The sequence below is a fragment of the Luteimonas huabeiensis HB2 genome (assembly GCF_000559025.1).
Taxonomy (GTDB): domain Bacteria; phylum Pseudomonadota; class Gammaproteobacteria; order Xanthomonadales; family Xanthomonadaceae; genus Luteimonas; species Luteimonas huabeiensis.
Genome location: NZ_JAAN01000031.1, coordinates 1 through 53,914 on the forward strand (window position 1 = coordinate 1; position 53,914 = coordinate 53,914).

Sequence of the window (53,914 nt, forward strand, 5' to 3'; positions counted from 1 at the left end):
GCGGGAGAAGGAACGACATGCCCCCGCTCGCGGGAGAAGGGACGAGATGCGCCCGCGAGCGGGGGAAGAGAAAAACAGCATGGGCCCGCTCGCGGAAAAAGCGATGGTTTCGACGCTGAAGGTCGAATGTCGATTCGCCCTAAGGCCCGTCGACAGGCCCCAGCCGCTTGCGCACGATCCGCTCGAACACCGCCGCGGCCACCGGCAGCAGCGCGTCGTCGAAGCGGAAGGTCGGGTGGTGACACATCGCGCTGTCCATGCCCAGGAACAGGTACGCCCCCGGCCAGTGCTCGAGCATGTACGAGAAATCGTCGGAGAACGGATACGCGCGCATGTCCGTGCGCACCCGATCCGGCCCCAGCACCTCGCCCAGCGCCTCCGCCGCCAGCGCCGCCTGCGCCGGCGCGTTCACGCACGGCGGGCACGAGTGCGGGATGGTGCACGTCACCTTGCAGCCCGACATCGCCGCATGGCCCTCGCACAGCGCGTGCAGCCGCGCCAGCAGCGCCTCGTGCACCTCGCGCGACAGCGCGCGCACCGTCCCGCTCAGCGTCGCCGTGGACGGAATGATGTTGTGGGTGGTGCCGGCCTGCAGCGAGCCCACGTTGATCAGCGCCGGCTCCATCGGATCGATGTGGCGGCCCACGATCCCCGAAATCTCCACCGCCAGCCGCGCCGCCACCTGCAGCGGGTCGGTCGCCTTGTGCGGCGCCGCCGCGTGCCCGCCCACGCCCTCGATCGCGATCTCGAACACCGCCAGCGACTGCAGCGTCGCCCCCGCCCGCACGCTCGCCTCGCCGAAGCCCAGCAGCGGCATGTTGTGGAACGCGTACACCTCGTCGCAGGCGAAACGCTCGAATAGTCCGTCGGCGATCATCCGCGCCGCGCCGCGCCCGCCCTCCTCCGCCGGCTGGAAGATCAGCACCACCCGGCCCCGCGCCGGCGGGTGCGCCACCAGGTGCTTGGCCGCCCCCAGCAGCGCCGCGGTGTGGCCGTCGTGCCCGCAGGTGTGCGCCACGCCGGGCCGCTGCGAGCGGAACGGCAGGTCGCTGTCCTCCTCCATCGGCAGCGCGTCCATGTCCGCGCGCAGCCCGATCGACGGGCCCGGCGCGCCGCTGTCGATCGTCGCCACCACGCCGGTACCGCCCAGCCCGCGATGCACCGCCAGCCCCAGCGATTCCAGCACCTCCGCCACCAGCGCCGAGGTGCGCGCCTCCTCGAAGCCCAGCTCCGGCCAGGCATGGATGCGCTGGCGCCAGCCGGCCATCTCCGGCGCGAGGGTCTGCAGTTCGGCGGGGACGGCGGGCTTGGCGGACATGACGGATCCGGGGGACGCGAACGGGGCCCGGATGGGAGCAGACGGGCCCCGGGCTGTCAAACCGCCTTCATTCCAGCGCCCCCTGCCAGTGGGTGCCGTACAGCCCGGCCGCCAGCCGCGCCTGCGGCCGCACCCGGAACACCACGCTGATGCGCTCGCCGACCGGCTTCGCGGTCTTGGGAATGCCGTGCTCGTGGCTGAGCTGCGAGGCGTGGCTCATCGCCAGCACGCTGCCCGGCGCCAGCTCGATCGCGAGCGTCGCCCGCGCGCCGGTCTTGGCGCGGATGCGCATCCGCCGCGATGCGCCCAGCGAAAGCAGCGCGATCGGCTGCCCGGGCTCAAGCGTGTGCAGCTTGTCGTGGTGCATGGCCACGCTGTCGCCGCCGTCGCGGTACAGGTTGAGGCCGACGGCGTTGTACGGCGCCGGCGCCAGCCGCGCGACCGCGGCCAGCATCTCCCGCAACGGAAGATCCGGCGGCGGCGCGTCGAGCCGGTAGGACGCCAGCAGCCGCGGCACCGCCACCACCCGGTCGTACATCGGCCGCGCCTGCGCCTGCCAGGCCGCGTCCGCGCGCAGCGCCCGGAACCAGGCGTCCGCGACGGCGGCATCCACCGCCTGCGGCCAGTAGCGGATGCCGCCCTCGGCGTCGTCGACCAGCAGTTGCGGCCCGGCGGCCTGCGCGAAGAGATCCATCCCCGCCACATGGGGACGCGGCATGGGCGCTGCCAGCGCCGCCCGGCCCGCCAGGCCGTCCGGTTCAGGCCGGAACGCGCCGGCTCACCCCCGCAGCGCCTGGCGCAGGAACGGCGCTGTGCGGCTGCCGCGATGGCGCGCGACCGCTTCCGGCGTCCCCGCCGCCACCACTTGCCCGCCGGCGTCGCCCGCGCCCGGGCCCATGTCCACAACCCAGTCGCTGGCCGCGGCCACGCGCATGTCGTGCTCCACCGCGATCACGGTGTTGCCGGCATCGACCAGCCCGTGCAACTGCGCCATCAGCGTATCGACGTCGCTCGGGTGCAGCCCGGTGGTCGGCTCGTCGAGCACGTAGACCGTGCCGCGCCGATGCGCGCGCTGCAGTTCGCTCGCCAGCTTGATCCGCTGCGCCTCGCCGCCGGAGAACTCGGTCGCCGGCTGGCCCAGGCGCAGGTAGCCCAGGCCGACTTCCAGCAGCGCCTGCAGCGGCCGCGTCACCGCCGCGTCGCCGGCGAAGAAGTCCGCGGCCTCGGCCACGGTCATGCCGAGTACCTGCGCGATGTTGCGGCCGCGCAATTCGATTTCCAGCGTCTTGGCGTCGTAGCGGCTGCCGTGGCAGGTCGGGCACGGCGCGTACACGCTGGGCATGAACAGCAGTTCCACGCTGACGAAGCCCTCGCCCTCGCAGGTCGCGCAGCGGCCCTTGGCGACGTTGAAGGAGAAATGCCCGGCGTCGTAGCGCCGGCGCCGGGCCGCCGGGGTCGCCGCGAACAGCTTGCGCACGTGGTCGAACAGGCCGGTGTAGGTCGCCAGGTTCGAGCGCGGGGTGCGCCCGATCGGCTTCTGGTCCACCCGCACCAGCCGTCGCACCGCCTCCAGCCCGCCCTCGATCCGGCCCTCGACCGGCGCCTCCACGCCGCGCTCCAGCGGGTCCAGCGGCGTTTCGTCGGCATCGCCGCCCTGTCCCAGCCGCGCGCCCAGCAGCTCGACCAGCGCCTGGCTCGCCAGCGACGACTTGCCCGAGCCGCTGATGCCGGTGACCGTCGCGAACACGCCCAGCGGCAGGTCCACGTCCAGCCCGCGCACGTTGTTGCGCACGATCCCCCGCAGCTGCAGCCAGCCCGTGGGTTCGCGCGCGCGCCGCTGCAGCGGCGCGTGCCCGGCGAACAGGTAGCGCCGCGTCGCCGAAGCCTCCACCTGCGCGAGGCCTTCCGGCGGGCCGCTGTAGAGCACCCGGCCGCCCTGCTCGCCCGCCGCCGGGCCGACATCGACGATCCAGTCCGCGTGGCGGATCACGTCGATCTCGTGCTCGACCACGAACAGCGAATTGCCCGCCGCCTTGAGCCGGTCCAGCGCGCGCAGCAGCGCCTGCGCATCGGCCGGGTGCAGCCCGGCGGAGGGCTCGTCCATCACGTAGACCACGCCGAACAGCTGCGAACGGATCTGCGTGCCCAGGCGCAGCCGCTGCAGTTCGCCCGGCGACAACGTCGGCGTGGCGCGCGCCAGCGTCAGGTATCCCAGCCCCAGGTCCTGCAGCACCGCGATGCGCGCCAGCAGGTCCTCGGCGATGCGTTGCGCGGCCAGCGCCTGTTCGGGATGCGCGCGGGCGTGGGTGCGGCCGGCCGCGGCCGGCGCCAGCAGCGCGGCGATCTCGTCCAGCGGCCGCTGCGAGAACTCGGCGATGTCGAGCCCGGCGAAGGTCACCGACAGCGCCTCGCGGCGCAGCCGCTTGCCCCCGCACTGCGGGCAATCGGCGCCGACCAGGTACTGCGCCACGCGCTTCTTCTGCTGCGGGCTCTGGGTGTTGGCGAAGGTGTGCAGCACGTGGCGGCGCGCGCTGGTGAAGGTGCCCATGTAGGCCGGCTCGGCCTTCTTCCTCAGCGCGCGCCGCACCTCGTCCAGGCCGAAGCCCGGATAGACCGGCACCACCGGCTGCTCGTCGGTGAACAGGATCCAGTCGCGGGTCTTCTTCGGAAGCCGCCGCCACGGCACGTCCACGTCGATGCCGAGCGTGGTCAGGATGTCGCGCTGGTTCTGCCCGTGCCAGGCGCCCGGCCAGGCCGCGACCGCGCGCTCGCGGATCGTCAGGTTGCGGTCGGGCACCATCGAGGCTTCGGTCGCATCGTAGATGCGGCCCAGCCCGTGGCAGGTCGGGCAGGCGCCGGCCGGCGTGTTGGGCGAAAAGCCGTCGGCGTAGATGATCGCCTGCCCCGGCGGATAGTCGCCGGCGCGCGAATACAGCATGCGCAGGGAGTTGGAGATCGTGGTCAGGCTGCCGACCGACGAGCGCGCCGTCGGCGTGCCGCGCGCCTGCTGCAGCGCCACCGCCGGCGGCAGCCCCTCGATGGCGTCGACCTGCGGCACCCCGGCCTGGTCGATCAGCCGCCGCGCATAGGGCGAGATCGAATCCAGGTAGCGCCGCTGCGCCTCGGCGAACAGCGTGCCGAAGGCCAGCGAGGACTTGCCCGAGCCCGACACGCCGGTGAACACCACCAGCGCGTCGCGCGGGATCTCGACATCGACGTCCTTGAGATTGTGCTCGCGCGCGCCGCGTACCCGCACGCGGTCGATGGGCCCGGAAGGCGGTTCCGGCTGTGGCATGGCAGCACCTGGCTGGGAAACGGCCGGCATTATCCGCGCCGCGGCGTATCGGCCGCATCGACGCTAGACTCGGCCTCGACACCACAGGACGCCGAGGGCCGGACATGCGCGACGCCGCCGAAGACCCCGTCCGCCGCATCGCCCCGGCGAGCGGCGCCCGCAGGTGCGCGCGACGCGTCGCGCTCGTCGTCGCGCTCGCCATCGCGCTGCCGGCCCATGCCGACACGCCGCCCGCGCTGCTCGACGCGGTGCCGGCCGACCGCCCCGTGGACCTGGCGGCGCTCGACTGGATCGCCCCGCGCTTCTCCGAAGACCCGGCCGAACGCGCGCGGTGGGATGCCCTGCTGGACTGGGCGAACGCCACCCGCGAAGCGCGGACCGCGGCGATGCGCGCGGCGTTCCGGGAACGCGGCGTGGAGGCCACCGCCCTGCCTGTCGCCTGCTACGCCGATACCCGCTGCGGCCTGGTCCGCTCGGCCGAGGCCGCGGCCGCGCAGTTCGGAAGCTGGCCCGCGTTCGCGGCCGCGGCCGCCGCCGCCGCGCCCTACGTGCTCGGCATCCGCCGCGCGACCGAGATCGTCGACAGCATCCATGCCGTGCGTCCGCCCACCGATCCCGATGCCGCCACCGCCCGCGACCTGCAGCGTCGCTTCATCAACGACCAGCTCCTGCGCAACGCCCTCGACGGCCTGCCCGGCCGGCCGGACGTACCGCCGGACGATCCGGTCTACGTGCTCTACGAATTCGCGCTGGGCACCGACTTCTCGCGCGAGGATCTGCGCAACGTCGTCCACGCCTCGGCACTGATCGCCGAGCGCGGATGGCCCGCGCCGCAGGAGACCGGCGCCGACACCCAGCAGCACCTGTGGGCGCTGGTCCAGCACGGCGACCTGCGCCCGGACCTGCAGTACGACGCGCTGCAGGCCATGCAGCGCCGCTTCGCCGCGCCGCCCTACCCGCAGGAATACGGCTATCTGCACGATCGCGTCATGCTGAAGGTCGCCGGTACCCAGCGCTACGGCACCCAGGTCACCTGCGACGGCGATGCGCGCGTGGCGCAGCCGCTCGACGGCAGCGGCGCCATCGATACCCTGCGCGCGGAGGTCGGCCTGGGCCCGCTGGCCGACTACCTGGCCAAGTTCCCGCCCTGCGCGCTGCGGCCCTGAATCCGCCGCGGGCGCGCGCTCGCGGCCACGGGCGCCGCCGTGGGGCTACGCCTCCTGCGGCGCGCCGACCGCCGGCGCCCGCGCCCGCCGCGGCCGGCTCGGGAACGCATGGCGCAGGATCCGCCACGTCACCTCGCCGAACTGCCTGAGCAGCGAGCCGGTGTCGTAGCGCTGTCCGTAGCGCGCGCAGATCTCGCGCACCTCCACCGCCATCGCGGCATAGCGGTGCGCGGGCACGTCGGGGAAGAAATGGTGCTCGATCTGGTGGCTGAGGTTGCCGGTCAACAGGTGCATCAGCCGGCCGCCGGCGATGTTGGAGGATCCGCGCAGCTGGCGCAGGTACCAGTGGCCGCGGGTCTCGCGGCGCAGGCAGTCCTTCGGGAATACCTCGGCATCGGCGGTGAAGTGGCCGCAGAAGATCACCACGTAGGTCCACACGTTGCGGATGCCGTTGGCCGCCAGGTTGCCCAGCAGCACCGGCAGAAAGAACGGCCCCGCCAGCGCCGGGAACAGCACGTAGTCCTTCAGCAGCTGCCGGCCCATCTTGCGGCCGACCGGCGCGAAATCGCGCGCGAGCTTGCCCTTGGGCGTCTTGCCGGCGAGCCAGCGGCCCAGCTTCAGTTCCTGGATCGCCACGCCCCACTGGAAGTACAGCGCGAACACCGGCGCGATCAGCGGCTGCAGCAGGTAGAACGGCCGCCAGCGCTGCTCGGGGAACAGCCGCAGCAGGCCGTAGCCGATGTCGTCGTCCATGCCGCGCACGTTGGTGTAGGTGTGGTGGCGGAAGTTGTGCGAGTGCCGCCAGTTGTCGCCGGTGGCGACGATGTCCCATTCGTAGCTGCGGCCTTCGAGCTGCGGGTCGCCCATGAAGTCGTACTGGCCGTGCATCACGTTGTGCCCGACCTCCATGTTCTCCAGGATCTTGGCCAGCGCCAGCAGCAGCACGCCCGCAGGCCACGCCGCCAACAGCACCCACGGCACGAACGCGCCCGCGATCGCGCCGAGCATCAGCAGCGCGCGCCCGCTCAGGCTGGTCCAGCGCACGCCGGCCACCACCTTGCGGATGTAGTCGGCATCGGCCTGGCCGACCTGCGCCATCGTGCGGGTGTGCAGCGCATCGAGTTCGGCGCCGAAGGCTTCGAGTTCCTGCGCGCTCAGGCGGCGCGCGGCGGTAGCGTTGGACATGGCGGTTCCGGGATCAGAGGTCGAGAACGAGATCGGTCGCCGCGCTGCTCACGCACAGCTTCAGCGCCGTGGCCGGCTCGCCGCTGGCGGCGCCGGTGCGCAGATCGCGCGCGGTGCCCGAGGACTTGCCGCAGGCGCAGGTGTTGCAGATGCCCATGCGGCAGGCCGAACGCGGCTTCAGGCCCTCGGCCTCCAGCGCGTCCAGCAGCGCGACGCCGCGCGGCAGCCGCAGCTCGCGGCCGCTGCGCGCCAGCCGCACCGCCACCGTGCCGGTGTCGTCCACCGGCGGCCGCGGCGGCGGCGTGAACGCCTCGCTGCGCAGCAACGGCACGCGGCCGTCGAGCAGCGCCTGCGCCGCGGCGACGAAACCGCCCGGCCCGCAGGCATGGACCTGCCGCCGGGCGAGGTCGGGCACCAGCGCCTCGAGCAGCGACGCATCGATGCGCCCGGTCGCCTCGTCGGCGGCCTCCGGCGTTTCGCCGGTCAGCACGAAGCGCACGTCGAACCCGGCGTGCCGCGCCGCCAGCGCGCGCAGTTCGCGGGCGAAGCACAGTTCCGCGCGCGTGCGCGCCCAGTACAGCAGCGTCGCCGGCACCGGCATGTCCTGCGCGGCCAGTTGCCGGACCAGCGCCATCAGCGGGGTGATGCCGCTGCCCGCGGCCAGGAACAGCCAGGCGCCCTCCGCACGCGCCGGCAGCACCAGATCGCCGAAGCCGGGCCCGATGTCGAGCACGTCGCCCAGCCGCGCCGGGTCCAGCAGGTGCGCGCTCATCCGCCCGCCCGCGACACGCTTGACCGTCACCGTGATCCGCCCGTCCGCGCCCACCGGCGCATCCAGGCTGTAGCTGCGGTTGGTACGCACGCCGTCGATCTCGGCGCCCAGGTTCACGTGCTGGCCCGGGAGCGCGCCCGTCCAGTGGCGGTTGGGCCGCAGGGTCAGCGTGACCGCATCGGCGGCGGCCGGCGCGTGGCCGATCACGCGCGCCAGCGGCCGCTCCCAGGTCCAGGTCGGATGCAGGCGCCGCGCCCAGAAATCGAACACCGGCGGGGAAACGAACGGGGCGGCCAGCCGGCGCAGGCGGCTGCGCGGGCGGCTCGAAAGCGGGGGCACGGCGGACATGGGAAGCGACTGTACAGGCATCCGCACACGCGTGTATACAGTCGTATATCAATTCGTTCAGTCGTCCGGGCGGGGGAAGGCGCGGCTGCTATGCTGGGGGTTCGCCCGCGTCGATGCCCGCCCTTGTCCGTCCCCGCCCCCGCGCCCGCCGGCGATCCCGCCTCCATTCCGGACGGCCATCCCGGCCGCAAGCCGACCATCGTCCGCGAGGACCTGATCGCCGCCGCGCTGCGCCTGATCGGCCCGCACCGCAGCGTCTCCACCCTGAGCCTGCGCGAGGTCGCGCGCGAGGCCGGCATCGCGCCCAACAGCTTCTACCGCCAGTTCCACGACATGGACGAGCTGGCCGTCGCCCTGATCGACCTGGCGGGCGAATCGCTGCGCCGGATCGTCGGCGACGCCCGCAAGCGCGCGGTCTCCGGCCGCAGCATCGTGCGCGGCTCGCTCGAAACCTTCATGGAGCGCCTGCGCGCCGACGACAAGCTGCTGCACGTGCTGCTGCGCGAAGGCACGGTCGGCTCCGACGCGTTCAAGCGCGCGGTCGATCGCCAACTGCGCTTCTTCGAGGACGAACTGCGCGCCGACCTCGTGCGCATCGCCGCCGCGCAGGGCCTGGCCTTCCACGAACCCGCGCTGGTCGCGCGCGCGATCACCCGGCTGGTGTTCGCCATCGGCGGCACCGCGCTCGACTCCCCGCCCGAGCGCGACGAGGCGCTGGTCGACGAGCTGGCGCAGATGATCCGCATGCTGCTGCGCGGCGCGTACGCGCTGAGCGCCGACCACAAGCCCGCGCGCGCACCTTGACTCCCACCGACCGGATCGGACCCGTCACGCTGTCGGCCGGGACCGCCCCTGGCCCGGGCGCGACCCGCCGGTCGACCGCGATGCAGCGCGCGCCGGAAGTCCTGATCCTGGGCACCGGCCCCGAGACGCCGATGCCGGTGGCGATGCTGCGCGCGCCGGGCATCCCGAGCTGCGGCCGCGGCGCGGAGGCCACCGCCCTCGGCATCGCCCCCCAGGTGCAGATCTGGCGGGGCGTGCAAGCTTGAAGACACCGGATCACGCCGCGGTCCTGCTCGCCGCCGGCGGCAGCACGCGACTGGGCCGCCCCAAGCAGCTGCTGCGCCGCGACGGCGAAACCCTGATCCACCGCGCCGCGCGGCTGGCACTGGCCACCGCGCCGCGCGAACTGCTGGTCATACTCGGCGCGCACGCGGCCACCCTGCAACGCGAAGTGGCCGATCTGCCGCATCGCGCGATCTCCAACCCGAACTGGTCCGACGGCATGGGCAGCAGCCTGGGTGCCGTCGCCGCCCAGGCGCGCCGCTACGACAGCGTGCTGATCCTGGCCTGCGACCTGCCCGCGCTCGAGGCCATGCACCTGCAACAGCTCGTGGCCGGCGCCCGCGGCGCGCCCTCGGGCTGCGCCGCGCTGCGCTGGCGCGATGCCGCCGGCATGCCTGCCGTCGTACCCGGCGCCTGGTTCGCCGAATTCGACGCTGCACCGGCCGACACCGGCTTCCGCCGGCGCCTGCGCGCGCTGCCCGCGGGCAGCGTGTGGCTGCTCGACGCCCCCGCCATCGCGTTCGACATCGATACCCCGGCCGACCTCGACGCGGCGATCGAAGCGGGCCTGCTCGACCCGTAGCGCCGCGGCCGGCCACGCGGCGCGCCCGCCTGGAGACGTCGCAGCGCCCCACCTCACGCGCTCACGCAGTCGTGCCCTCGGGCGCACGACGTCATGCAGGCGTCGACCGCACCCGCACGTGCGCGCCCGCGAGTTCGACCGCACATCCGCGATCCCCAGCCAGCCCCCCGTATCCCGCGGCCCCGCCGCAACCTGCCGGCCGCCGGCCGCATCCTCAACCCCAGGCAGGCACGCCCCGACAGCTCGCCGACGAAGGCCAGGGCGCCGGCGAACTCGACCTGTGCGGCGTCGGCGCCGATCGCCAATGCCATCCACAACGCCACCGGCGTGCGCGCGCGACTACCCGGTCGCGTTCGCCCAGCTGCCGCCGGCGTTGCCCGCCGTGCAGGCGCGCAGGCACGCGACAGGTTCGGACCGGTGCTTCCGGCAACGTTCCGAAACGCGCCGCGCGAGCGCGCGCATTACCCGCCCGCGAGGCCGCCACCTGCCGGGCCGGGCAGCGCATCGTCGCGCTCGGTGGCCTCCGGATCCTCCAGATCGCCGACCTCGCGCGCGATGCCCGCCTCCGGATCGGATGCCGCGGCGTCCGCCGCCGGCGCCCGCCGGCTGGAACGGTCCTCGTCCTGCGGGGCGTCGTTCTTCCGCCTGCCCATGTCGGTCTCCAGCGCGTGGAGCCGCCGAGGCTACGGCGGCACGCGTGAACGGCGCGCACCGCCTCGCCCGGGCCGGCGCCTCGTGCCGACGCCGCGGGCGCGGGCAAGCCACCGCCATGCGCCCATAGCGCGCGCCGTCGCCGGCGACGCCCGCGTCAACGTCGCCGGATCGCAACCGGCGACCGACGACGCCAGCCCATGGCGGCCCATGCCGAGCGCATTGGAGGTCGTGCAACCCGCCGGCTCCGGCCGCCCGCACCCGAGCGATGCGACCCGCCGCCACAACGGCCGAGGTGCACGCGATACGCCGCAGGCGCCTCGCGCACGCCGAACCTCCCGCCTGCCTGCCCAAGGCGCTGACGCTCCACGCAATCCAGAATGCCGCGCAGCGCCTCGGCGGCATCGCGGACGGCCTCGCCCAGTTGCGGCAGCGTGCCCGGAGCCCATTCGTCCGCCCGCCCCGCGGCCATCGCATCCCCGTGCGCGGAGATTCTCCGGATCAGGCGGTCGAGCGCATCCACCTGCTCGAGGGCCATGCCGAAGATGAAGCGTTCGCGGACGCCGTCGGGCTCCTCTTGCGCAGGGTCGGCCTCGACCGCGGCAGCCCGGCCGGGGCCCTCCGCTCCCCTGGCCCGCCCCTCCTCCGCCAACGGCATTTCCTTCATCGGCTGCGCACGCGCAGGCCGGCAGGGCTCGCCCAGCACAAGGCCCAGATGTTCCGCCATGAAATCCAGGCCGGCCGCCATCTCCTCCACGCCGATCCCGGACATCCGTTCCCGCCCCGCCTCCGACGTACTCGCTCGCGCCAACCGCGACAGGAACGTCATATGCCGCTGCAGCTGCTTCAGCCGCACCCGGCCACCCTCCGCCAGGACATCATCGGGCAGACCACGCCCTTGGGATTCGTGCACCGACATCGTTGCCAGCTCCTTCCATGCATTGGCCGCACACGCGCGGGGCGGCCACGACACCCCTCTCACCGAAAGCCTGACACGGGCGCGTCGCGGCAGTTGAGACAGCCGCGACCTGGATGCGCAACGCCCTGCTTCGCTTGCACACCATCGACCGGCACGGACGCGGTATCGCTGGCGCACGGCGGCCGCTCGGCGCCCGCGCCGTGGGCAGCAGGCCCGGCCCGCCGACCGCTGCTCAGAACCCCCGCGTGACGCCGATGACCAAGCGCGCGCTGCCGTCGGCATCGGCCTCGATCAGCGGACTGTCGGCGAGCTCGTCGGGCAGGAACTCGTAGCCCAGCGAGCCGATCAGGCGCCACCGCTCGCCGAGCGGGCGCGAGAAGGCGACGTTGACCTCGGGCACGACGACCGAGCCGGGGCGGTACCGGCGCACGCCGCGAGCTTCTTCCTCGTCGAGGGTGCCGTAGTAGTAGTCGGCGAGATCGGAGGACATCCAGCGCGCGCCGACGCCGGGCACGATGGTGGTACGGCCCCAGTGCAGCGGATAGCCGTAGTCGAGCGTGAGCTCGTAGCCGCCGCTGGCGTCGATGACGTCGGCCAGGGCTTCGAGCTTGATCTGGCCGGCGCAGCCGTGCCAGGCGGCGGCCAGGCCGACGTCCAGGCCGTCGTCGCGGTCCTCCAGCAGGTCGGGATCGAGGCCGTTGGCGCGCAGTTCGGTGCGGCCGAGATCGTCGATGTCGAAGCCGTCGAAGCGGCCGGCGAGGACGGCGTCGAGCGTGAACGCGTCGCGCCGGACCAGATGCACGCCGCCGCTCACGCCGCGCCAGAACACGCGTTCGCCTTCGTAGCCGACGAGCGGCAGCGGGCGCACCCGGGTGCCCTCGCCGGCATAGGGACTGTCCTTGAGGCCCGCACCGGCGCCGATGCTCCAGCGGTCGCCGGCGGGGCGCTCCTGGATCAGCAGCTCCGCGCTGCTGGACTGGGCCATGGCCAGAGCGGGGAACAGGAGGGATGCGGCGAGGGGGTAGCGAAGCATGGGGGAACCTCGTGTGGACGATCCGGCGAGTGTCGGCGACCGCGACTTACACGGGTCTTACGGGCGCGGCGCCGTGGCGGCGATGGGCGGCGGGCGCTGCCCCATGACCAACCTCACATTGCCGCGGCCGCCGCCGATCGGCGAACATGACAGGTCGGCGGCGCTCCCCGCGCCCGCCCGCCCGCGGCGCTCGGCGTCGCCCGCCCCCGGTTGGCCCCGGACCGCCGACATCGCCTGCCCCGCCAGCGGCCTCGCCGCCGGCCCGGCCGATCCCGTTGTCTTCCCCGGAGTGTCCCCCATGTTGCGCAAGCTTCTCCTGTCTTCCGCGATCGCGCTGGCGCTGTCCGCCTGCGGCGAGCGCACCGAAACCGGATCCACCATGCCCGAGACCCAGACCGCTGCCCCCGCCTCCACCGAGAATCCGCTGTTCGCGGCCAGCACCCTGCCGTTCCAGGCGCCGCCGTTCGACAAGCTGAAGGATGCCGACTACCAGCCGGCGATCGAGGAAGGCATGAAGCAGCACCTGGCCGAGGTGCGGCAGATCGCCGACAACCCGGAGCCGGCCACGTTCGAGAACACGATCGAAGCGCTGGAGCGCAGCGGCGCGCTGCTGACCCGGGCCGCCGGCGTGTTCTTCGCGCTGACCTCGGCCAACACCAACGAGACCCTGCAGGCGGCCGAGGAAGCGCTGGCGCCGAAGCTGGCCGAGCACAGCGACGAGATCCACCTGGACCCGAAGCTGTTCGCGCGGGTGAAGGCGGTCCACGACCAGCGCGACGGCCTGGGCCTGACCCCGGAGCAGATCACCCTGGTCGAGCACACCTACCGCAACTTCGAGCGCGCCGGCGCGCTGCTGTCGGATGCGGACAAGGCCGAGCTGCGCAAGCTCAACGCCGAGGAATCCACCCTGTCGACGGCGTTCGGCAACAAGCTGCTGGCCGCCAACAACGCCGGCGGCGTGTTCGTGACCGACGTGGCGCGCCTGGACGGTCTGGACGAGGCCACGATCGCCGCGGCGGCCGACGCCGCGAAGGCGGCGGGCAAGGAGGGCCAGTGGCTGCTGAGCCTGCAGAACACCACCCAGCAGCCGGTGCTGGCCTCGCTGAAGGACCGCTCGCTGCGCGAGGAGGTGTTCGCCGCCTCGATCGGCCGCGCCGAGAAGGGCGATGCCAACGACACCCGCGCCACCATCCAGCGCCTGGCCGAGCTGCGCGCGCGCAAGGCGCAGTTGCTGGGCTTTGCGAACTACGCCGCCTACAGCATCGCCGACCAGATGGCCGCCACGCCGGAGGCGGCGCTGAAGCTGCTGACCGACACGGTGCCGGCGGCCACCGCGCGCGCGCGCGCGGAGCTGGCCAAGATCCAGGGCGTGGTGGATGCGCAGGGCGGCGGCTTCACCGCCGGCGCGGCGGACTGGGACTTCTACGCCGAGCAGGTGCGCAAGGCGGAGTTCGACCTCGACGAGGCGCAGATCCGCCCCTACTTCGAGCTCGACCGGGTACTGAACGACGGCGTGTTCTTCGCCGCCAACAAGCTCTACGGCATCACCGCCACCGAGCGCACCGACCTCCCCGTCTACCACCCGGACGTGCGCGTGTTCGACATCAAGGACGAGGACGGCACCCAGATCGCGTTGTTCTACCTCGATCCGTTCAAGCGCGACAGCAAGCAGGGCGGCGCCTGGATGGGCAACTTCGTCGAGCAGGACGGGCTGACCGGGGCCATCCCGGTGGTCTACAACGTGGAGAACTTCACCAAGCCGGCGGCCGGGCAGCCGGCGCTGCTGAGCTGGGACGAGGTGACCACGCTGTTCCACGAGTTCGGCCATGCGCTGCACGGGTTCTTCTCCAAGACCCGCTACCCGAGCCTGGCCGGCACCAACGTGCCGCGCGATTTCGTGGAGTTCCCCTCGCAGTTCAACGAGCACTGGGCGCTGGACCCGACGGTGTTCGCGAACTACGCCAAGCACCATGAGACCGGCGAGGCGATGCCGCAGGCGCTGGTGGACAAGATCGTCAAGGCACGCACCTTCAACCAGGGCTATGCGACCACCGAGTACCTGTCGGCGGCGCTGCTGGATCTGGCCTGGCACACGCTGCCGCCGGAAGACGCGAAGCAGGACGTGGACGCGTTCGAGCGACAGGCGCTGGCCAAGTACCAGGTGGACCTGCCGGCGGTGCCGCCGCGCTACCGCACCAGCTACTTCAGCCACATCTGGGGCGGCGGCTACGCGGCCGGCTACTACGCCTACTTCGGCGCGGAGGTGCTGGATCACGACGCCTTCCAGTGGTTCCGCGAGAACGGCGGCCTGACCCGCGAGAACGGCCAAATCTTCCGCGACAAGATCCTGTCGATCGGCCATACCCGCGACTTGGCCCAGGCCTACCGCGAGTTCCGCGGCAAGGACCCGAGCGTGGAGCCGCTGCTGGAGCACCGCGGGCTGAAGTGAGCCCTGCGCCGGGCACGCCACAGGGCGTGCCCGGCCGCAGGCCTGCACGGTCGGAGTGCGCTCGCGCGCGACCGGTTTCCCTCCGCGGCCCGTCGCGCGCGAGCGCGTTCCTACGGCGCTTCGGGCGCCAGCGCGGCCTCGATCCGCGCCGAGAGCCAGGCGATGTCGGTCCCGCCGAGCTGCCTGCCCAGCGCGACGATCCCCTTGCCGATCAGCATCAGGGCCAGTCCGACGGGCGCCAGCAGCCAGGCACGCGGTGTGCCGGCGAGCGCGAGGACGACCGCCGCGCCCGTCCACACCAGGCCGAAGCCGAACCAGAACGCGAGGAACACCCGCACGCTCCAGTGCATGCCGAAGCGGCCGACCAGCGCGGTGCGTCCGCTGTCGCCGACGAAGCGGCCGGCGAACGCCGGCTTGAAGGGATTGCGCGTGCGCGGAACGTGACGCTCGAGCACCACCCGATCCGCGGCGACGTGCCCGATCATCGCTTCCTCGCGCGGCGGCATGAAGCCGCGCCGCTGCGTGGCCGCGCCCAGCCGCGCGACCGAGGCCTGCAGCGAATGGGCGCTTTCGAAACGGACATGGCGATCCGGTGCGCCAGGGACGGTGCGGGACATCGGCATGGCAGGCGTGGACCGGCCCACATCGTACCCGATCCTGAAAGTGTCCCATCCTGCGACAGCCCGGGACGCGGCCACCGGACACGCAGTCCAACGCCAGCCGCGCGACGCAAGCCCTCGATGCCATCCCGGCCGGCACGCAACGTTCCGGCGCCGCGGCATACCGACGCATTGCCATGCCCGCCCCGCGCCCCAACGTGGTCGGTACCGCGCGGCATCGCCCCTGCGACCGCCGGCGACGCAGGGTCTCCCCGGACAGCTCGCCCTGACGCCCTCCCCCGAGCTGCCCGGCTGCGACGGAGCCGATCCATGGCATTTGCGACCACCAATCCCTACACCGGCGAGACCCTCAAGACCTTCCCCGCGGCCACGCCTGCGGAGATCGACGCCGCCATCGAGCGCGCGCACGCTGCGTTCCTCACCTGGCGCGAGACCTCGCTCGACGACCGCGCTCAGGTGCTCGCGCGCGCGGCCGGGCTGCTGCGGGCCGAGCCGCGCCGGTTCGCCGAGATCCTCACCCTGGAGATGGGCAAGCTGATCGGCGAGGCCGAGGCCGAAGTCGAGCTGTGCGCGAAGATCCTCGACTACTACGTCGAGCACGGCGCCGAGGGCCTGGCCCCGCGCTACCTGCCGGCCGAAGGCTTCGGCGACACCGACGTGCAACTGGTCAAGGAGCCGCTGGGCGTGCTGTTCGCGGTGGAGCCGTGGAACTTCCCGTTCTACCAGGTGATCCGCATCACCGCGCCGCAGGCCACCGCCGGCAACGCCATCGTGCTCAAGCACGCGGCCAACGTGCCGCAATCGGCATTGGCGATGGAGCAATTGTTCCGCGACGCCGGCGCGCCGGAGGGACTGCTGACCAACCTGTTCGTGTCCCACGAGGATGCCGAGCGGGTGATCGCCGATCCGCGCGTGCGCGGGGTGGCGCTGACCGGCAGCGAGCGCGCGGGTTCGGCGGTGGCGGCGCTGGCCGGCAAGTACATGAAGAAGAGCACGCTGGAACTGGGCGGCGCGGACGCCTTCATCGTGCTGTCGGACGCGGACGTCGCGCAGGCGGCGAAGTGGGCGGTGTTCGGCCGCCACTGGAACGCGGGCCAGGTGTGCGTGTCCTCGAAGCGGATCATCGTCGAGGACGCGGTGTACGACGAATTCCTCGAGCACTACCGCGCCGGCGTGGCCGCGCTGCGCGCCGGCGACCCGATGGACCCGGCGACCACGCTGGCGCCGCTGTCGTCCAGGAGCGCCCGCGACGGGCTGGCCAGGCAGGTGGAGGAAGCGGTCGCGCATGGCGCCAAGGCCGAGACGCTGGGTACGGTGCCCGAGCAGGGCGCGTTCTACCCGCCCACGCTGCTGACCGGCATCGCCCCGGACAACCCGGCCTACCGCACCGAGTTCTTCGGCCCGGTGAGCCAGGTGTATCGGGTGGCCAACGAGGAGGAGGCGATCCGGCTGGCCAACGACTCGCCCTACGGCCTGGGCGGCTCGGTGTTCAGCCAGGACATCGCGCGCGCCAGGCGCGTGGCCGCGAAGCTGGAGACCGGCATGGTCTACATCAACCAGCCCACCGGCGTGAAGGCCGATATCCCCTTCGGCGGGGTCAAGAACTCCGGCTACGGCCACGAGCTGATCGATCTGGGCCTCAACGAGTTCGTCAACGAGAAGGTGGTCGTGGTGACCGACATCCACGGCGCGTTCTGACCGACGCGGGACGACGAAGGCGGGCCGCCTGGCCCGCTCTCGGCCAGGCCGGCCGGGCGCCGGGCCTCTTTCACTTCCCAGGCCGACGCGGCGCGGCGCCGTCGCCGCCTATGCGCGCGGCCGCGGGGCCGGCGGCGCGTGCGCGGCCATCAGTTCGACGATCCAGTCGATGAACGCCCGCGCCTTGGCGCTGACGTGGCGGTTCGGCGCAAAGGCCACGTGCATCGGCATCGGGTCGATGCGCCAGTCCTCGAACAGGCGCACCAGCGCTCCGCTCGCGATTTCCGCCTCCGCAATGTAGGTCGGCAGCCACAGCACGCCCAGGCCGGCGAGGCCGGCGGCGAGATAGGCGTTGCCGTCGTCGAGCGCGACCACGTAGCGCCCTTGCGCCCGCACGCGCTCGTCGCCGCGGCGCATCGCGCAGGGTAGCGGCCTGCCGGTGCGCCCCCCGAGGAAGCCGACGATGCGGTGGTGCCCGTCGTCGAGCTCGCGCGGGTGCGCCGGCACGCCCATGCGCTGCAGATATGCCGGCGCGGCGTACACGCCGAGCGGCAGGTCGCCCACGTGCCGGGCGACCAGCGAGGGGTCGGTGATCGTACCGCCACGCACCACGCAATCGACGTGCTCGCCGATCAGGTCCACGCGCCGGTCGCTGACGCCCAGGTCGAGCTGGATGTCCGGGTAGCGGGCGTGGAACCGCGGCAGCGCCGGCACCAGGATCAGGCGCGCGAACGGGCTGGGCACGTCGATGCGCAGGCGCCCGCGCGGCGCCGCCGCCGCGCTCGACAGGCTGGTCTCGGCATCGTCCAGGTCGGCCAGCAGGCGCGCCACGCGCTCGTAGTAGGCGGCGCCGTCGGCGGTCGCGGCCACGCGCCGCGTGGTGCGGTTGAGCAGCTTCACCCGCAGCCGCGCCTCCAGCTGCTGCACCAGCTGGGTCACGGTGGTGCGGCTTATGTGCAGGGTCGCGGCCGCCTTGGTGAAGCTGCCCGTCTCCACCACACGGGCGAAGGCCTGCATCGCATCGAATCGGTCCATGGCGGGTCCAACGCGGGAATTGTTTGGATTCTACGAACAGTGCTGGACAGCACTGCGCGTTTATCGCGGCCGCGCCGGCGGCCAGACTGGGCCGCCCCCCAACCCGAGGATCTTTCCATGCCGACCCGCGACGTCGTGTTCCCCGCCAACCGCCATGCGCTGTACGAGCGCCACCGCTACTCGCCGGCCGTGCGCGCGAATGGATTCCTGTTCGTGTCCGGGCAGGTCGGCAGCCGCGAGGACGGCTCGCCGGAACCCGATTTCGAGCGGCAGGTGCGCCGCGCGTTCGAGAACCTCAACGCCGTGCTCGCCGCGGCCGGCTGCACCTTCGACGACGTGATCGACGCGACCTTCTTCGTCGTCGACCCCGGTCAGCGGTTCGAGCGCGCCTGGGCGATCGTGCCGGAGTTCTGGGGCGAGGCCCCCTTCCCCACCGCGACCGTGGTCGGTGCGACCTGGCTCGCCGGTTTCGATTTCGAGATCAAGGTGGTCGCGAAGCTGCCGCAGGCCGCGGGCTGAGTCCACGCGCCCGGCAAGGCGGGCCTCGCGGGCCCGTTGCCGGATGCGCGTCGCGCCGTCAGTCCATGGGGGCCGCGGGCGCGGGCGCTTCGGCCGGCGCAGCGGACGCCGGCGCCGCGGGAACGCCCGTCGTCCGCGCGCCGGTCGGTGCGATCCGCCAGACCGTGTTCGACAGGTCGTCGGCCACCAGCAGCGCGCCGCGCGGGTCCACCGCCACGCCGACCGGGCGGCCGCGCGCCTTGCCGTCCTCGCCGAGGAATCCGGTGGCGAAATCGATCGCCTCGCCCGCCGGCCGGCCGTCGCGGAAGGGCACGAACGAGACCTTGTAGCCCACCGGAGGATCGCGGTTCCAGCTGCCGTGCTGGCCCACGAACACGCCCTCGGCGAACCGCGCGCCCATCGCCGGGGTCGAGAACGCCAGCCCCAGCGCCGCCACGTGCGAGCCCAGCGCGTAATCGGGCACGATCGCGCGCGCCACCAGATCGGGCCTCTGCGGGCGCACGCGCTCGTCCACGTGCTGGCCCCAGTAGCTGTAAGGCCAGCCGTAGAAGCCGCCGGGACGCACGCTGGTCAGGTAGTCGGGGACCAGTTCGTCGCCGAGTTCGTCGCGCTCGTTGACCACCGCCCACAGCTGGTCCATGCCGGGCTGCATGGCCAGCGCGGTCGGGTTGCGCAGGCCGGTGGCGAACACCCGGTGGAAACCGGTCTGCGCATCCACCTGCCAGATCATCGCGCGGTTCTCCTCCACCGCCAGGCCGCGCTCGGTGATGTTGCTGTCCGAGCCGATGCCCACGAACAGGTAGCGGCCGTCGTGGCTGATCGCCAGCGCCTTGGTCCAGTGGTGGTTCACCGCCGCGGGCAGCCTGGCGATCTCCTGCGGCGGGCCGGCGGCGTTGACCGCGCCTTCGGTGTAGTCGAAGCGCAGCAGCGCGTCCTGCGTGGCCACGTAGATCGAATCGTTGCCGTAGGCCAGGCCGTACGGCGCGTCCAGGCCGTCGGCGAAGATCGAGCGGCTCTCGTAGGTGCCGTCGCCGTCGGCATCGCGCAGCAGCGTGATGCGGTTGCCGCTCTCGACCTGGGTGTTGCCGCGGGCCTTGATGATCCCGGCGATGACGTCCTTGGGCGTGAGCTTGGGCGCGCGCCCGCCGCGCCCCTCGGCGACGAGGACGTCGCCGTTGGGCAGGACCAGCAGTTGCCGCGGGATCCGCAGGTCGTCGGCGATGGCGGCGATCTCGTAGCCGTCGGGCACCGTCGGCAGGCGATCGCCCCACTCGGCCGGCAGCGAGACCTTCAGCGTGGGAAACAGCCCGCGCTGCGGCTTGGGCAGCTCGGGCGAGGGCCCGACGTAGGTTTCGTCCGGCGCACCGCCGCACGCGGCCAGCGCGAGCGCCAGCGACGATGCCAGCAACGGGCGCGAGCGCTTGCGCGCGCGCTCGCTCATCGGGAAGAGGCCGTTCATGCCACCACCTCCCGGCGCCGCAGCGTGCCGCCGAACGCAAACCACAGGGCCGCGCCGATCGACAGCACGCACAGGACCGACCATACCAGCGCCTGCGGCATCTTCTGCCAGGCGTCCATCGCATGCACCAGCGAGTTGACGAAGCCCAGCACGCAGGTCAGCGCCAGCAGGCCGACGTAGACGTAGCGACCGCGCGTCCGCGCTGCCGGCGCCAGCAGCGCCAGCAATGCCCAGACCAGCGCCAGGCCGGCGAACGCCAGCGCACCGGCGACCAGCCAGGACGCGAAGTTGGTCCACTGGATCTCGTAGGTCCGCGCGTATGCGATGTCGGCGAACAAGGCGCCGAGGAACAGCGGGAACGCGCTGCTGGCCAGCAGCAGATGCAGGGGATGCAGCGGCCGGTCGGGCCGCGCCACGGGGACGGGGCGTGTGTCCATGGGCATCTCATCGTCGGCGGGGCGATCACCGCGCACGGTCGCACGGCTCGACGCACAAGATCGTGCCTGGCGCGGCAAGACACGGTGAACGCGCGGCGACGGCGCGCGGCAGCCGTCCTGCCCGCCAAAAGAGGACCTGACGAGCACGCACCTTCAGCAACTCGATTTCGCCCCAACCTTCTCCCGCAAGCGGGAGAAGGGAAGCTGAAAGATCGTACCAATCAGAAAAGAGGAAGGCCCCTCGCGGGGGCCTTCCTCGCTTCCGCGACGCCGGGCGTGGATCAGGCGAACGGGTCCTGCAGCACCATGGTGTGGTCGCGGTCCGGGCCGGTGGAGACGATGGCGATCGGGCAGCCGGCCAGTTCCTCCAGCGCGCGCAGGTAGGCGCGCGCGGCCGGCGGCAGCTTGTCCCACTCGGTGATGCCGTGGGTGCTCTCCTCCCAGCCCGGGAACTCCAGGTACACGGGAGTGCACTCGTCCCAGCCCTGGGCGTCGAGCGGAGCGTACTCGCTGCGCTTGCCGTGGTACTCGTAGGCGATGCAGATCTTCAGCGTCTTCATGCCGTCGAGCACGTCGAGCTTGGTGATGCACAGGCCGGAGATGCCGTTGATGGCCACCGCGCGCTTGAGCGCGACGATGTCCATCCAGCCGCAGCGGCGCGGGCGGCCGGTGGAGGCGCCGTACTCCTGGCCGCGGTCGCGCAGGCCCTGGCCGATGGCGTCGTCGAGCTCGGTCGGGAACGGGCCGCCGCCCACGCGGGTGGCGTAGGCCTTGGCGATGCCCAGCACGTAGTCGATGGCATCGGCGCCCACGCCGGCGCCGGCCAGCGCGCCGCCGACGGTGGTGTTGGAACTGGTGACGTAGGGATAGGTGCCGTGGTCGATGTCCAGCAGCGCGCCCTGCGCGCCCTCGAACAGCACCTTGCGGCCCTGCTTGCGCAGGTCGTGCAGGATGCCGGCGACGTCGGACTTCATCGGCTCGACGTACTCGCCGAAGGCCAGCGCCTCGTCGTAGGTCTTCTGGAAGTCCACCGCCTCCACGCCCAGGTACTTCGTCAGCACGAAGTTGTGGTAATCCAGCGCGGTGCGCAGCAGGTCCTCGAGCTGCTTCGGATAGTGCAGGTCGGCCACGCGGATCCCGCGGCGGGCCACCTTGTCCTCGTAGGCGGGGCCGATGCCGCGGCCGGTGGTGCCGATGGCCTTGCCGCCGGCGGCCTTCTCGCGGGCCTGATCCAGGGCGATGTGGTAGGGCATGATCAGCGGCGTGGCCGGGCTGATCTTCAGCCGCGAGCGCACCTCGACCCCGGCGGCCTCGAGCTCGCCGATCTCCTTGACCAGCGCGGCCGGGCTGAGCACCACGCCGTTGCCGATCAGGCACAGCGCGTCGTCGCGCAGGATGCCCGAGGGAATGAGGTGGAGCACCGTCTTCTTGCCGCCGATGACCAGGGTGTGGCCGGCGTTGTGGCCGCCCTGGAAGCGCGCGACCGCGCCGATGTCCTGGGTGAGCAGGTCGACGATCTTGCCCTTGCCCTCGTCGCCCCACTGCGCGCCGATCACCACGACTGACTGACCCATGCTGCTGACTCCTGGTTGCGTTGCGGCCATCGGGGCCGCAGGGTGGCCCGGTACCGGCGCCGGCGCGCTGCGCGGGCGCTCCATCGGGGAGCGGCCGCCGCGCCGGGCCCGCACACGGAAAAAGCCGGCGGGAGCGCTCCGTTGAGAGACGGCCCCGACCGGCTTTTGTGCATTCTCCGGGTTTTCGCCGCGCGGGGCCACCCCGGCGCGGCGGGCGTTCAGCGGCCGATCGCCGGGGCGCGGCCTACGGCGCGCGCAGCAGGTAGAGCGCCACCAGCGCGGCGGCCATGACGCCGCCGCCGATCGTGCGCAACTGCCGGTCCGGCATCTTCAGCATCTCGGCGGCGTTGCGCTTCCAGAAGCCGGGCAGCGCGAACAGCATCAGCCCTTCCAGCACCAGCGCCAGGCACAGCGCCGCCCACAGCTGACTCATCGATCGCTGCGCATGTACTGCAGGAACGGGTCGTCGCGCTCGAGCACGATCACCGAGTCGCCGCCCTCGAAGGACCGGCGGTAGGCGTCCAGGCTGCGCTGGAAGGCGAAGAACGCCGGATCGCGGTTGGCGGCCTCGCCGTAGATGCGCGCGGCCTCGGCGTCGCCCTCGCCGCGCAGGGTCTGCGCGTCGCGCTCGGCCTCGGCCAGGATCACCGCCTGGTCGCGGTCGGCCTGGGCGCGGATCAGGCGCGCCTGCTCCTCGCCCTCGGCGCGCAGCCGGCTGGCCACCTGCTTGCGCTCGGCGCGCATGCGGTTGTAGACCTGCTGGATGACGTCGCTGTCGGTGGGCAGGTCGATCTGCTTGAGCCGGATGTCGATGATCCGCATGCCCAGCGTCGCGGCGCCCTGGTTGATCGACTCCAGCTGCTTGGCGATCACTTCGCCGCGGTCGCCGGAGACCAGCTGGGTCAGCGTGCGCGCGTTGATCTCGTTGCGCAGCGAGTCCTTGATGATCGGCGCGAGGCGATCGGCCGCGCGCGCTTCCATGTCGGCGATGCTGCCGCCGCCGCGATAGGTCGCGCGGTAGAAGTCGGCCACGTCGGAGATCGCCACGATGGCGACGAAATCGACGCTGACGTCCTTGCGCTCCGAGGTCAGGTAGCGCTCGGGGGTGAAGTCGACGGCGTTGAAGCGGCGGTCGAACACGCGCGCGGTCTGCATCAGCGGAATCTTGAAGTGCAGCCCCGGCGGGACGTCGGAGCGCACCACGCGGCCCAGTTGCAGCACCAGGCCGACCTGGCCCTCGCGGACCACGTACACCGAGCCGAGCAGGCCCAGCAGGACCGCCACCAGCAGCACGGGGATCAGGGCGCGCGGGTTCATCGGACGGCTCCTTCGCCGCGGACCGGCCGCGGCGGGTTGCGCGGGCGCGGCGGCTCGCTGGTGACGGTGGGCGCCAGCACGTCGGCCGGCACCACCTGCGGCGAGGACGAGGACGACGATCCGCCGGCCCCCTCCTGCGCCATCGGCACGTAGATCAGCTGGCGGCCGTCGCCGCCGACGATGGTGCGGTTGTCGGCCAGCACGTCGGAGACGGTCTCCAGCCACAGGCGCTTGCGGGTGACCTCGGGGGCGCTGCGGTACTGGTCGAGCAGCAGCGAGAAGCGGGCCGCGTCGCCGGTCGCGCGGGCGATCGTGGCGGTCTTGTAGCCTTCGGCCACGGTGCGGGTGCGCGAAGCCTCGCCTCGCGCTTCCGGCACGATCCGCGCCGCGTAGGCGCGCGCCTCGTTGACCAGGCTCTCCTGCACCTGCTGGGCGCTGTTGACCTCGTCGAAGGCCGGCTTGACCTCCTCCGGCGGGCGCGCGTCCTGCAGGTTGAGCTCGGTGACCACCAGGCCGGTGCGGTAGATGTCGAGCGAATCCTGCAGCTGCTTGGACGCCAGCGCGGAGAGCGGGCCGCGCGCGCCGAGCACGGTGTCGAGATCGGAACGACCGACCTGCTCGCGCACCACGCCCTGGGCGACCTGCTCCAGCACGCGTTCGGCGTCGCGGGTGCCGAACAGGTAGAGCTGCGCATCGCCCACGCGGTACTGCACGTTGAGCGAGACGATGACGATGTTCTCGTCGCGGGTCAGCACCGGCACGGTGTTGGTGAAGGTCTTGATCTCGGTGGCGTTGACCTTGTTCACCCGCTCCAGCGGCCAGGGCAGCTTGAGGTTGGGGCCCGGCGACATCACCCGCACCGCCTGACCGAAGCGCAGCACCACGCCGAGCTGCTGTTCACCGACCAGCACGAAGCTGCTGAAGAGCAGGAACGCGCCCACCGCCACGGCCGCCCAGCGCAGGGGATTGCCGCCACCGCCGCGACCGCCGCCGAAGAGGTTGCGCAGTTGTTCCAGCAGGCCATCGAACGCACCGCCGCCGCCGCCGCGCGGCTTCCACGGACCCCGGCCGTTGCCGCCGCCGGTTCCACCGCTGTTGTTCTTGCCGGGAATATTCCAGGCCATGCCTGCTCCAGTCTGTGGGTCGCCCCGCCGGTCGCCGACCGTGCGGAGGCACATTCTACAAGGTGACGCAGCCGCCGGCTCCGGCCTGGCGCGACGCCTGGCGGCGCGGTGCCCGCCGGTGCGCGGATGCGCGCCCGTACGGGGTTCTTCGCCCGGGCGCGGGCGCCGCGCGCCTCACCACTCGGCGTCGGCGGGCTCGGCCACCAATGGCCGCAAGGGCGCGCCGTCGGACTCCGCCGCCAGGCGCGCGGCATCGGTATGCGGAAGATCGATGCGCAAGCGCCAGCCGTGCTCGTCGTGGGCCTCCTCCTTCACCGCATCGAGCGCGTGCAGGCGCGCGCGCAGGCGACCGGCCGAGGGCGGCAACGTCACCTCGGCCACGATCCGGCGCAGCCCCAGCCGGGCGGCCAGCGCGTCGCGCAGCAGGCCGAGGCCGTCGCCGTCGCGGGCCGAGATCCAGACCCGCTCGGCCACCGCTTCGTCGGGCGCGGCATCGGCCGGGCGCTCGTGGCGCGCCTGCGCGCCCTCGATGCGGTCGATCTTGTTGAAGACCAGCAGCTGCGGGATGTCGCCGGCGCCGATCTCGGCCAGCACGGCGTCGACCTGGCGGATGCGTTCGTCTCGCAACGGATCGGCGGCGTCGATCACGTGCAACAGCAGGTCGGCCTCGCGGGCCTCGCTGAGGGTGGAGCGGAAGGCGGCCACCAGCTCGTGCGGCAGGTCGCGCACGAAGCCGACGGTGTCGGCCAGCACCACCCCGCCGCCGGGCAGCGCGATGCGGCGCACGGTCGGGTCGAGGGTCGCGAACAACTGGTCGGCGGCGTAGGCGTCGGCGCCGGTCAGCGCGTTGAACAGGGTGGACTTGCCGGCGTTGGTGTAGCCGACCAAGGCCACGCGCGGCATTTCGCTGCGCACGCGGGCGCGGCGCATCTGGGTGCGCTGCACCTCCACCTTCTCCAGCCGCCGCTGCAGTTGCTCGACGCGCTTCTGCAGCAGCCGGCGGTCGGTCTCGAGCTGGGTCTCGCCGGGGCCGCGCAGGCCGATCGAGCCGCCGCGCTGGCGTTCGAGGTGGGTCCAGCCGCGGACCAGCCGGGTCGCCATGTGCCGGAGCTGGGCGAGCTCCACCTGCAGCTTGCCCTCGTGGCTGCGGGCGCGCTGGGCGAAGATGTCGAGGATCAGGCCGGTGCGGTCGACCACGCGCCGCTCCAGCGCCTTCTCCAGGTTGCGTTCCTGACCGGGGCTGAGCGGGTGGTTGACCAGGATCAGGTCGGCGCCGGCGGCGTCCGCGGCGGCCTTCGCCTCTTCCAGCTTGCCGCTGCCGATCAGCGTGGCGGGGTTGGGCTTGTCGATGCGCGCGGTCAGCACCAGCGCCACCGCCGCGCCCGCCGAGCGCGCCAGCTCGGCGAACTCCTCGAGGGCGCCCTCGTCCGGCGGGCCGCCGGCGTGCGGCTGGATGAGCAGCGCGTGCTCGCCCTTCTTGCTGCGTTCAAACACGCGGGGCGTGCTCCTGGAGGCGGGGAAGAGCCCTCAAGATGCGGGCGCGGCGCCCCCGGTTCAATGGGGCGCCGCCTTCGCGCCGCACGCCCGCGCGCGCCGCGCTATTCGGCCTCCTCGGCCTCGCCGTTCTCGGTCTGCACCTGGCCGCCGCCGGGGCCGATGCGCACGTTGCGCGCCGGCACCACGGTGGAGATCGCGTGCTTGTAGACCATCTGGCTGACGGTGTTGCGCAGCAGCACCACGAACTGGTCGAACGACTCGATCGTGCCCTGCAGCTTGATGCCGTTGACCAGATAGATCGAGACCGGCACACGCTCGCGCCGGAGTGCGTTCAGGAAAGGATCCTGCAAGGACTGCCCCTTGGACATCTAGATTTCCCCAACTTGTTTGTTGTTGTCGTGCGCATCCGTGCGGCGCGAACCGCGCCCTGCCCGACCCGATTCCCCGGAAGCGGCGGCAGAGCCAGACGATGGTACACAACTCCGGCACGCCTGGCCGCACGGCTGCGCAGCACTAGGCGCTCAGCGCGCGGGCGACGGCTTCGCGCAGGGCGGCGCCGTCGGTGGCGGGATCGAACCATTGCAGGCCGGGCTGGCCGCGCAGCCAGGTGAACTGCCGCTTGGCCAGCTGGCGGGTGGCGGCGATGGCGCGCTCGGCGAAGGTCGCCGCGTCGGTCAGGCCGTCGAGGTGCTCCCAGGCCTGGCGGTAGCCCACCGCGCGCAGCGCCGGCAGGTCGAGCGGCGCGGGATGCGCGCGCAGCGGCGGCAGCGCGCGCAGGGCGCGGACCTCGTCGAGGAAGCCGGCGGCGAGCATGGCCCGGAACCGGCGGGCGATGCGCGCGTGCAGTTCGGCGCGCGAGGCCGGCGCGATCGCCAGCCGGGCCACCCGCAGCGGCAGGCCGGCGCCTGCGGGGCGCTCGCGCTGCCAGGCGCTGATCGGCCGGCCGCTCAGCCGGTAGACCTCCAGCGCGCGCTGGATGCGCTGGGCGTCGGTGGCGTGGATGCGCGCGGCGGCTTCCGGATCGACCCGCGCCAGCTCCGCGTGCAGCGCGGCCCAGCCGCGCCCGGCGGCCTGCCCGGCGAGCTCGGCGCGCAGCGCCGGGTCCGCCGGCGGCATGTCGGCCAGGCCGTCGAGCAGCGCCCGGAAGTACAGGCCGGTGCCGCCGGCCAGCACCGGCAACCGGCCGCGGGCGAGGATGCCCTCGATCGCGGCGCGCGCATCGGCCGCGAACTCCGCCGCGGAGTAGGTCTGCCACGGGTCGCGCAGGTCGAGCATGTGGTGCGGCACCCGCGCGCGCTCGGCGGCGTCGGGCTTGGCGGCGCCGATGTCCAGCCCGCGGTAGACCAGCGCCGAATCGACGCTGACGATCTCGCCGCCGCGCGCCTGCGCCAGCGCCAGCGCCAGCGCGCTCTTGCCCGAGGCGGTCGGGCCGAGGATCGCCAGCGCCCGCGGAAGCCGATCGTCCGGGCTCGCCATCGCGCTTGGCTCAGTAGCCGGTCTCGCGCAACGACAGCCGGACCTGCCGGTGGGTCGCCTGCACCTGCGCCGACGGCGGCCGCCCCAGCAGGCTGACCACCACGATGGCCAGGGTCGCCGCGATCACCCCAGGCACCATCTCGTACAGCGCGCTGCCGGTCAGCGTCCACAGCACCACGGTCAGCGCGCCGGCCAGCATGCCGGCCAGGGCGCCGTTGCGGGTCATCCGCTGCCAGAACAGCGACAGCAGCACGACCGGGCCGAACGCGGCGCCGAAGCCGGCCCAGGCGTAGGCGACCAGGCCCAGCACGCGGCTGTCCGGGTCGCGCGCGATCCAGATCGCCAGCAGCGCGATCGCCGCGACCATCAGGCGGCCGACCCAGACCAGCTCGCGATGGCCCGCGTGCGGCCGCAGGAAGCCGCGGTAGAAATCCTCCGTGAGCGCGCTGGAGCACACCAGCAACTGGCACGACAGCGTGCTCATCACCGCGGCCAGGATCGCCGACAGCAGCACGCCGGCCACCCACGGGTTGAACAGCAGCTCCGAGAGCACGATGAACACGCGTTCGGGGTTCTCGTTCACCGGCCCGGCGAGCTCCGGATTGGCGGCGAAGTACGCCACGCCGAAGAACCCGGTCGACAACGCGCCGAGCAGGCACAGCACCATCCAGGTCATGCCGATCCGGCGCGCGCGCGGGATCGTGGCGACGCTGTCGGCGGCCATGAAACGGGCGAGGATGTGCGGCTGGCCGAAATAGCCGAAGCCCCAGGCCAGCGCCGAGACCACCGCCATCACGCCGCCGGCGCCGATCCATTGCAGGTGCCCGGGGTCCACCTGCTCGATCAGCGCCAGGCTCGGCCCGATGCCGCCGCTGGCCACGATCGCCATCACCGGCACCAGCAGCAGCGCGAAGATCATCAGCGTCGCCTGCACCATGTCGGTCCAGCTCACCGCGAGGAAGCCGCCGACCAGGGTGTAGAGGATCGTCGCCGCCGCGCCCCACCACAGCGCCTGCGCGTAGGGCATGCCGAACACGCTCTCGAACAGCCGCGCGCCGGCGACGATGCCGGAGGCGCAGTAGACCGCGAAGAACACCAGGATCACCAGCGCCGACAGCACCCGCAGCAGCTTCTGGCGGTCCTCGAAACGGTGGGTGAAGTAGTCGGGCAGCGTCAGCGCGTTGCGCGTGCGCTCGGTATAGACGCGCAGCGGTCCGGCGACGTAGCGCCAGTTGAGCCAGGCGCCGGCGGTCAGGCCGACCGCGATCCAGGCTTCCGAGGCGCCGGTCAGGTACAGCGCGCCGGGCAGGCCCATCAGCAGCCAGCCGCTCATGTCCGAGGCGCCGGCCGACAGCGCGGTGACGTAGCTGCCGAGCGAACGGCCGCCGAGGATGTAGTCGTCGAAGGTCTTGGTGCGGTACCAGGCCCAGAAGCCGATCCCCACCATCAGCAGCAGGTAGGTGGCGAAGGTGACGTACAGCGGCGTGCTTGCGGTCATGCGCGATCCCCGGCCGCGGACGGCGGCCACAAGAGCGGAAGCTTACCCGGGATCGCGAACCGGGCGCTCAGGCGTCGTCCGGCCAGCGGATCGCCGGCGCCGCGGCCTCGCGGCGCGGCGCGGGCACGGCGGCCACCGCCGCCCACACCTTCAGCGCATCGACGGTGGCGGCGACGTCGTGCACGCGCAGGATCGCCGCGCCCCGCTGGGCGGCGATCAGGTGCGCGGCCACGGAGCCGGCGGCGCGCTCGGCCGGCGCCTCGCGGCCGGTCAGCTCGCCGATGCTGCGCTTGCGCGACAGCCCGGCCAGCACCGGCACGCCGAGCTCGGAAAACCGCGCCAGCCCGGCCAGCAGCGCCAGGTTGTGGTCCAGGGTCTTGCCGAAGCCGAAGCCGGGATCGACGACGATGCGCCGCTTGTCGATGCCGGCCATCTCGGCGGCGAAGAGGCGCTCGGCCAGGAACCGGTGCACCTCGCCGACCACGTCGTCGTAGCGCGGCGCGTCCTGCATCGAACGCGGCTCGCCCAGCATGTGCATCAGCACCACCGCCGCACCGCTCTCGGCGGCCGCTTCCAGCGCGCCCTCGCGGCGCAGGGCATAGACGTCGTTGATCATGCCGGCGCCGGCGGCGACGGCCGCGCGCATCACCTCCGGCTTGGAGGTATCGACGCTGATCGGCACCTCGGTCGCCGCGCGCAGGCGCTCGATCACCGGCACCACCCGGCGGATCTCCTCCTGCACGGGCACCTCGCCGGCGCCCGGGCGGGTGGATTCGCCGCCCACGTCGAGCAGATCGGCGCCCTCGGCCACCAGGCGCAGGCCATGCGCGACGGCGGCCTCCGGGGTGTCGTGGCGGCCGCCGTCGGAGAACGAATCCGGGGTGACGTTGACGATCCCCATGACCCGCGGCCGGTCCAGGCGCAGGCGGCGCTCCCCGCAGGCCAGCTGCGGCGCGGTGTCGAACATCAGCGCCGGCGCCCGCCGGGCGCGCGGCGCGTCTCGATCCGGCGCAGACGGCGGCTGCGCGCGACCACGCCGGCCATGATGCCGCAGGGCGCGCCGAAGGCCAGGCCGAGCACCACGTTGCCGACGAACAGGCCCACCGCGATGCCCAGGGCCAGGCCCAGCGGCAGCCAAAGCGGATCCATCACGGCATCGTCGGCAGCGGACATGGGGTCTCCCGGAAACGAAAAAGGCCAGAGCGGACTCTGGCCTTTCGCGGCGCGTGATGCAACCGTGAAGGTCGCCGAAACGCGAACCGGGTCGCGCTCTCCCGGCGCCCTCAGGTCTGCTCGGCCGGGCCGCCGATCGGCGCGGCCGGGCGCGGCTGGCCGCCCTGCCCGTCGCCGCCGTCGCCGCGGCCGGACTTGCTCCAGCCTATCGGCGGCGGCGGCTCGCGGCCTTCCATGATCGCGTCGATCTGCGGCGCGTCGATGGTCTCGTACTGCAGCAGCAGCTGCGACATGGCGTGCAGCTTGTCGATGTTGGCGGTCAGGATCTCCTTGGTGCGCGCGTACGCCTTGTCCAGGATCGAGCGCACCACCTCGTCGATCTTGCGCGCGGTCTCGTCGGAGACGTTCTTGTGCTGGGTGACCGAACGGCCCAGGAACACCTCGTCCTCTTCCTCGCCGTAGGCCACCGGGCCCAGCTCGTCGGACAGGCCCCACTTGGTGACCATGTTGCGCGCGATCTTGGTCGCGCGCTCGATGTCGTTGGAGGCGCCGGTGGTGACCTTGTCCTCGCCGAAGATCAATTCCTCCGCCACCCGGCCGCCGTACAGCGAGCACAGCTGCGATTCGATCGCGACCTTGTTCATCGAGTACTTGTCGCCCTCGGGCAGGTACATGGTCACGCCCAGCGCGCGTCCGCGCGGAATGATCGTGACCTTGTAGACCGGATCGTGCTCGGGGACCAGGCGGCCGACGATGGCGTGGCCGGCCTCGTGGTAGGCGGTGAGCGTCTTCTCTTCCTCGCTCATCGCCATCGAGCGGCGCTCGGCGCCCATCAGGATCTTGTCGCGGGCGCGGTCGAAGTGGTCCATGCGGACCTCCTTCGCGTTCTCGCGCGCGGCGAACAGCGCCGCCTCGTTGACCAGGTTGGCCAGGTCGGCGCCGGAGAAGCCCGGCGTGCCGCGGGCGACGATCAGCGGATCGACGTCGTCGTCCAGCGGCACCTTGCGCATGTGCACCTTGAGGATCTGCTCGCGGCCGCGCACGTCGGGCAGGCCGACCACCACCTGGCGGTCGAAGCGGCCCGGGCGCAGCAGCGCCGGGTCGAGCACGTCCGGGCGGTTGGTCGCGGCGATCACGATCACGCCCTCGCCGCCCTCGAAGCCGTCCATCTCCACCAGCAGCTGGTTCAGGGTCTGCTCGCGCTCGTCGTGGCCGCCGCCCAGGCCGGCGCCGCGGTGGCGGCCGACCGCGTCGATCTCGTCGATGAAGATGATGCACGGCGCGTGCTTCTTGGCCTGCTCGAACATGTCGCGCACGCGGCTGGCACCGACGCCGACGAACATCTCCACGAAGTCCGAGCCGGAGATCGAGAAGAACGGCACCTTGGCCTCGCCGGCGATGGCCTTGGCCAGCAGGGTCTTGCCGGTGCCGGGCGGGCCGACCATCAGCACGCCGCGGGGGATCTTGCCGCCCAGGCGCTGGAACTTGGAGGGATCGCGCAGGAACTCGACCAGCTCGGAGACTTCCTCCTTGGCCTCGTCGCAGCCGGCCACGTCGGCGAAGGTGACCTTGGTCTGGTCCTCGCTGAGCAGCTTCGCGCGCGACTTGCCGAACGACATCGCGCCCTTGCCGCCGCCCTGCTGCATCTGCCGCATCATGAACAGGAAGAAGCCGATGATCAGCAGCACCGGCAGGAAATTGATCAGGATGTAGAGCAGCGACGGCCCGCTCGACGGCGGCGCCTGCCTGATCTCCACGTTGTGGTTCATCAGGTCGTCGACCATGCGCTCGTCGCGGCGCGGCGCGATCACCGTGCCGCGCTCGCCGTTGGCGCGCTCGAAGGTGATGGTGCGCTCGTCCTCGGCGATGTCGACCTTGCGGATGCGATTGGCCCGCACCTCCTCCATGAACTGCGAGTACACCACCTCCTGGCTGCCGCCGGTGCGGGGGCTGAAGCTCTGGAACACCACCATCAGCACGACGGCGACGATGACCCAGAGCATCAGATTCTTCACGAGATCGTTCATGGAATGCTTCTGCTCTTGATGAGGATGGCGCGGGATCGCCCACGCACCGCTGCCCGATGGTACTACCTTGGAGCCTGCCGCTCAGCGCGGCCGCCGCCCCCGGGCCAGGGCGTAGACCTCCGGAGAGCGCTGCCGCGACGCCGCCGGCTTGCGGACCGAGACCTTGTCGTACCGGTGCCGCAGCTCGCGGACGTAGTCGTCGAAGCCCACGCCCTGGAACAGCTTGATCAGGAACGCGCCGCCCGGGCGCAGATGATCGTCGGCGAACGCCATCGCCAGTTCGGCCAGGTGCATGGCCCGGGGCTGGTCGACGGCACCCACACCGCTCTTGTTGGGGGCCATGTCCGACAACACAAGATCCACCGGGCGTCCGTCGAGCGCGGCCTCCAGCCGCGATAACACCGCATCCTCCCTGAAATCGCCATGAAGGAACTCGACCCCGGCCAGCGGCGGCATCTCCAGGATGTCCAGCGCGATCACCCGGCCCTCGTCGCCCAGCGCCTGGCGGACCCATTGCGACCAGCCGCCCGGCGCCGCGCCCAGGTCGACCACGGTCATCCCCGGCTTGAGCAGGCGGTCGCGAGCGACCAGCTCCTCCAGCTTGTAGGCGGCGCGCGAACGCATGCCCTCGGCCTGGGCCCGCTTCACGTAGGGGTCGGAGAAGTGCTCGGCGAGCCAGCGCTGGCTGCTCTTGCTGCGGGGCGGCATAAGGGGGATCGTGGCGCGGCGGAAGTGCCGCCAAATCAGGGAGTTCCGGCCGGCATGATACCCTGCCCGCCCTCCGACCGCTGACCGCCACCGCCCGATGAGCATCGCCCTGACCGCCTCCCAGACCCGATTCCTCCGCGGCCAGGCCCACGACCTGCGTGCCGTTCTCCAGGTCGGCGGCAAGGGCGTCACCGATGCGCTGGCGGCGGAACTGGACGGGCTGCTGGAACACCACGAGCTGATCAAGGTGAAGGTGGCCGCCGCCGACCGCGAGGAGCGCGACGCGCTCGTCGCGGCGCTGGTGGAACGCAGCGGCGCGGCCCTGGTGCAGCGGATCGGCCACGTCGCCGTGCTCTACCGCCCGGCCCAGGACAAGCGCAGGATCGTCCTGCCCCGCGCCTGAGGCCCGGGCTCATCCGCTCCGGACCGCCCGACCGCCCATGCAGCTCAATCTCGAAACGCCCGACTTCGATTACTTCCTCCGCGGGGCCGACGGCCGCACCGCGCTGGTCAACGAGCGCCGGCTGACCCGCAGCTTCGTGATCGCGCCCGACGCGCTGGTCGAGGACTGGCCGGTCGCGGACATCGCGGCGCTGCGCGCCGAGGACCTGGACGCGCTGCTGGCGCTATCGCCGGAGCTGGTGGTGCTGGGCTCGGGGCGCACGCAGGTGTTCCCGCCGGCCGAGGTGGTCGCCGCCTGCCTGACGCGCGGCATCGGCCTGGAGACCATGGCCAACGACGCCGCCGCGCGGACCTACCACGTGCTCGCCGGCGAGGGCCGCCGGGTGGTCGCCGCGTTCGTGCTCGCCGGGGCCCCGACCGGGGACGAGTGATCCGGAAAAGCCGGGGGGCCGCGCTGCTTGCGAATCCCCGATCCGGTCAGCGGCGCGGCAGGTACGAGAGCGGGTCGACCGGCTTGCCGTTGTAGCGGATCTCGAAGTGCAGCATGTCGCGCGCCGCGCCGCTGCGGCCCATCTCGGCGATCTGCTGTCCGGCGCGCACGCGCTCGCCCTCGTTGACCAGCCGCGAGCGGTTGTGGCCGTAGGCCGAGAGCCATTGTTCGTCGTGCTTGACGATGATCAGTTCGCCGTAGCCGACCAGCCCGGAACCGGAATACACCACCACGCCGTCGGCGGCGGCGCGCACGGCCTGGCCGCCGCTGCCGGCGATGCCGATGCCCTGCTTGGTCGGGTCGCCCTCGGCGAAGCGGCTGACCAGCTGGCCGTCGGCGGGCCAGCGCCAGGCGACGCTGCTGCGCACCGGCGGCGGCGGCGGCGCGGTCGGCTGCGCCGGCGGCCGCGCGGCGGTACCGCCCTGCGCGGGCCGCGACGCCGGGCCGGACGGGCGCGCGGCGGTGCCGCCGCCCTGCGGGTACAGCCGCAGGCGCTGGCCGGGATAGATGGTGTACGGCGGGGCGATGCCGTTCCACATCGCCAGATCCAGCGGACTGATGCCGTTGTTGACCGCGATCCGGTACACGGTATCGCCGCGCTGCACGGTCACGCTCTGCCCCGGGCGCGGCGTCGAGGCCGGCCGCGTTGCGCCGCCCTCGCGTACCACGCGGCTGCTGGCGCAGGCGCTCAACAGCGCCAGCGCGGCCACCACGGCCAGGGTCCGGAGCGCGGAATGTGCGGTCATCGGGGCGGCGTCCTCACGAGTGGGGCGGAAAGCGAGCGGGCGACAGCGTGCCGGGGTGCGCATGAACGTGGCGGCGACGCGCATCAGCCCAGCACGCCCGACAGCAGCGGCACGAACACCACCGGGGCCAGGTCGGTGCGCTCGATGCCGCCGTCCTCGCGGCGGCGCAGGCGCACCAGCGTCTGCGCGCCGCTGCCGCCGACCGGCGCCACCAGCACGCCGCCGACCGCGAGCTGCGCGGTCAGCGCATCGACCAGGGCCGGCGCCGCGGCGGTGACCAGGATGCCGTCGAAGGGACCGTTCTCGGCCCAGCCGGCGCGGCCGTCGTCGTGCTTGCTGCGCACGTTGAGGCCCAGCGAGCGGAAGCGCTTGCGCGCCACCCGCAGCAGTTCGCCGATGCGCTCGACGGTATGCACCTCGATGCCGAGCGCGGCCAGGATCGCGGCCTGGTAGCCGGAGCCGGTGCCGATCTCAAGCGCCTTCTGCGGCATGCCCTGCTCGAGCAGGGTCTCGGTCATGCGCGCCACCACCCAGGGCTGGGAGATGGTCTGGCCGTGGCCGATCGGCAGCGCGGTGTCCTCGTAGGCGCGGGTGGCCAGCGCCTCGTCGACGAACAGGTGGCGCGGCACGGTGCGGATCGCGTTGAGCACGCGTTCGTCGCGGATGCCGCCCTCGCGCAGGCGCTCGATCAGGCGATCGCGCACGCGCTGCGAGGTCATGCCGACCCCCAGCGCCTCGGGCTGCAGTCGCAGGCGCGGGGTCATCATGCGTGGACGCTCCCGAGCGCCTGCGCCAGCCCGCCGACCCAGCTGGCGACCTGCTCCAGCGCCTGGTAGCGGGTCAGGTCGACGTGGATCGGGGTGATCGCGATGTTGCGGGTGCGCACGGCGTGGAAGTCGGTGCCGGGGCCGGAGTCCAGCTCCGGGCCGGCCGGGCCGATCCACCACCAGGTCCGCCCGCGCGGATCCTCCAGCGGCACGCAGGGCTCGGCGCGGTGGCGGTTGCCCAGGCGGGTCACCTCGAAGCCGGCGATCTCCGACCACGGCAGGTCGGGCACGTTGACGTTGAGGATGGTGTCGGCCGGCAGCGGGTCGGCCTTGAGCCGCTCGACGATCTCCACCGCGGCGCGCGCGGCGGTGTCGTAGTGCTCGCCCACGTGGTCGCGGGTGACCAGCGAGACCGCCACCGCCGGCAGGCCGAGGAAGCGGCCTTCCATCGCCGCGGCGACGGTGCCGGAATAGATCACGTCGTCGCCGAGGTTGGCGGTGTTGTTGATGCCCGACACCACGATGTCCGGCTCGATCTCCAGCATGCCGGTGATCGCCACGTGCACGCAGTCGGTCGGGGTGCCGTGCACGCGCCAGGTCGCCTCGTCCACCTGGATCACCCGCAGCGGCATGTCCAGGGTCAGGGAATTGCTGGCGCCGGAACGATCGCGGTCCGGGGCGACGATCAGCACGTCGTGGCCGGCATCGCGCAGGCCTTCCGCCAGGATGCGGATGCCCGGCGCATCCACGCCGTCATCGTTGCTCACCAGTACGCGCATGAATCTGTCTGTCGAGCCTCGCCGCAGGACCTGTGCGCGACATGATACCGGATGTATGCTGGGCCGACCCCGGGCGTGGACGTCTTCGCGTCCGGCGAGTTCCGGCCGACGACTCCGCGCACCTGCGCGCTCCACGGGCCCCGATGCCACGCGATCCCGATCCGCCGCACGACGACGACGCCGCGCTGTTCCGCGCGGCGATCGGGCCGGTGCGCGAACTGCCGCCGGCGCCGGAACCCGCGCCCAGGCCGCGGCCGAGCCCGCGCCCGCGCATGGCCGAGCGCGAGGAGTCCGACGCGCGCAGCGAGTTCCATCGCCTGCTCGACGGCGCCGGTCCGCTGGAAGCCGGCCTGCTCGCCGGCGACGCCCTGCGCTATCGCCGCGACGACGTGCCGCCGCGCGTGCTCAAGCGCCTGTCGCGCGGGCAGTACGCCGCGCAGGACGAGCTCGACCTGCACCATGCCGGCGCGGCGCAGGCCGAGACGATGCTGCGGCGGTTCCTGGCCGAGGCGCGCGACGCCGGCATGGGCTGCGTGCGGGTCATCCACGGCAAGGGCCGCCACGCCGAAGGCACGCCGGTGCTGAAGAACGTGGTGGACCGCATCCTGCGCCAGCGCGCCGACGTGCTGGCGTTCCATTCCGCGCCGCCCGCCCAGGGCGGGACCGGCGCGGTGCTGGTGCTGCTCAGGCCGCGCTGAGCGCGCCGCGCCCCCCAGGCTGTCTCGACATTCAGCCTGCGAAAGGCCCCGCCTTCCTGCCGGGACCAGGCGGTCTTCGCCTTCCGCCGCAAGCGGGGAGCACTCTGTTTTTCCCTTCCCCCGCAAGCGGGGGGCATCCTGCTTTTTCCTTCCCCCGCAAGCTTGCGGGAGAAGGAACAACGTGCCCCGCTTGCGGGAGAAGGGACGACCCGGCCCCGCTCGCGGGAGAAGGGACAGCATGACCCCGTTTGCGGGAGGCTAGCGGCGGGCGCGGGCCGGCTCGCGCCGCGGCGGCGGATTGAGCCACTGCACGGTGAGGCCGCGCCGCCGCGCCTCGGCTTCGACCCGCGCGACGTACTCGGCATCGTTGCGGATGACCTCGCCGCGCACACCGGGCTGCGCGGCGGGCACGCGGGAAACGGCCTGCGGGCCGGCGCAGGCGGCGAGCGCCAGCGGCACGAGACACAGGGCGGAACGGAACAGGATGCGCATGGCGGCGTCTCCGGGCGCGGCCCGCGCCTCGCGGGCCTGCGCCTCACGCTTATACGCTGCGCCGCCGGGCACACCGGTGCGCGCGGGCACTTTCCGACGAACGGTCCTCGGCGCGGCCGGGGCGCGCGCGTTCACGATTCCGCGGTGGCGGCGATCTCGCGCAGCACGGCGGTGGCGTAGGCGCCGGGGGGCAGCGAGAAGCGCAACGCCAGCACGTCGTCCGCCGGCCAGTCCCAGGCCAGATCCTGCGCGCGCAGGCGGGTCGCGCGGCGCTCCTGCCTGAGCCCCGCGCGCTCGAGCCCGGCGCGCAGGGCCAGGGCATCGTCGGCGCCGAGCGCCGCTTCCTCGAGCGCGCGCGCCTCGCCGGCGCTGCGCAGTTCGCCCAGCCCCCACAGGGGCGCGGTCGGATGGATGTCGAATGCGGCCAGGCGCGCCGCCAGGGCTTCGTTCCAGGGCTCCGGGCCGAACACGCTGCGGCTGCCGTCGAGCATCCACACCTCGCCGTCGAGCGGGCGGTCCCAGGTGTCGGCTTCCACCCGCCGCGCCAGCGCGCGGTTGAACAATTCCGAACGCGCGGCCGACAGCAGCATCGTGCGCTCCTCGCGCCGCAGCCGCTTGCGCGGGCGGGCGGCGGCGTCGCCGGGCGGAACGTGTCCGAACATCGCCAACGCCTGGGCGACGTTGCCGCCGCCGCGGCCGAAGCGCTGCTCGCCGAAGTAGTTGGGCACGCCGCGCGCGGCGACCTCGGCGAGCCTCGATGCCACCGCCGCGCGATCGCCGTGCACTTCGCGCAGCACCAGCACGAAGCGGTTGCCGGCCAGCGCACCGCGCGGCAGCTTGCGGGCATGCCGCGCGGCGGAGATCACCCGCAGGCCGTCCACCCGCAACGCGTCCAGCGGCGGTGCCTCGCGCCCGGGCAGGTGCAGGCTGAAGCGCTGGCGGGTGACCGCGTGGCGGTCCTTGAGCCCGGCGTAGCCGACGGCCGGTTCGTCGACGCCCGCCCACGCCGCCAGCGCGCGCGCGGCGAAGGCGGTGTTCATGCCGCGCTTCTCGACGGTCAGCAGCAGGTGCTCGCCCTCGCCGCTGGCGGCGAAGGCGTCCAGTTCCTCGACGCGGAAGTCCTCGTCGCTGGCGCGGAGGCGCGCCCGCGCCGGCGGCGGGCCGAACGCCCGCGGCAGCTCCCCGCCCGCCTCGCTCATGCCGCGACCAGCAGGCAGACCGCCTGCGCGGCGATGCCCTCGCCACGGCCGGTGAAGCCCAGGCGCTCGCTGGTGGTGGCCTTGACGCTCACCGCATCGAGGCCGATGCCGAGGTCGGCGGCGATGGCCTCGCGCATCGCCTGCGCGTGCGGGCCGATCTTCGGCCGCTCGCACACCACGGTGACGTCGGCGTTGCCGACCCGCCAGCCGCGCTCGGCCAGCAGCGCCGTGCAGTGGCGGACGAACACGCGGCTGTCGGCGCCCTTCCAGCGCGGGTCGGTCGGCGGGAAGTGCACGCCGATGTCGCCCAGCGCCAGCGCGCCGAGCATGGCGTCGCACAGCGCGTGCAGGGCCACGTCGCCATCGCTGTGGGCCAGCACGCCGCGCTCGTGGGGAATGCGCACGCCGCCGACGACGACGTGGTCGCCGTCGCCGAAGGCATGCACGTCGTAGCCGTGGCCGATGCGGATGGGGGGCATGGGGGCAGGGGTCCAGGGGTCAGGGGTCAAGGGGCAGGGACCAGAGGCCAGGGGCCAGGGGCCAGGGGCCAGGGGCCAGGGGCCAGGGGCCAGGGAAAGAAAAAAGCAGGAGGGTCGATCGGATGAGACGCTGTTACAGCGACCGTGGGCATGAACGCGATCAGCTGCCCTCCCCTGGCCCCTGGCCCCTGGCCTCTGGCCTCTGGCCTCTGGCCCGCGCCAGCACGAATTCGAAGCGCTCCAGGTCGGCGCGCGTGGTGATCTTGAAGTTGTCCTCGGCGCCCTCGACCAGCAGCGGGCGGGCGCCCTGGCGCTCCATCGCCATCGATTCGTCGGTGACCTCGACGCCGGCGTCGCGGGCGGCCTGCAGGGCGCGGGTCAGCTGCAGGCGACGGAACAGCTGCGGGGTCAGCGCGCGCCACAGGCGCTCGCGCGGCTGGGTGCCGTCGATGCCGCCGTCGTCGCCGGCGCGCTTGAGCGTGTCGCGCACCGGGGCGGCGAGGATCGCGCCGACCGGGTCGTCGCGGCCGACTTCCAGCAGGTGCGACAGATCGTCCGGGCGCAGGTTGGGGCGCGCGGCATCGTGCACCAGCACGAAGTCGTCGGCGCGCACGTCCTCGGGCAAGGCCTGCAGGCCGGCCAGCACCGATTCCGCACGTGAGCCGCCGCCGGTGCAGGCCAGCACGGGCCGGCCCTCGAACTCGCGCCAGCCCGGCCACAGCCCGTCGTCGGGCGCCAGCGCCACCACCACGCCGCGCACGCCCGGGTGCGCCAGCAGCGCGCGCAGCGCGTGCGCGATCAGCGGCTCGCCGGCGACTTCCAGGTACTGCTTGGGCCGCTCGGCGCCGAAGCGCGCGCCGCGGCCGGCGGCCGGCACCACCGCCCAGGTCATCGCGGCGGCTCCTGCGCCGGCGCTTCGTCCGCATCCGCCGCATCGTCCGCGGCCGGCGGCGCGGCGTGGACCGGCGCGTCGACGACGCGGTAGAACACCTCGCCCGGCCGCACCATGCCCAGCTCGCTGCGCGCGCGCTCTTCCACCGCGGCCTCGCCGGTGGGGGATTTCAGGTCCGCGACCTCGGCGGCGAGCGCGGCGTTGCGCTCGGCCAGGCCGGCGTTCTGCCGGGCCTGTTCGTCGACGCGCGCCTGCAGCGCGGCCACCTCGCGGGTGCCCGCGGTGCCGAACCAGAGCCGGTACTGCAGCCACCCGAGCAGGGCGATCAGCAGCACCAGCAGGATCCGCAGGGCGCGCATGGACGCGGGCTCCCTCCGCTCAGCGCCGCAGCGAGACGAAGGCGTCGCGGCCGGCGAAGCGCGCGTTGCCGCCCAGCGCTTCCTCGATGCGCAGCAGCTGGTTGTACTTGGCCACGCGGTCGCTGCGGCACAGCGAGCCGGTCTTGATCTGGGTGGCGGTGGTGGCGACCGCGATGTCGGCGATGGTGGTGTCCTCGGTCTCGCCGGAGCGGTGCGAGACGATCGCGGCGTAGTGGGCCGCATCGGCCATGGCGATGGCTTCCAGGGTCTCGGTCAGGGTGCCGATCTGGTTGACCTTGATCAGGATCGCGTTGGCGGTCTTCGACTCGATGCCTTGCGCGAAGATGCGCGGGTTGGTCACGAACAGGTCGTCGCCCACCAGCTGCACGCGCTCGCCGATGCGGTCGGTGAGCTGCCTCCAGCCGGCCCAGTCGTCCTCGGCCATGCCGTCCTCGATGGTGACGATCGGGTACTGCGCGACCCAGTCGGCCAGGAAATCGACGAACTGCTCGCTGGTCAGGCGCTTGTTCTCGCCGACCAGGTGGTACTTGCCGTTGTCGTGGAACTCGCTGGAGGCCACGTCCAGGCCCAGCAGCACGTCGTCGCCGGCGCTGTAGCCGGCCTTGCCGATCGCCTCCAGGATGGTGTCGAGCGCCTCGACGTTGCTGCGGAAGTCCGGCGCGAAGCCGCCTTCGTCGCCGACCGCGGTCGACAGGCCCTGCCCCTTCAGCACCGACTTCAGCGCGTGGAAGATCTCGGTGCCGGCGCGCAGCGATTCGGCGAACGAGTCGAAGCCCACCGGCAGCACCATGAATTCCTGGAAATCGACGTTGTTGTCGGCATGCGCGCCGCCGTTGATGATGTTCATCATCGGCACCGGGAGCGCAGGCGCGCGGTCGCCGGCGAGCAGCTTCCACAGCGGCACCTTGCGCGCCGCCGCCACCGCGTGCGCGTTGGCCAGCGACACGCCCAGCAACGCGTTGGCGCCCAGCCGGGCCTTGTTCTCGGTGCCGTCGAGGTCGATCAGGCGCTTGTCGAGCCCGGCCTGGTCGCCGGCGTCGAACCCCTTCAGCGATTCGGCGATCGCGCCGTTGACGTTGGCCACCGCCTTGCGCACGCCCTTGCCCAGGTAGCGGGTCCTGTCGCCGTCGCGCAGCTCCACCGCTTCCTTGGTGCCGGTGGAGGCGCCGGAGGGCACCATCGCGCGGCCGAAGCTGCCGTCTTCGAGCACGACTTCGGCTTCCAGGGTCGGGTTGCCGCGGCTGTCGAGGATTTCGCGGGCATGGACGGTTGCGATCTTCATATCAGCTCAGCGTCTTCTGGTAGTTGGACAGGAAGTCTTCGGACGGCACGCAGGCCCCGCCGGTGGCGCGGGCCTCGAAATGGTAGACGTAGGCGAGCGCGCGGGCCTGGTCGATCGGCCGCGACGGCGCCCAGGCCGAGACCGCCTGGAAGGATCGCATGATCGCCTGGGCGTCGTCGGGCGCGGCCTCGATCGCGGCGCGGCCGGGATCGCCGGGCGGCAGCAGGGCCAGCGCGCGCTCGCGCATTTCGCCAGCCAGGCCCAGCGCCTGCAGGGCCTGCACGCTCTGCGCGGGCGTGCGCGCGCCGCGGGTGCCCTCCACGCACAGGCGCAGGGTGTCGATGGCCTGGGCGAAGCGGTTCCATTCGTCCGCGCCGAGCGGCGCGATGTCCTCGGCGCTGGGCGCGCCGGCGGGCGCCGCCGGCACGGGCGCCTGCGCCGGCGCGGCGCCGGCCAGGCACGCCGCGATCAGGGCCGCGAGGGCGGCCGCGCGCGCGGGCGCGGGCTCCGGCTCAGGGGGTTTCAAGCCAGCCACCCTGCTTGGCGGCGCGGTCGAGCGCCTGCAGGGTCTCCAGCAGCGCGCGCATCTTCCCCAGCGGCCAGGCGTTGGGACCGTCGGACAGGGCCTTGGCCGGATCGGGATGGGTTTCCATGAACAGACCGGCCACGCCCACGGCGACCGCCGCACGCGCGAGCACCGGCACGAACTCGCGCTGGCCGCCGCTGGCGCCGCCCAGCCCGCCGGGCAGCTGCACCGAATGGGTGGCGTCGAACACCACCGGGCAGCCGGTGTCGCGCATCACCGCCAGGCTGCGCATGTCGGAGACCAGGTTGTTGTAGCCGAAGCTGGCGCCGCGCTCGCAGACCATGATCTGCGCATTGCCGGTGGACTTCGCCTTTTCCACCACCGGTTTCATGTCCCAGGGCGAAAGGAACTGGCCCTTCTTGATGTTGACCGGCTTGCCGGCCGAGCAGACCTTGAGGATGAAATCGGTCTGCCGCACCAGGAAGGCGGGCGTCTGCAGCACGTCCACGACGCTGGCGACCTCGTCCATCGGCGTGTACTCGTGGACGTCGGTCAGCACCGGCACCCCGATCTGCCGCTTGACCTCGGACAGCACGCGCAGGCCTTCCTCCATGCCGGGGCCGCGGAAGCTGCCCAGCGAGGTGCGGTTGGCCTTGTCGAAGCTGGACTTGAAAATGAAGGGGATGCCGAGCGCGCCGGCGATCTCCTTGAGCTGGCCGGCGACGTCGAGCTGCAACTGCTCGCTCTCGACCACGCAGGGCCCGGCGATCAGGAAGAACGGCCGGTCCAGGCCGACCTCGAATCCGCACAGGTTCATGCCTGCGCCTCCTTGAGCAGCTTGCCGCCGGCCTGGCCGTCGTTGGCCTTGCGCTCGCGCGCGGCGCGCACGAAGCCGACGAACAGCGGATGGCCCTGGCGCGGCGTGGACAGGAATTCCGGATGCGCCTGGCAGGCGATGAACCAGGGGTGGTCGGGCAGCTCGATCATCTCCACCAGCAGGTCGTCCATCGACTTGGCGGAGATCACCAGGCCGGCCTCCTCGAGCTGCGGCCGGTAGCGGTTGTTGAACTCGTAGCGATGGCGGTGGCGCTCGCCGACCACGTCGCGGCCGTACAGCGCATGGGCGCGGGTGCCGGGCTTGATCCGCGCCTCCTGCAGCCCGAGGCGCATGGTGCCGCCGAGGTCGTCGTCCTCGCTGCGGCGCTCGACCTCGCCGCTGCGGGTGCGCCACTCGGTGATCAGGCCGATCACCGGGTGCGGGGTCTGGCGGTCGTTCTCGGTGCTGTTGGCGCCTTCCAGCCCGGCGAGGTGGCGCGCCACGTCCACCACCGCGGCCTGCATGCCGTAGCAGATGCCGAAGTACGGGACGCCGCGCTCGCGCGCGTAGCGGGAGGCCAGCACCTTGCCCTCGAACCCGCGGTCGCCGAAGCCGCCGGGCACCAGCACGCCGTGGACGCCGTCCAGCGCCCGCTCGGCGCCGTGGCGTTCCAGATCCTGCGATTCGACCCACTTGAGGTTCACCCGGGTGCGCTGGCGGATGCCGCCGTGCTTGAGCGCCTCGCCGACGGACTTGTAGGCGTCCTTGTGATCGACGTACTTGCCGACCACGGCGATCGTGACCTCGTCGATGGGATGCTCGGCGGCATCGACCACGTCCACCCATTCCGACAGGTCGGCGCGCTCGGCCGCGCGGTCGCCCAGCTGCAGCCGCTCCACCGCCAGCTGGTCCAGCCCCTGCGCGTGCAGCCACATCGGGATCTTGTGGATGTCGTCCAGATCGACCACCGAGATCACCGCCTTCTCGGAGACGTTGGTGAACAGCGCGATCTTGCGGCGCTCGCTGTCGGGCAGCGGCTGCTCGCTGCGGCACAGCAGCACGTCGGGCTGGATGCCGATCGAGCGCAGCTCCTTGACCGAGTGCTGGGTCGGCTTGGTCTTCAGCTCGCCGGCGGCGGCGATGTAGGGCACCAGGGTGAGGTGCACGAACATCGCCTTGTCCGGGCCGCGGTCGGCGCGGATCTGGCGGATCGCCTCCAGGAACGGCAGCGACTCGATGTCGCCGACGGTGCCGCCGATCTCGACCAGCGCCACGTCGTAGCCCTGGGTGGCCTCGTCGATCGCGCGCTTGATCGCGTCGGTGATGTGCGGGATCACCTGCACGGTCGCGCCCAGGTAGTCGCCGCGGCGCTCCTTGCGGATCACGCTCTCGTAGATCTTGCCGGTGGTGATCGAGTTCTTGCCCGACAGCCGCACGTTGACGAAGCGCTCGTAGTGGCCGAGGTCGAGATCGGTCTCGGCGCCGTCGTCGGTGACGTAGACCTCGCCGTGCTGGAACGGGCTCATCGTGCCCGGATCGACGTTGATGTAGGGATCGAGCTTCATCATCGTCACCCGCAGGCCGCGGGCCTCGAGGACGGCGGCGAGGGACGCCGCGGCGATGCCCTTCCCGAGGGAAGAGACCACGCCACCGGTGACGAAGACGAGCGGGGTGACGGAGCGGAGGGGGGAAGTCATGGGCGCAGCGGTCGCTGGAAAGCCCCATTCTACAGGCAAGCGACCGGCCGGTCTCGCCGGCGAGCGCCTGCGACGCGCTGCGCGCGCCGCAACGAGAACGGGCGCCGCGGAAAGCGGCGCCCGTGGGCTGCGGCATCCGGCCGGACCGCCGCGCGGGCGGCCCGGACCGGAGCGGATCAGGCCGGGTCTTCTTCTTCCGGCTCGACCGGCGGCTGCGCCTGCTCGGTCCGCCACTCGGCCGCCTCGGCCTGCTGCTGCGCCTGCTGGGCCTGCTGTTCGGAGGAGAAGGCGTGCTGCTCGGCCTGCCGGGCCTCGGCATCGGCGGCGTTCGCGGCCTCCGCGGCGGCCGCGGCCGCGCGCTCGGCGTCGCGCAGGGCGTCCTGGTCCACTTCCTGGGCGAAGGCGGTGGGCGCGGCGAACGCGGCGCCGACCAGGGCCGCGAACAGGATGTCGTGCTTCTTCATGAGGTCTCGTCTCCCGAGCTTTGGTGTGGTGTGTGGCGCCTGCCGGCCGAGGCCGGAGCGCCGCCTGCGCCGCCGGGCGGCGACGCGGCCACCTGAGCACAGCGCGGCCGGCCCGAAACTGAACAACGGACCCTTAACCCCGTGCTCTCGCCGCGCTTACGAAACGGTCACGAAAAGGCCCGAAAACCCCGGGTTTTCCCCAGCTGATCCGGAAGCGTTTTCCGTGCTGCCCCCCGGGACCGCTGCGCGAACGCGACCGCGCCGCCTTTCCATTACCATGCGCTGCCCCGCCCTTCCCCGCCGCCCCCGCATGAGCAGCCGCTACAACGCCGTCGACATCGAAGTCCTCTCCGGGCTGGACCCGGTCAAGCGCCGGCCCGGCATGTACACCGACACCACGCGCCCGAACCACCTGGCGCAGGAAGTGATCGACAACGCGGTGGACGAGGCGCTGGCCGGCCATGCGCGCACGATCGACGTGGTGCTGTACAAGGACGGCAGCTGCGAGGTCTCCGACGACGGCCGCGGCATGCCCGTGGACATCCACCCGGAAGAGAGGATCCCCGGTGTCGAGCTGATCCTGACGCGCCTGCACGCCGGCGGGAAGTTCAGCAACAAGAACTACACCTTCTCCGGCGGCCTGCACGGCGTGGGCGTGAGCGTGGTCAACGCGCTGTCGACGCTGGTGGAGGTGCACATCAAGCGCGAGGGCAGCGAGCACCGCATCACCTTCCGCGACGGCGAGCGCGCCTCCCCGCTGGAGGTGGTGGGCACGGTCGGCCGCCGGAACACCGGCACCCGCGTGCGCTTCTGGCCCGATCCGAAGTACTTCGACACGCCGAAGTTCAACCTGCGCGCGCTGCGCCACCTGCTGCGCGCCAAGGCGGTGCTGTGCCCGGGCCTGACCGTGACCCTGTACGACGAGGCCAGCGGCGAACGCGAGCGCTGGTACTACGAGGACGGCCTGCGCGACTACCTGCGCGGCGCGCTGGCGGGCCTGGAGGCGCTGCCGCCGGAGCTGTTCGTGGGCCGCCTGGCGCGCGAGACCGAGGCCGTGGACTGGGCGGTGGGCTGGATCGCGGAGGGCGAGCTGGTGCAGGAGAGCTACGTCAACCTGATCCCCACCGCGCAGCACGGCACCCACGTCAACGGCCTGCGCACCGGCTTCACCGATGCGCTGCGGGAATTCTGCGACTTCCGCAACCTGCTGCCGCGCGGCGTCAAGCTGGCGCCGGAGGACGTCTGGGACCGGGTGAGCTTCGTGCTGTCGCTGAAGATGAGCGATCCGCAGTTCTCCGGGCAGACCAAGGAGCGGCTGTCCTCGCGCCAGGCCGCGGGCTTCGTGGAAGGCGCCGCGCACGATGCGTTCTCGCTGTGGCTCAACCAGCACGTGGAACTGGGCGAGAAGATCGCGCAGCTGGCGATCGAGCGCGCCAGCGCGCGGCTGAAGACCGAGAAGCAGATCGTCCGCAAGAAGGTCACCCAGGGCCCCGCCCTGCCCGGCAAGCTGGCCGACTGCATCAGCCAGGACCTGTCGCGCACCGAGCTGTTTCTGGTCGAGGGCGACTCGGCCGGCGGCAGCGCCAAGCAGGCGCGCGACAAGGATTTCCAGGCGATCCTGCCGCTGCGGGGCAAGATCCTCAACACCTGGGAAGTGGCCTCGGGCAGCGTGCTGGCCTCGGAGGAGGTGCACAACCTCGCCATCGCCATCGGCTGCGATCCCGGCAAGGACGACATCTCCGGGCTGCGCTACGGCAAGATCGTGATCCTGGCCGACGCCGACTCCGACGGCCTGCACATCGCCACCCTGCTCTCGGCGCTGTTCCTGCGCCACTTCCCGGCGCTGGTCGCGGCCGGCCACGTGTTCGTGGCGATGCCGCCGCTGTTCCGCGTGGACGTGGGCAAGCAGGTGTTCTACGCGCTGGACGAGGAGGAGAAGGCCGCGCTGCTGGAGAAGATCGCCCGCGAGAAGATCAAGGGCCAGGTCAGCGTGACCCGATTCAAGGGCCTGGGCGAGATGAACCCCTCGCAGTTGCGCGAATCGGCCATCCACCCCGACACCCGCCGCCTGGTGCAGCTCACCGTGGACGACGACCTCGCCACCCGCGGGCTGATGGACATGCTGCTGGCGAAGAAGCGCGCGGGGGATCGCAGAACCTGGCTGGAGACCAAGGGCGACCTGGCGACGCTGGAGGTCTGAGCGCCGACCGCCATCGCGCCCGACGGGCGGCGCGGGTCAGCCCTGGTCGGCCGGCTTGACCACGTTGTCCGGGATGCGGCGGGTCCGGCCGAGCTGGGCGAAGATCGCGGCCGAGGACAGGGTCAGCGCGCCGATGCACACGAAGGTCCAGCGGAACGCCGACAGCACCGGCGCGCCCGCGCCGCCGCCGTCCTCGCCGAAGGCCGCGAGCAGGCCGCCGGCGGTGGCCACGCCCAGGCTCATCGACAGCATCATCACCATCGACAGCAGGCTGTTGCCGGCGCTGGCGTGCTCGCCGTCCAGGTCGCGCAGGGTCAGGGTGTTCATGGCGGTGAACTGCAGCGAGTTGACCGCGCCGAAGCAGGCGAACTGGATCACGTGCAGCCACAGCGGCTGCCCCGGGCCGATCAGCGCGAAGCTGGCCATCGCCAGGCCGGTCAGCACGGTGTTGACCACCAGCACGCGGCGGTAGCCGTAGCGGCGCACCAGCGGCACCACGATGCGCTTGGAGAACATGCCGGCCACCGCGACCGGGATCATCATCATGCCGGCCTGCGCCGGCGGGATGCCCAGCGCCACCTGCAGCAGCAGCGGGATCAGGTAGGGCATGCCGCCGCTGCCCAGGCGGGCGAACAGGTTGCCGAGCACGCCGATGCCGAAGGTGCGCACACGAAACAGCGACGGCGGGAAGATCGGCGCCGGCGCGCGCGCGGCGTGCAGCCAGTAGGCGACCAGCGCGGCCAGCCCGAACACCAGCAGCACCAGGACCGCCGCCTTGCGGGCCACGTGGTCGGACAGCGCGTCCACCGACAGCGACACCGCCACCATGCCGAACGCGAGCAGGCCGTAGCCCGCCAGATCGAAGCGCGACACCGGCACCCGCAGGTCCGGCATCCAGCGCATCGCCGCGACCGCGCCGAGCAGGCCCAGCGGCAGGTTGATGAGGAAGATCCAGTGCCAGGAGGCGGCCTCGACCAGCCAGCCGCCGAGCGACGGCCCGATCAGCGGCCCGATCAGCCCCGGCACGGTGACGAAGGTCATCGCGGCCAGGAAGTCCTGGCGCGGCACCGAACGCAGCACCGCCAGCCGCCCGACCGGCAGCAGCATCGCGCCGCCCACTCCCTGCAGCACCCGCGAGGCCGCCAGCGCCTGCAGGCTCTGCGACAGCGCGCAGGCCAGCGAGCCGGCGGTGAACAGCACCACCGCGGCGAAGAACACCCGGCGGGTGCCGAAGCGGTCGGCCAGCCAGCCCGAGGCCGGAATCAGCATGGCCACCGTCAGCGCATAGGCGACCACCACCGCCTGCATCCGCAGCGGCGACTGGTCGAGGCTGCGGGCCATCGCCGGCAACGCGGTATTGACGATGGTGGTGTCCAGCATCTGCATGAACACCGCCACGGCCACCAGCCACAGCATCGGGCGGTGGGCGCGAAGGGCGTCGGACGGGGACATGCCGCGCAGTGTGCCGGCGACGGCGTGGTCGCGTCGAGACGATCCGCCCGCCGGCGGCCCCGGACCGCCGTCCGACGCGCGCACGCGCATTGATCGAGATCATTTCGGGCGCCCGGGCCCGCCCCTAGGATCGCCGCATCCTCCTTGCGGGCCAGGCGATGCGTACCGAAGCGTTCCAGCAGGCGCTGGAAGACCTCAACGGCTCCACCGCGGACATCGAGGCGTCCGCGCTGATCTCGGTCGACGGGCTGATGATGGCCTCGGCGATGCCGCAGACCATGGACGAGGACCGGGTCGGCGCGATGTCGGCGGCGATGCTGTCGCTGGGCGAGCGGATCGCGCGCGAGCTGGCCCGCGGCACCCTGGAGCGGGTGCTGATCCAGGGCGAGCAGGGCTGCGTGATCATGACCTCCGCCGGCAGCGAGGCGGTGCTGACCGTGCTCGCCCGGCCCAACGCCAAGCTCGGCCTGATCTTCCTCGACATCAAGCGCGCCGCCCGCGCGCTCGCGCAGCACGTCTGAGGCCGCCGCCATGCTGCTCGACGACATGCCCGAGCCCGCCGCCCCGTTCCGGTCCGTGCGCATGACCTACTACGACGGCAACAGCCGCATCGTGCGCTGGACCGAGCGCGAGGTGCCCTACCCGGACGGCCGCCTGATCGTCTCGCGCACCGACCTCGACGGCTACATCACCCACGCCAACGACGCCTTCGTCGAGCTGAGCGGCTACGGCCGCGAGGAGCTGATCGGCGCGCCGCACTACATCCTGCGCCACCCCGAGATGCCGCGCGCGGCCTTCGCCGACCTGTGGAAGACGGTGATGGCCGGGCGCAAGTGGAACGGCTACGTCAAGAACCTGCGCAAGGACGGCCACTGCTACTGGGTCTACGCCACCGCGATCCCGAACGTGCGCGGCGGCGAGGTGGTCGGCTATACCTCGGTGCGGCGCAAACCTTCCCGGCGCCGGATCGAGGAACTGCTGCCGGTGTACGCGCAGTGGCTCGCCGAGGAAGGGCGGCCGGCCGCGGGGGCGCCGGCATGAGCCTGAACTTCCTGGTCGCGCCGGATTTCTCGCCGCAGCAGTTCTCCGGCTGGCACCTGCTCAACACCCTGCTGCAGCGGCGCAGCGGGCAGCGCATCCACCTGCTGCTGCCCGCCGACGCCGCCGAGCAGGCGCGGTACATGGACGAGGGACGCATCGACCTGATCTACGCCAGCCCGTTCGACGCCGCGACGCTGGTCCGCGAGGCCGGCTACGTGCCGCTGGCGCGGCCGGCGCACCGCGCCGACGAGATGGTGATCGCCGCCTCCGCCCAGTCCAGCCTGGAACGGGTCGAAGACCTGCGCCCCGGCTGCGCGATCGCGCTGACCGAGCAGCGCGACGTGCGCCTGATCGGCCTGCGCCTGATCGAGCCGGCCGACCTCGGCGAGCGCGACGTGCACTGGCAACGGGTCGACAGCGTCCAGGCCGCGGCGCGGCTGCTGCTGCAGGGGCGCGTGGACGCGGCGTTCTTTTCCGCCGACGCCTTCCATGCGCTCGCCCGCCCCACCCGCGCCGGCCTGCGGGTACTGGTGGAAAGCGCGCTGCGCGACATCGCCCACATGCTGCTCGCCCATCCGCGCGCCGAGGAGCAGGCGCGCGCGCTGATGCCGGCGCTGCTCGGCCTGGGCAAGGACCTCGCCAGCCGCGACGTGCTCGACGCGGTCGGCCTGCCCGGCGGCTTCGAAGCGGTCTCGCGCGAGGATGCCGAGTTCATGGTCGACCTGATGGACACCCTGCTCGAATGAGCGCGGCGGCCGACCTGGAGGCCCGGCGCAGCTACCGCGACTGCGCGCGGCGGCTGCGCGAGCGCCCGGAGGCGGCGGCCACGCACCTGGCCCGGCTCGACGCCGCACTGGCGATGGACGGCGCCGAACCGGTGCAGGGCGCGCTCGCCGACCTGTTCGCCGGCCTGCCCGCGGCCGCCACCGGCGTGCGCCAGGCCGCGCTGCGGCTGGCCGCGCCGCGGCTCGGCCCGCACGTGGCCGACGCCTTCGAGCGCCACGCCCACGGCCACCCGCTGCCGCGGGTGCATCCGCTGGCCACGCGCTGGTCGGTGCTGGTGCAGCCCTCGGCCGAGGTGCCGGCGCGGGTGCGCCGCGGCAGCCCCGACGCCTCGCGCCGGCTCGCCGACGACGTGGTCGCCGCGCTGTGCGACGGCGCCCCGGTCGAGGCCAACCGCGTCGAGCGGGCCTTTCTCGACCACTGCGTCTCCTGCCAGGACAAGCTGGCCTTCATGCTCGCCGCGCGCGAGCTGCGCCGGCGCGAGGTCTGGCTGGGCGCGGACTGGCGCCGCGCCGAGGCCTGGCTGCAGCAATGCCTGCCCGACGGCGCGCGCGCGCCCGACGCCGGCGCGCAGGCCGCACGGATCCCTTCCTTCGACGAGACGAGCCCATGAACGGTGCCGCCGGCGGTCCCTGGCTGATGCTCACGCCGTCCGGCGTGCTGCATGCGTTCTCGCGCCGCGAGCCGGACCCGGAGCGGCGCGCGCTGCAGGCGCTGCTGGCCGCGCCGCAGGCGCAAGACGCCGCAAGCTGGCGCGCGCGCTGCGACGGCGTGGAGGCCGAAGCCCTGCTGGAGGCGGCCGCGCGCCGGCACTGGGTGCAGGTCCTGCACCGGCCGCAGCCGGGGCCGGAGGTGCGGCTGGACGATTTCGCCCAGCACGTCATCGCGCCGCTGTCGGGCGAGCGCCGCGCGGTGCTGGCCTCGGAGAGCGGCTTCAGCCTGGGCCACGCCGGCGTATCGCAGGAAGAAGCCGACGCCCTGAGCGCCGCCGCCGCCGATTTCTCCGACTACGCCGCGCGGCAGGCGCGGCGCGGCTGGGACGGCGCCGGCCGCTGCGTGTCGTTCTTCAGCGACCCGCAGCTGCTGCTGCCGGACTGGTCGTTCGTGCCGTTCTGGGTCGAGGGCGCCGGCTACTGGCTGGCGATCGGCGGCGAGCCGCTGCTCAACAACCTGGCGATGGTGGAACTGGCCTGGAGCATCCGCCTGGCCGGCAACCGCTTCGCCGCGCCGATCGTCTGACGCCGCGCGCGGCGCGTCACTCCAGCGCGACGTCCAGCGCCACCGCGGCCTCGCGCGCGGTCGCCCGCGCCGCCTCGACGTCCTGCGCGCGCGCCAGCGTCACGCCCACGCGGCGCTGGCCTTCCACGCGCGGCTTGCCGAACAGCCGCAGCGCCGTGCCCGGGGCGCGCAGCGCGGCCTCGACGTTGGCGAACGCCGGCACGCCGTGCCCCTGCGCCAGCAGCGCGCAGGAGGCCGCGGGCCCCAGCAGCGGGACCGTGCCGTCGGCATCGGCGGGCACCGGCAGGCCGAGGATCGCGCGCGCGTGCAGCGCGAACTCGCTCAGCTCCTGCGAGGCCAGGGTCACCAGGCCGGTGTCGTGCGGGCGCGGCGACACTTCCGAGAACCACACCTCGTCGCCCTTGACGAACAGCTCCACGCCGAACACGCCCCAGCCGCCCAGGTCGTCGGTGATGGCGCGCGCGATCTCTTGCGAACGCGCCAGGGCCAGCGGCGACATCGGCTGCGGCTGCCAGCTCTCGCGGTAGTCGCCGTCGCGCTGCAGGTGGCCGATCGGCGCGCAGAACGCGGTACCGCCGGCGTGGCGCACGGTGAGCAGGGTGATCTCGTAGTCGAAATCGACGAAGCCTTCCACGATGACGCGACCGGCGCCGGCGCGACCGCCGGTCTGCGCGTGATCCCAGGCACCGTCGACCTGCGCCGCCTCGCGCACCAGCGACTGCCCCTTGCCGGAAGACGACATCACCGGCTTGACCACGCAGGGCAGCCCGATCTCCGCCACCGCGGCGCGGTAGTCCTCCAGCGAGTCCACGAAGCGGTACGGCGAGGTCGGCAGGCCCAGGGTCTCGGCGGCCAGCCGGCGGATGCCCTCGCGGTCCATGGTCAGGCGCGCCGCGCGCGCGGTGGGGATCACCCGCGTCGCGGTGCCGGCCTCGGCGAACTCGCGCTCCAGCGCGACCAGGGTCGGCGTGTGGATGGCCTCGATCTCCGGGACGATCAGGTGCGGGCGCTCGTGCGCCACCAGCGCGCGGATCGCGGCGCCGTCGAGCATGTCCAGCACGTGGCTACGGTGGGCGACCTGCATCGCCGGCGCGTCGGCATAGCGGTCGGCGGCGATCACCTCGGCCCCGAACCGCTGCAGCTCGATCGCCACCTCCTTGCCGAGCTCGCCCGAGCCGAGCAGCAGGACGCGGGTGGCGGACGGGGACAGCGGCGTGCCGAGGCGGACCATCGGGAATTCCTTGCGCGAAAGGGACGGCCATTGTAGGCGCCCGGCCCGGCCGCGCCCGCCCGCCGCTTGACACATTGATATCATTCCGATATCAATCTCTCGACGACCCGATCGCCGGGTCCGCGGAGACCCCCCATGAAGGAAAACCCCGTCCGCTCGCTGCCGGGCATCCCGGTGACGCTGGTCCTGATCGCAGTGCTGCTGGCGGCCGGCTACGGCGTCGCCACCGTCCTGACCGCCGGGGCCTCCCCCGGGCGTCTGCTGGTCGCCGTCCCGGTCGCGGCGCTGGCGGCGTTCTGCCTGGCCGGGCTGTACATGGTCGAGCCGAACCAGTCGGCGGTGCTGAGCCTGTTCGGCCGCTACGTCGGCACCGTCCACGACAACGGCCTGCGCTGGAACAACCCCTTCTACAGCAAGCGCAAGGTGTCCTTGCGCGTGCGCAACTTCGAAAGCGGGCGGCTGAAGGTCAACGAGCTCGACGGCAGCCCGATCGAGATCGCGGCGGTGATCGTGTGGAAGGTGGTCGATTCGGCGGAAGCGGTGTTCAACGTCGACGACTACGAGAGCTTCGTGCACATCCAGTCCGAGGCGGCGCTGCGCGCGATGGCCACCAGCTATCCCTACGACCAGCACGAGGAGGGCCAGGTCTCGCTGCGCAGCCACCCGACGGAGATCTCCGATCGCCTCAAGGAGCATCTCGACGAGCGCCTGACCTCGGCCGGCGTGGACGTGCTGGACGCGCGCATCAGCCACCTCGCCTACGCGCCGGAGATCGCCCAGGCGATGCTGCAGCGGCAGCAGGCCAACGCGGTGGTGGCCGCGCGCGCGCGGATCGTCGCCGGCGCCTGCGGCATGGTCGAGATGGCGCTGTCGGAGCTGCAGAAGAGCGGCGTGGTCGAGCTCGACGAGGAG

56 protein-coding genes (1 of these 56 cut by a window edge) are annotated in these 53,914 nt (G+C 72.7%); 17 read left to right on the forward strand and 39 right to left on the reverse strand.

Going from position 1 to position 53,914, the window contains the following annotated elements:
- Positions 1–139: 139 nt before the first annotated feature.
- From Z164_RS0112300 to Z164_RS0112310, 3 genes are all read right to left on the reverse strand, one after another.
- Positions 140–1,318, reverse strand: coding sequence for an amidohydrolase (locus Z164_RS0112300; protein WP_024890988.1), 1,179 nt, complete (start codon positions 1,316–1,318; stop codon positions 140–142).
- Positions 1,319–1,385: 67 nt separating this feature from the next.
- On the reverse strand, positions 1,386–2,012 hold the full coding sequence (locus Z164_RS0112305) for an alpha-ketoglutarate-dependent dioxygenase AlkB family protein (RefSeq protein WP_024890989.1): 627 nt from the start codon (positions 2,010–2,012) through the stop codon (positions 1,386–1,388).
- Between the two features lie 84 nt (positions 2,013–2,096).
- Entirely contained in the window at positions 2,097–4,613 is a 2,517-nt protein-coding gene (locus Z164_RS0112310; protein ID WP_024890990.1) for an excinuclease ABC subunit UvrA, read from the reverse strand.
- Positions 4,614–4,717: 104 nt separating this feature from the next.
- On the opposite strand from Z164_RS0112310, the gene Z164_RS21420 reads away from it, so the two are divergent.
- Positions 4,718–5,779 (forward strand): DUF6624 domain-containing protein, encoded by a 1,062-nt coding sequence (locus Z164_RS21420; RefSeq protein ID WP_024890991.1) that lies wholly within the window; start codon positions 4,718–4,720, stop codon positions 5,777–5,779.
- A gap of 45 nt (positions 5,780–5,824) precedes the next feature.
- On the opposite strand, the gene Z164_RS0112320 is transcribed toward Z164_RS21420, so the two are convergent.
- A complete protein-coding gene (locus tag Z164_RS0112320) occupies positions 5,825–6,964 on the reverse strand; it encodes a fatty acid desaturase family protein (protein ID WP_043690011.1) in 1,140 nt (379 codons plus the stop codon).
- Positions 6,965–6,977: 13 nt separating this feature from the next.
- On the reverse strand, positions 6,978–8,084 hold the full coding sequence (locus tag Z164_RS0112325; protein WP_024890993.1) for a ferredoxin reductase: 1,107 nt from the start codon (positions 8,082–8,084) through the stop codon (positions 6,978–6,980).
- A 165-nt stretch (positions 8,085–8,249) separates the two neighbouring features.
- On the opposite strand from Z164_RS0112325, the gene fabR reads away from it, so the two are divergent.
- The 3 genes from fabR to Z164_RS0112340 are packed head-to-tail and all read left to right on the forward strand — an operon-like array spanning position 8,250 to position 9,732.
- Complete coding sequence (fabR, locus tag Z164_RS0112330; RefSeq protein WP_043690038.1) at positions 8,250–8,888, forward strand: HTH-type transcriptional repressor FabR; 639 nt, start codon at positions 8,250–8,252, stop codon at positions 8,886–8,888.
- Positions 8,885–9,133: a hypothetical protein gene (locus Z164_RS22500; protein ID WP_152540945.1), complete on the forward strand. Its 249-nt coding sequence runs from the start codon at positions 8,885–8,887 to the stop codon at positions 9,131–9,133. The genes fabR and Z164_RS22500 overlap by 4 nt, the downstream gene beginning before the upstream one ends.
- Entirely contained in the window at positions 9,130–9,732 is a 603-nt protein-coding gene (locus Z164_RS0112340; protein ID WP_052338436.1) for a nucleotidyltransferase family protein, read from the forward strand. The genes Z164_RS22500 and Z164_RS0112340 overlap by 4 nt, the downstream gene beginning before the upstream one ends.
- 461 nt (positions 9,733–10,193) lie before the next feature.
- Here the strand turns inward: Z164_RS0112340 and Z164_RS0112345 are convergent, their stop codons facing one another.
- The 3 genes from Z164_RS0112345 to Z164_RS20555 all read right to left on the reverse strand — a co-directional run bounded on the left by Z164_RS0112345 (position 10,194) and on the right by Z164_RS20555 (position 12,335).
- The gene (locus Z164_RS0112345) at positions 10,194–10,385 is read right to left on the reverse strand and encodes a hypothetical protein (RefSeq protein ID WP_024890996.1); all 192 of its coding nucleotides are present in this window, start codon (positions 10,383–10,385) and stop codon (positions 10,194–10,196) included.
- Between the two features lie 155 nt (positions 10,386–10,540).
- On the reverse strand, positions 10,541–11,302 hold the full coding sequence (locus tag Z164_RS23360; RefSeq protein WP_024890997.1) for an XAC0095 family protein: 762 nt from the start codon (positions 11,300–11,302) through the stop codon (positions 10,541–10,543).
- 232 nt (positions 11,303–11,534) lie between these two features.
- Positions 11,535–12,335: a MipA/OmpV family protein gene (locus Z164_RS20555; protein WP_052338437.1), complete on the reverse strand. Its 801-nt coding sequence runs from the start codon at positions 12,333–12,335 to the stop codon at positions 11,535–11,537.
- Positions 12,336–12,633: 298 nt separating this feature from the next.
- On the opposite strand from Z164_RS20555, the gene dcp reads away from it, so the two are divergent.
- Complete coding sequence (gene dcp, locus Z164_RS0112365) at positions 12,634–14,784, forward strand: peptidyl-dipeptidase Dcp (protein WP_024891000.1); 2,151 nt, start codon at positions 12,634–12,636, stop codon at positions 14,782–14,784.
- A gap of 110 nt (positions 14,785–14,894) precedes the next feature.
- Here dcp and Z164_RS20560 read toward each other — a convergent pair whose 3' ends face one another.
- Positions 14,895–15,401, reverse strand: coding sequence for a hypothetical protein (locus Z164_RS20560; protein WP_152540946.1), 507 nt, complete (start codon positions 15,399–15,401; stop codon positions 14,895–14,897).
- Between the two features lie 312 nt (positions 15,402–15,713).
- On the opposite strand from Z164_RS20560, the gene Z164_RS0112375 reads away from it, so the two are divergent.
- Positions 15,714–17,102 carry an NAD-dependent succinate-semialdehyde dehydrogenase gene (locus Z164_RS0112375; RefSeq protein WP_024891002.1) on the forward strand — a complete coding sequence of 463 codons (1,389 nt, stop codon included), beginning with the start codon at positions 15,714–15,716 and terminating at the stop codon, positions 17,100–17,102.
- 108 nt (positions 17,103–17,210) lie between these two features.
- Here the strand turns inward: Z164_RS0112375 and Z164_RS0112380 are convergent, their stop codons facing one another.
- Positions 17,211–18,137, reverse strand: coding sequence for a LysR family transcriptional regulator (locus Z164_RS0112380; RefSeq protein ID WP_024891003.1), 927 nt, complete (start codon positions 18,135–18,137; stop codon positions 17,211–17,213).
- Positions 18,138–18,254: 117 nt separating this feature from the next.
- On the opposite strand from Z164_RS0112380, the gene Z164_RS0112385 reads away from it, so the two are divergent.
- Entirely contained in the window at positions 18,255–18,656 is a 402-nt protein-coding gene (locus Z164_RS0112385) for a RidA family protein (protein WP_024891004.1), read from the forward strand.
- A 58-nt stretch (positions 18,657–18,714) separates the two neighbouring features.
- On the opposite strand, the gene Z164_RS0112390 is transcribed toward Z164_RS0112385, so the two are convergent.
- From Z164_RS0112390 to rlmE, 14 genes are all read right to left on the reverse strand, one after another.
- On the reverse strand, positions 18,715–20,115 hold the full coding sequence (locus Z164_RS0112390; protein ID WP_024891005.1) for a PQQ-dependent sugar dehydrogenase: 1,401 nt from the start codon (positions 20,113–20,115) through the stop codon (positions 18,715–18,717).
- Positions 20,112–20,552, reverse strand: a complete 441-nt coding sequence (locus Z164_RS0112395; RefSeq protein WP_024891006.1) for a DUF2231 domain-containing protein — start codon at positions 20,550–20,552, stop codon at positions 20,112–20,114. The genes Z164_RS0112390 and Z164_RS0112395 overlap by 4 nt, the downstream gene beginning before the upstream one ends.
- A 281-nt stretch (positions 20,553–20,833) precedes the next feature.
- Positions 20,834–22,126, reverse strand: a complete 1,293-nt coding sequence (locus tag Z164_RS0112400) for an adenylosuccinate synthase (RefSeq protein ID WP_024891007.1) — start codon at positions 22,124–22,126, stop codon at positions 20,834–20,836.
- Between the two features lie 244 nt (positions 22,127–22,370).
- Complete coding sequence (locus Z164_RS0112405) at positions 22,371–22,559, reverse strand: DUF2065 domain-containing protein (protein ID WP_024891008.1); 189 nt, start codon at positions 22,557–22,559, stop codon at positions 22,371–22,373.
- Positions 22,556–23,443: a protease modulator HflC gene (gene hflC, locus Z164_RS0112410; protein WP_024891009.1), complete on the reverse strand. Its 888-nt coding sequence runs from the start codon at positions 23,441–23,443 to the stop codon at positions 22,556–22,558. Before hflC ends, Z164_RS0112405 begins: the two co-directional genes overlap by 4 nt.
- Positions 23,440–24,567: an FtsH protease activity modulator HflK gene (gene hflK / locus Z164_RS0112415; RefSeq protein ID WP_024891010.1), complete on the reverse strand. Its 1,128-nt coding sequence runs from the start codon at positions 24,565–24,567 to the stop codon at positions 23,440–23,442. Before hflK ends, hflC begins: the two co-directional genes overlap by 4 nt.
- A gap of 174 nt (positions 24,568–24,741) precedes the next feature.
- Positions 24,742–26,061: a ribosome rescue GTPase HflX gene (gene hflX, locus Z164_RS0112420; RefSeq protein WP_024891011.1), complete on the reverse strand. Its 1,320-nt coding sequence runs from the start codon at positions 26,059–26,061 to the stop codon at positions 24,742–24,744.
- Between the two features lie 104 nt (positions 26,062–26,165).
- Entirely contained in the window at positions 26,166–26,432 is a 267-nt protein-coding gene (gene hfq, locus Z164_RS0112425) for an RNA chaperone Hfq (RefSeq protein WP_024891012.1), read from the reverse strand.
- Between the two features lie 145 nt (positions 26,433–26,577).
- A complete protein-coding gene (miaA, locus tag Z164_RS0112430) occupies positions 26,578–27,540 on the reverse strand; it encodes a tRNA (adenosine(37)-N6)-dimethylallyltransferase MiaA (protein ID WP_024891013.1) in 963 nt (320 codons plus the stop codon).
- Positions 27,541–27,550: 10 nt separating this feature from the next.
- Positions 27,551–29,038, reverse strand: coding sequence for a sodium/proline symporter PutP (gene putP, locus Z164_RS0112435; protein WP_024891014.1), 1,488 nt, complete (start codon positions 29,036–29,038; stop codon positions 27,551–27,553).
- 67 nt (positions 29,039–29,105) lie between these two features.
- Positions 29,106–30,005 (reverse strand): dihydropteroate synthase, encoded by a 900-nt coding sequence (gene folP / locus Z164_RS0112440; protein ID WP_024891015.1) that lies wholly within the window; start codon positions 30,003–30,005, stop codon positions 29,106–29,108.
- Positions 30,005–30,211 carry a hypothetical protein gene (locus Z164_RS0112445; protein WP_152540947.1) on the reverse strand — a complete coding sequence of 69 codons (207 nt, stop codon included), beginning with the start codon at positions 30,209–30,211 and terminating at the stop codon, positions 30,005–30,007. The genes folP and Z164_RS0112445 overlap by 1 nt, the downstream gene beginning before the upstream one ends.
- 110 nt (positions 30,212–30,321) lie before the next feature.
- Positions 30,322–32,238: an ATP-dependent zinc metalloprotease FtsH gene (ftsH, locus tag Z164_RS0112450; RefSeq protein WP_024891017.1), complete on the reverse strand. Its 1,917-nt coding sequence runs from the start codon at positions 32,236–32,238 to the stop codon at positions 30,322–30,324.
- 81 nt (positions 32,239–32,319) lie between these two features.
- Positions 32,320–32,946 (reverse strand): 23S rRNA (uridine(2552)-2'-O)-methyltransferase RlmE, encoded by a 627-nt coding sequence (rlmE, locus tag Z164_RS0112455; protein WP_024891018.1) that lies wholly within the window; start codon positions 32,944–32,946, stop codon positions 32,320–32,322.
- Between the two features lie 97 nt (positions 32,947–33,043).
- Between rlmE and yhbY the strand changes: the two genes are divergently transcribed.
- The gene (yhbY, locus tag Z164_RS0112460; RefSeq protein ID WP_024891019.1) at positions 33,044–33,349 is read left to right on the forward strand and encodes a ribosome assembly RNA-binding protein YhbY; all 306 of its coding nucleotides are present in this window, start codon (positions 33,044–33,046) and stop codon (positions 33,347–33,349) included.
- A 37-nt stretch (positions 33,350–33,386) separates the two neighbouring features.
- The gene (locus Z164_RS0112465; RefSeq protein ID WP_024891020.1) at positions 33,387–33,779 is read left to right on the forward strand and encodes an Mth938-like domain-containing protein; all 393 of its coding nucleotides are present in this window, start codon (positions 33,387–33,389) and stop codon (positions 33,777–33,779) included.
- A 46-nt stretch (positions 33,780–33,825) separates the two neighbouring features.
- On the opposite strand, the gene Z164_RS0112470 is transcribed toward Z164_RS0112465, so the two are convergent.
- The 3 genes from Z164_RS0112470 to surE all read right to left on the reverse strand — a co-directional run bounded on the left by Z164_RS0112470 (position 33,826) and on the right by surE (position 36,130).
- A complete protein-coding gene (locus tag Z164_RS0112470; RefSeq protein ID WP_024891021.1) occupies positions 33,826–34,584 on the reverse strand; it encodes a peptidoglycan DD-metalloendopeptidase family protein in 759 nt (252 codons plus the stop codon).
- 83 nt (positions 34,585–34,667) lie between these two features.
- On the reverse strand, positions 34,668–35,348 hold the full coding sequence (locus Z164_RS0112475) for a protein-L-isoaspartate(D-aspartate) O-methyltransferase (RefSeq protein ID WP_024891022.1): 681 nt from the start codon (positions 35,346–35,348) through the stop codon (positions 34,668–34,670).
- Positions 35,348–36,130, reverse strand: a complete 783-nt coding sequence (gene surE, locus Z164_RS0112480; protein WP_024891023.1) for a 5'/3'-nucleotidase SurE — start codon at positions 36,128–36,130, stop codon at positions 35,348–35,350. Before surE ends, Z164_RS0112475 begins: the two co-directional genes overlap by 1 nt.
- 143 nt (positions 36,131–36,273) lie before the next feature.
- On the opposite strand from surE, the gene Z164_RS0112485 reads away from it, so the two are divergent.
- Positions 36,274–36,828, forward strand: coding sequence for a Smr/MutS family protein (locus Z164_RS0112485; RefSeq protein ID WP_024891024.1), 555 nt, complete (start codon positions 36,274–36,276; stop codon positions 36,826–36,828).
- Between the two features lie 258 nt (positions 36,829–37,086).
- On the opposite strand, the gene Z164_RS20565 is transcribed toward Z164_RS0112485, so the two are convergent.
- The 10 genes from Z164_RS20565 to Z164_RS0112530 form a co-directional block, all read right to left on the reverse strand.
- Positions 37,087–37,320: a hypothetical protein gene (locus Z164_RS20565; protein ID WP_043690012.1), complete on the reverse strand. Its 234-nt coding sequence runs from the start codon at positions 37,318–37,320 to the stop codon at positions 37,087–37,089.
- Between the two features lie 131 nt (positions 37,321–37,451).
- Positions 37,452–38,519, reverse strand: a complete 1,068-nt coding sequence (truD, locus tag Z164_RS20570; protein ID WP_043690015.1) for a tRNA pseudouridine(13) synthase TruD — start codon at positions 38,517–38,519, stop codon at positions 37,452–37,454.
- Positions 38,516–38,998 (reverse strand): 2-C-methyl-D-erythritol 2,4-cyclodiphosphate synthase, encoded by a 483-nt coding sequence (gene ispF / locus Z164_RS0112495; protein WP_024891025.1) that lies wholly within the window; start codon positions 38,996–38,998, stop codon positions 38,516–38,518. The genes truD and ispF overlap by 4 nt, the downstream gene beginning before the upstream one ends.
- A 160-nt stretch (positions 38,999–39,158) precedes the next feature.
- Complete coding sequence (ispD, locus tag Z164_RS0112500; RefSeq protein WP_024891026.1) at positions 39,159–39,890, reverse strand: 2-C-methyl-D-erythritol 4-phosphate cytidylyltransferase; 732 nt, start codon at positions 39,888–39,890, stop codon at positions 39,159–39,161.
- On the reverse strand, positions 39,887–40,249 hold the full coding sequence (gene ftsB / locus Z164_RS0112505; protein WP_024891027.1) for a cell division protein FtsB: 363 nt from the start codon (positions 40,247–40,249) through the stop codon (positions 39,887–39,889). Before ftsB ends, ispD begins: the two co-directional genes overlap by 4 nt.
- Before the next feature lie 19 nt (positions 40,250–40,268).
- On the reverse strand, positions 40,269–41,552 hold the full coding sequence (eno, locus tag Z164_RS0112510) for a phosphopyruvate hydratase (protein WP_024891028.1): 1,284 nt from the start codon (positions 41,550–41,552) through the stop codon (positions 40,269–40,271).
- A gap of 1 nt (position 41,553) precedes the next feature.
- Complete coding sequence (locus Z164_RS0112515; RefSeq protein WP_024891029.1) at positions 41,554–42,078, reverse strand: hypothetical protein; 525 nt, start codon at positions 42,076–42,078, stop codon at positions 41,554–41,556.
- Positions 42,065–42,895, reverse strand: a complete 831-nt coding sequence (kdsA, locus tag Z164_RS0112520) for a 3-deoxy-8-phosphooctulonate synthase (protein ID WP_024891030.1) — start codon at positions 42,893–42,895, stop codon at positions 42,065–42,067. Before kdsA ends, Z164_RS0112515 begins: the two co-directional genes overlap by 14 nt.
- Positions 42,892–44,592, reverse strand: coding sequence for a CTP synthase (gene pyrG / locus Z164_RS0112525; protein ID WP_024891031.1), 1,701 nt, complete (start codon positions 44,590–44,592; stop codon positions 42,892–42,894). The genes kdsA and pyrG overlap by 4 nt, the downstream gene beginning before the upstream one ends.
- A 176-nt stretch (positions 44,593–44,768) precedes the next feature.
- Entirely contained in the window at positions 44,769–45,056 is a 288-nt protein-coding gene (locus Z164_RS0112530) for a hypothetical protein (RefSeq protein WP_024891032.1), read from the reverse strand.
- Positions 45,057–45,366: 310 nt separating this feature from the next.
- Between Z164_RS0112530 and parE the strand changes: the two genes are divergently transcribed.
- Complete coding sequence (gene parE, locus Z164_RS0112535; protein ID WP_024891033.1) at positions 45,367–47,256, forward strand: DNA topoisomerase IV subunit B; 1,890 nt, start codon at positions 45,367–45,369, stop codon at positions 47,254–47,256.
- A 36-nt stretch (positions 47,257–47,292) separates the two neighbouring features.
- On the opposite strand, the gene mdtD is transcribed toward parE, so the two are convergent.
- Positions 47,293–48,708: a multidrug transporter subunit MdtD gene (mdtD, locus tag Z164_RS0112540; RefSeq protein ID WP_024891034.1), complete on the reverse strand. Its 1,416-nt coding sequence runs from the start codon at positions 48,706–48,708 to the stop codon at positions 47,293–47,295.
- 158 nt (positions 48,709–48,866) lie between these two features.
- Between mdtD and Z164_RS0112545 the strand changes: the two genes are divergently transcribed.
- Genes Z164_RS0112545 through Z164_RS0112565 form a run of 5 tightly spaced genes read left to right on the forward strand, consistent with a single transcriptional unit; the run spans position 48,867 to position 51,771 of the window.
- Positions 48,867–49,229, forward strand: a complete 363-nt coding sequence (locus Z164_RS0112545) for a roadblock/LC7 domain-containing protein (RefSeq protein ID WP_024891035.1) — start codon at positions 48,867–48,869, stop codon at positions 49,227–49,229.
- A gap of 10 nt (positions 49,230–49,239) precedes the next feature.
- Positions 49,240–49,749: a PAS domain-containing protein gene (locus tag Z164_RS0112550; RefSeq protein ID WP_024891036.1), complete on the forward strand. Its 510-nt coding sequence runs from the start codon at positions 49,240–49,242 to the stop codon at positions 49,747–49,749.
- Positions 49,746–50,495 (forward strand): PhnD/SsuA/transferrin family substrate-binding protein, encoded by a 750-nt coding sequence (locus tag Z164_RS0112555; protein WP_024891037.1) that lies wholly within the window; start codon positions 49,746–49,748, stop codon positions 50,493–50,495. Before Z164_RS0112550 ends, Z164_RS0112555 begins: the two co-directional genes overlap by 4 nt.
- A complete protein-coding gene (locus tag Z164_RS0112560; RefSeq protein ID WP_024891038.1) occupies positions 50,492–51,145 on the forward strand; it encodes a hypothetical protein in 654 nt (217 codons plus the stop codon). Before Z164_RS0112555 ends, Z164_RS0112560 begins: the two co-directional genes overlap by 4 nt.
- Positions 51,142–51,771, forward strand: coding sequence for a hypothetical protein (locus Z164_RS0112565; RefSeq protein ID WP_024891039.1), 630 nt, complete (start codon positions 51,142–51,144; stop codon positions 51,769–51,771). The genes Z164_RS0112560 and Z164_RS0112565 overlap by 4 nt, the downstream gene beginning before the upstream one ends.
- Positions 51,772–51,787: 16 nt before the next feature.
- On the opposite strand, the gene purT is transcribed toward Z164_RS0112565, so the two are convergent.
- Positions 51,788–53,002 carry a formate-dependent phosphoribosylglycinamide formyltransferase gene (purT, locus tag Z164_RS0112570; protein WP_024891040.1) on the reverse strand — a complete coding sequence of 405 codons (1,215 nt, stop codon included), beginning with the start codon at positions 53,000–53,002 and terminating at the stop codon, positions 51,788–51,790.
- 135 nt (positions 53,003–53,137) lie between these two features.
- Here purT and Z164_RS0112575 point away from each other — a divergent pair, with 135 nt between their 5' ends.
- Positions 53,138–53,914 carry the 5' portion of an SPFH domain-containing protein gene (locus Z164_RS0112575; protein WP_024891041.1) on the forward strand. It continues 90 nt past the right edge of the window, so only the first 777 of its 867 coding nucleotides appear in the window; the start codon lies at positions 53,138–53,140; the stop codon falls past the right edge of the window.

Coding starts and splice junctions, on each gene's coding strand:
- Z164_RS0112300 (WP_024890988.1), bottom strand. CDS start 1,318: ATGTCCGCCAAGCCCGCCGTCCCCGCCGAACTGCAGACCCTCGCGCCG.
- Z164_RS0112305 (WP_024890989.1), bottom strand. CDS start 2,012: ATGGATCTCTTCGCGCAGGCCGCCGGGCCGCAACTGCTGGTCGACGAC.
- Z164_RS0112310 (WP_024890990.1), bottom strand. CDS start 4,613: ATGCCACAGCCGGAACCGCCTTCCGGGCCCATCGACCGCGTGCGGGTA.
- Z164_RS21420 (WP_024890991.1), top strand. CDS start 4,718: ATGCGCGACGCCGCCGAAGACCCCGTCCGCCGCATCGCCCCGGCGAGC.
- Z164_RS0112320 (WP_043690011.1), bottom strand. CDS start 6,964: ATGTCCAACGCTACCGCCGCGCGCCGCCTGAGCGCGCAGGAACTCGAA.
- Z164_RS0112325 (WP_024890993.1), bottom strand. CDS start 8,084: ATGTCCGCCGTGCCCCCGCTTTCGAGCCGCCCGCGCAGCCGCCTGCGC.
- Z164_RS0112345 (WP_024890996.1), bottom strand. CDS start 10,385: ATGGGCAGGCGGAAGAACGACGCCCCGCAGGACGAGGACCGTTCCAGC.
- Z164_RS23360 (WP_024890997.1), bottom strand. CDS start 11,302: ATGTCGGTGCACGAATCCCAAGGGCGTGGTCTGCCCGATGATGTCCTG.
- Z164_RS20555 (WP_052338437.1), bottom strand. CDS start 12,335: ATGCTTCGCTACCCCCTCGCCGCATCCCTCCTGTTCCCCGCTCTGGCC.
- dcp (WP_024891000.1), top strand. CDS start 12,634: ATGTTGCGCAAGCTTCTCCTGTCTTCCGCGATCGCGCTGGCGCTGTCC.
- Z164_RS20560 (WP_152540946.1), bottom strand. CDS start 15,401: ATGTCCCGCACCGTCCCTGGCGCACCGGATCGCCATGTCCGTTTCGAA.
- Z164_RS0112375 (WP_024891002.1), top strand. CDS start 15,714: ATGGCATTTGCGACCACCAATCCCTACACCGGCGAGACCCTCAAGACC.
- Z164_RS0112380 (WP_024891003.1), bottom strand. CDS start 18,137: ATGGACCGATTCGATGCGATGCAGGCCTTCGCCCGTGTGGTGGAGACG.
- Z164_RS0112385 (WP_024891004.1), top strand. CDS start 18,255: ATGCCGACCCGCGACGTCGTGTTCCCCGCCAACCGCCATGCGCTGTAC.
- Z164_RS0112390 (WP_024891005.1), bottom strand. CDS start 20,115: ATGAACGGCCTCTTCCCGATGAGCGAGCGCGCGCGCAAGCGCTCGCGC.
- Z164_RS0112395 (WP_024891006.1), bottom strand. CDS start 20,552: ATGGACACACGCCCCGTCCCCGTGGCGCGGCCCGACCGGCCGCTGCAT.
- Z164_RS0112400 (WP_024891007.1), bottom strand. CDS start 22,126: ATGGGTCAGTCAGTCGTGGTGATCGGCGCGCAGTGGGGCGACGAGGGC.
- Z164_RS0112405 (WP_024891008.1), bottom strand. CDS start 22,559: ATGAGTCAGCTGTGGGCGGCGCTGTGCCTGGCGCTGGTGCTGGAAGGG.
- hflC (WP_024891009.1), bottom strand. CDS start 23,443: ATGAACCCGCGCGCCCTGATCCCCGTGCTGCTGGTGGCGGTCCTGCTG.
- hflK (WP_024891010.1), bottom strand. CDS start 24,567: ATGGCCTGGAATATTCCCGGCAAGAACAACAGCGGTGGAACCGGCGGC.
- hfq (WP_024891012.1), bottom strand. CDS start 26,432: ATGTCCAAGGGGCAGTCCTTGCAGGATCCTTTCCTGAACGCACTCCGG.
- miaA (WP_024891013.1), bottom strand. CDS start 27,540: ATGGCGAGCCCGGACGATCGGCTTCCGCGGGCGCTGGCGATCCTCGGC.
- putP (WP_024891014.1), bottom strand. CDS start 29,038: ATGACCGCAAGCACGCCGCTGTACGTCACCTTCGCCACCTACCTGCTG.
- folP (WP_024891015.1), bottom strand. CDS start 30,005: ATGTTCGACACCGCGCCGCAGCTGGCCTGCGGGGAGCGCCGCCTGCGC.
- Z164_RS0112445 (WP_152540947.1), bottom strand. CDS start 30,211: ATGTCCGCTGCCGACGATGCCGTGATGGATCCGCTTTGGCTGCCGCTG.
- ftsH (WP_024891017.1), bottom strand. CDS start 32,238: ATGAACGATCTCGTGAAGAATCTGATGCTCTGGGTCATCGTCGCCGTC.
- rlmE (WP_024891018.1), bottom strand. CDS start 32,946: ATGCCGCCCCGCAGCAAGAGCAGCCAGCGCTGGCTCGCCGAGCACTTC.
- yhbY (WP_024891019.1), top strand. CDS start 33,044: ATGAGCATCGCCCTGACCGCCTCCCAGACCCGATTCCTCCGCGGCCAG.
- Z164_RS0112465 (WP_024891020.1), top strand. CDS start 33,387: ATGCAGCTCAATCTCGAAACGCCCGACTTCGATTACTTCCTCCGCGGG.
- Z164_RS0112470 (WP_024891021.1), bottom strand. CDS start 34,584: ATGACCGCACATTCCGCGCTCCGGACCCTGGCCGTGGTGGCCGCGCTG.
- Z164_RS0112475 (WP_024891022.1), bottom strand. CDS start 35,348: ATGACCCCGCGCCTGCGACTGCAGCCCGAGGCGCTGGGGGTCGGCATG.
- surE (WP_024891023.1), bottom strand. CDS start 36,130: ATGCGCGTACTGGTGAGCAACGATGACGGCGTGGATGCGCCGGGCATC.
- Z164_RS0112485 (WP_024891024.1), top strand. CDS start 36,274: ATGCCACGCGATCCCGATCCGCCGCACGACGACGACGCCGCGCTGTTC.
- Z164_RS20565 (WP_043690012.1), bottom strand. CDS start 37,320: ATGCGCATCCTGTTCCGTTCCGCCCTGTGTCTCGTGCCGCTGGCGCTC.
- truD (WP_043690015.1), bottom strand. CDS start 38,519: ATGAGCGAGGCGGGCGGGGAGCTGCCGCGGGCGTTCGGCCCGCCGCCG.
- ispF (WP_024891025.1), bottom strand. CDS start 38,998: ATGCCCCCCATCCGCATCGGCCACGGCTACGACGTGCATGCCTTCGGC.
- ispD (WP_024891026.1), bottom strand. CDS start 39,890: ATGACCTGGGCGGTGGTGCCGGCCGCCGGCCGCGGCGCGCGCTTCGGC.
- ftsB (WP_024891027.1), bottom strand. CDS start 40,249: ATGCGCGCCCTGCGGATCCTGCTGGTGCTGCTGATCGCCCTGCTCGGG.
- eno (WP_024891028.1), bottom strand. CDS start 41,552: ATGAAGATCGCAACCGTCCATGCCCGCGAAATCCTCGACAGCCGCGGC.
- kdsA (WP_024891030.1), bottom strand. CDS start 42,895: ATGAACCTGTGCGGATTCGAGGTCGGCCTGGACCGGCCGTTCTTCCTG.
- pyrG (WP_024891031.1), bottom strand. CDS start 44,592: ATGACTTCCCCCCTCCGCTCCGTCACCCCGCTCGTCTTCGTCACCGGT.
- Z164_RS0112530 (WP_024891032.1), bottom strand. CDS start 45,056: ATGAAGAAGCACGACATCCTGTTCGCGGCCCTGGTCGGCGCCGCGTTC.
- parE (WP_024891033.1), top strand. CDS start 45,367: ATGAGCAGCCGCTACAACGCCGTCGACATCGAAGTCCTCTCCGGGCTG.
- mdtD (WP_024891034.1), bottom strand. CDS start 48,708: ATGTCCCCGTCCGACGCCCTTCGCGCCCACCGCCCGATGCTGTGGCTG.
- Z164_RS0112545 (WP_024891035.1), top strand. CDS start 48,867: ATGCGTACCGAAGCGTTCCAGCAGGCGCTGGAAGACCTCAACGGCTCC.
- Z164_RS0112550 (WP_024891036.1), top strand. CDS start 49,240: ATGCTGCTCGACGACATGCCCGAGCCCGCCGCCCCGTTCCGGTCCGTG.
- Z164_RS0112555 (WP_024891037.1), top strand. CDS start 49,746: ATGAGCCTGAACTTCCTGGTCGCGCCGGATTTCTCGCCGCAGCAGTTC.
- Z164_RS0112560 (WP_024891038.1), top strand. CDS start 50,492: ATGAGCGCGGCGGCCGACCTGGAGGCCCGGCGCAGCTACCGCGACTGC.
- Z164_RS0112565 (WP_024891039.1), top strand. CDS start 51,142: ATGAACGGTGCCGCCGGCGGTCCCTGGCTGATGCTCACGCCGTCCGGC.
- purT (WP_024891040.1), bottom strand. CDS start 53,002: ATGGTCCGCCTCGGCACGCCGCTGTCCCCGTCCGCCACCCGCGTCCTG.